This is a genomic window from Aminobacterium sp. UBA4908, from assembly GCF_002398115.1.
GTDB classification, from domain to species: domain Bacteria; phylum Synergistota; class Synergistia; order Synergistales; family Aminobacteriaceae; genus Aminobacterium; species Aminobacterium mobile.
In genome coordinates this window covers 57,672-115,342 of record NZ_DHCG01000003.1, presented here as the reverse complement: position 1 = coordinate 115,342, position 57,671 = coordinate 57,672, and the positions used below count along the sequence as shown (strand labels likewise).

Genomic DNA, 57,671 nt, shown 5'->3' with positions numbered 1-57,671 from the left:
AAATTTTATATCCGTAAAAAAATCGATGAACTTCGAGAAGAAGGGGTACGTCTTCGTTTTGCAGGAAGAATGCAAGGCGTTCCTGATGATATTCGTGAAATCATGTACCAAGCAGAAAATATTACTAAGGTTGGAGAACGCTTACAACTGATTGTCTGTTTAAATTACGGGGGCAGACAGGAAATTCTAGATGCCATCCAACATATCGTCAGAGAAAGCGATGGCACGGAAATTACAGAGGGAACTTTCAGAAAGTATCTCTATCTCCCAGATGTTCCCGACCCAGATCTTATAATACGAACCAGCGGGGAACAACGTCTTAGCAACTTTTGGCTTTGGCAGGGAGCCTACAGTGAACTATATTTCACATCAGTGTTATGGCCTGATTTTACAGAAAAAACCTTAAAAGACGCCATAGATTCATTTGAAAAGAGGGATCGACGTTATGGTGGCATTCAAAGCTAAGTCCCGAGAACTTGCTCTACGAGCTTTTAGCGGCTTTATTATAGGAGCCCTCATTTTGTCTGCTATTTATTACGGTGGACGAACATGGTTTCTTTTAGCCTCTATAATTAGCCTCATCTCTCTGTGGGAATACTATCAACTTCTTTCGAAGAAATTTAGAGTATCCAAGGGAATAGGGTTTCTCGCCGGTATTTTGGTCCTTTTGGCTTCAGCGGAATACCTTCGTCCTGCATCTATTTTAATTATTTTTACCCTTACTTCTTTTGTACTATTTATGATAGAAATATTACGTCGCCAATTTTCTCAGGTCAGTTACGCTATTTGGAACGTAGGCGGAACTTTATCTGGGCTCATTTATATTATTTTGCCGTGGAGTTATATGGTGCTTTTACGAGCTCATCCTATTGGCCGAACTCTTCTTTTCTCCCTATTCCTCTGCACATGGAGTTGCGACATAGCCGCATATCTCGTAGGGACGCGATGGGGTCGCAATAAGTTCTGCGAAGCTGTCAGCCCTAAAAAAACATGGGAAGGTTTTGCCGGTGGAGCTGGTGCCAGCATCCTCATTTCAGCGGCAGTGGCATACTATTGTTCGTTACCCCCTATCCCACTGTTAGGTATTGGCGCTATATGCGGTATTGCAGGCCAGCTTGGAGACTTGGTAGAATCCTTAATCAAGAGAGAAGCGGAGGTAAAAGACAGCGGACACCTCATTCCTGGACATGGGGGTTTTCTTGACCGTTTTGATAGCATTTTAATTAATGGGACATTGACATTTTTCTTATTTGGAGTGATCCTTTCTTGAAAAATAGACGTATAAAGCTTGCTGTCATAGGCGCTACAGGGAGCGTAGGAAGTGCTGTGTTAGATGTTTGTCGCGCATTTCCAGACTCCTTTGAGGTTGTGTTTTTAGCAGCTCATAGCGCTGTGAACAAAATGATAAATATCGCACAAGATTTCCATCCGGAAGCTGTTGTTTTAACCAATCCTCATGCAGCATCCCTGTTTAAGGGGAAGGGGTGTTCTATTCCTGTTTTTTCAGGGAATGAAGCTCTATATACCATAGCTACTCATCCCCATGTTGATCACGTAGTTTTTGCTTCTTCAGGAACAGCCGCTATTAAAGCCCTCCAGGGTGCCCTCAAACAAGGGAAAGAAGTATCTCTCGCAAATAAAGAGAGTATTGTTGTGGGAGGACCGTGGGTAATGCCTCTCGTAAAAAGAGATTCTCAACTCCGCCCTTTAGATAGCGAACATAATGCTATTTGGCAATGTTTGAGAGGGGAGATGGAACGCGAGGTCTCAAAAATTTACCTCACGGCTTCTGGGGGGCCTTTTCGAACGTTTACGCACAAAGAATTGGAATCTGTTACTCCTTCCATGGCTATAGCCCATCCTGTATGGAGTATGGGGCATAAATTGAGTATAGACAGCGCCACTCTTATGAACAAAGGGATAGAATTAATAGAAGCTATGTTTTTGTTTCGATTACAGAGCAAGCAAGTAGATGCAGTGATCTCTCCTGGTTCTGTTGTTCACGGCGTCGTCCAATTTATTGATGGATCTATGAAAATGCTTGCTTCTACACCTGACATGCGCCTATCTGCCGCTTCCGCTCTCGGCTACCCAGAGCGACTGAGAACCATGTCTTTCGTTCCAGAGCTTTCTTTAAAAGAACTCACTATCAATTTCTATCCCCCTAATGAAAAGCTCTTCCCATGTTTAGCTCTGGCCAAAGAAGCCGCTCGAAAACTTGGGCCCTACCCCGCATTGCTTATAGGCGCTGATGAAGGAGCTATAGAAGCTTTTGTAAAAAATAAAATTACTTTTACGCAAATTCCCTTAGTGATAGAGAAGGCAATGGCGCTGTATAATGGAGGAACCCCAACATCTCTAGATGAATGTATTGAGATTTCCCAATGGGCGCAACGCTCTGTTCAAGAAATAACAGGGGGGAAATAAGGAGAATAGTACATATGATCAGTATATTGTCATTTATAGTAGTCATAGGAATATGTGTTATATCTCATGAATTTGGGCACTATATTACGGCTAAAGCCTGTGGTGTTCAGGTTCATGAATTTTCTTTTGGGATGGGTCCAGTCCTCTGGAAACACAAAATAGGAAGGACACTATGGTCTGTTCGTGCTTTCCCCATCGGTGGATTTGTACGGCTAGCTGGTATGGAAGAAGAACAGCCGGGAGAAAATGTAATCCCTGGCAAGGGGTTCAATGATAAAAAAGCGTGGCAGAGGTTTCTTATCCTTTTTAACGGTCCCCTTGTTAATGTTTTTTTAGCCATAATACTCACTGCTTTCTTCCTTTCTGGACACGGCGTAGTAAATATGACTTCTACTGCTGTAGGATCAATTATGGAAAATCTTCCTGCACAGGCTGAGGGGTTACAAGCAGGAGATTTAATTTTATCTGTCAATGGGGAATCTGTTTCTAATTGGGTAGAGATGGCTCGTTCTATTCGAGAAGCAGCTTCTACAGGACCTGTTACGCTAGAGATCGAACGAGAGGGTGCTCGCTTTAAGAAAACCATTTCCATTCCGTTTAATTCCACATACGGGGCAGCTCTTCTCGGGGTACGACCTCCTTTCGTTCGATACGGAGCTTTTACTGCGTTAAAGAATGCTTTTTCTTATACTGTATCTATGAGTATCGAAATGATACAAGGGATCATTCGCTGGGCCCTTCGCGCACAAGATGTTGAAGTTACAGGCCCTATTGGCATAGCAACTATGGCTGGAGAAGCGGCAAAACAAGGGATATGGACGTTTATCTCATTCTTGGCTCTCATCAATCTGAATCTTGGGCTTATTAACCTGTTCCCTTTCCCTGCTCTTGATGGCGGACGGCTTGTATTTATATTAGGAGAAATTGCTACGCGGAAAAGATTGCCGGAACGAGTTGAAAATTATATCCATTTTGTAGGCTTCGTGCTTCTTATTTCCCTGATTCTCTTCATTACATGGAAAGACATCAGTCGCATATTTAGCCTATAAAAAGGAGAGATAGCTGGTATGACTACGAACATTGTATCTATTGGCGGTTTAACTATAGGAGGACAAGCCCCTATACGTGTCGAAAGTATGCTGAAATTTCCTTTGTCAGATTATGATATGTGCCTTCGCCAATGTAATTTATTACAGGAATCTGGTTGTGAGCTTCTTCGCGTAGCTTTTCCAGAAAGTTCTTTATATCATTCTCTATGTCGCCTAAACAAAGAAAGCAATATTCCAATTATGGCCGATATCCATTTCGACCCAGAGCTAGCTATTTTAGCTATGGAAGCTGGTTGCCCCTCCATTCGTATTAATCCCGGGAATATGCCTTCCAATAAACTGGAAGGAGTTATACGGAAAGCGCAAGAGTCTGGAACTGTCATTCGTATAGGAGCTAATAGCGGTTCCATTAATACTCGACAATTACAAAAAACCAATGGAGATCGAGGGAAAGCCCTCGCTTTCGCAGTAGAAGAACAGCTCACCATTTTACAACGTTACGGGTTTGAGCAAATTATACTTTCAGCTAAATCTACTAACATAGCTGAAACAGTGCAAGCGAACATATACCTTGGCCAGAAATATTCAACCTTCCCTATTCATATTGGCATAACTGAAGCAGGCCCTGGCGCACGAGGACTTGTTCGAAGTGCAGCTGGTCTATCCCTTTTGCTTGCCCAAGGGATAGGAAATACGTTGCGTGTCAGTCTTACAGCAGATTCTCTTTTAGAAGTAGAAGCTGGCTACGAAATTCTCCGCTCCCTTGGCTTGAGAGAAAAAGGAGTTCACCTTATTTCATGCCCTACATGCGGACGAAAACGAATTGATGTAGCTTCTATAGTTGAAAAAATTAAGCCGCTACTCACGCAGGTACCCAACGGAATCAGCGTAGCTGTTATGGGGTGCGAAGTCAATGGACCACGAGAAGCTAAATCTGCAGACATAGGAGTAGCTGGCTCTCCTCGGGGGATGATCCTTTTTACACAAGGACGAATAGTAGGGGAATGTACAATAGAGGACCTTCCTATTAAATTAGTTGCTCTTATAGAAGAAATAAAAAAAGAAAAAAAGCTTAAAGGAGAGGGGAAACACTCATGCCTATCAGTCTCAAGGGAAGACATTTTTTAACTCTGAAAGATTTTACAGAACAAGAGATCTATTATCTTCTGGACTTAGCTTCAAAATTGAAAGCTAAGAAAAGGGCAGGGATACGGGGAGATTTGCTCGCGGGAAAGAATATAGCATTACTCTTCGAGAAGGCTTCTACTCGAACTCGCTGTGCTTTTACAGTAGCCTGTATTGATGAAGGTGGACATGCTGAATATCTCGGAAAAAACGACATCCATCTTGGCGGCAAAGAAGATGTAAAAGATACAGCACGCGTTCTGGGCAGGATGTTCGACGGAATCGAATTTCGAGGGTATAAACAATCAGTGGTAGAAGAGTTAGCTCAATATGCGGGTGTTCCTGTATGGAATGGCCTTACAGATACATATCACCCTACACAAATACTGGCAGATTTCCTGACGCTTCAAGAGAATTTCGGTACAAATCTAGAGGGGATACGACTTGTCTATATAGGAGACGGTCGTAACAATATGGCAAATTCTCTCATGATCGGATCGGCTAAACTAGGTCTTCACTTCACCATTTGTGCTCCATCTTCTCTCTTCCCTGAAGAACGTCTCTATCAAGAATGTTTAGCTTTGGCAAGCAAAACTGGTGGGGCCATATCTTTAAAGCAGGATCCTAAAGAGGCTGTTAAGGGAGCTCATGCTCTTTATACAGATGTGTGGGCCTCTATGGGAGAGGAAGCCCAGCAAGAGGCAAGAGAAGCATTGCTGCGTCCTTACCAAATCAATACAGAACTTATGGAAGCGACAGGAAACCCACAAACTATCTTTCTTCATTGCCTTCCAGCTTATAAAGACAAGGAAGTGACAGAAGAAGTCTTTGAATCTAGGGCTTCTAAGGTTTTTGATGAGGCTGAAAATCGTCTTCACACTATCAAGGCTGTTATGGTAGCCACCATCGGTAATCTTTAATCTCTCTTGATTCATACACCTCGCGGGGGTATGATATTCCCGATTATGACATGGAGGGATGGATATGGCAGAGAATAAAAGAATTTTTCGATGCGCATCCTGCGGAACTATTTTTGAACAACCAGAAGGTATGTCGCCTATAAAGTGCCCGCAATGCCGGGGGAAAGTACTCATTTTGTTAGAGGGAGAATCTCTTGGGAAAAAAGGGTGCGGAGGCTCATGTACTTCTTGTTCATCAGGTTGAGGTGTTTAAAGATAAGGGCGGCAGTTGCCGCCCTTTAAACTGTTGTAGTAATAGCTGCATCAGCGCTATTAATGCCTTTGATAGAAGAAATAGCAGTTACAAAACTACGGATTTTTTTCGCGGGACCTCGTAACACTATGGCCTCTAGACAGTGAGAATGATCGAGATGTACGTGAGTAGAGCACACGATAATATCTCCAAAGTCATGTTGTAGCTGGGTCAGCTCTGCTGATGTGTCATAAGAATGGTGATCATATAAAATAGTCAGTGTTCCAGAAACTTTTCCTTCCCCTTCCTCCCATCTATTTCTTGAAATAGATTGACGAATCAGCTGACGTAAGGCATTAGAGCGGTTAGGAATTCCAGATCGCTGAATCCACTTGTCGAATTCCTCTAAAAGGGATTCTGGTACAGCCACTCCAAAGCGAACTAACTTTTCCACCTCTACACAGCCTCCTTTAGCACATATAAGTGCTATTTGCACATACCAAATTATAGATAGACTCTTATTATATTAACACTATTATATTTTATTTATCGAGAATACGAGCGAAGGGGAAACGTGTTCCATAGTATTATTTTCTTCTCTTCAAACAGTTTCTTTGATCTTCATCAGCGAAGAAAATATTACTGAAAAAATGGCCTTTCGTGTTACAATTAATAGCCGCTAGTTAGCAGGATCAGTATATAAACAACAGAGTTTATCTGATATGCTAGAATTTAAGAAAGGGAAGGAAAGGTATTTATATGGCAGAGACATATATTCGTTCTCCACAAAAAATTGTCGCTACCATTGAAAAGTGGTTGGCAGAACGAGTTCAAGAAGCTGGGGCCTACGGAGGAATCGTAGGTCTAAGTGGTGGTATTGACTCAGCCGTAGTTGCCGTTCTCTTGAAAAAAGTTTTTTATAATCAGATGCTCGCTGTTATCATGCCATGCCACAGCATTCCCAAAGATAGAGAGGATGCGGAAGAACTTATCGACATCTTTAAATTACCCTCAGCTGTCGTAGATCTAACGCCGACATATGACAGATTGGTAAGAGCATTACGTCAAGTGGAGGAGAACATAGAACCTCTAGCCTTATCTAATATAAAGCCACGGTTGCGAATGACAACTCTATACGCTCTTGCCCAATCTAAAGGCTACCTTGTCTGTGGAGCAAGCAACAAAGCCGAGTTAACTATTGGGTATTTTACTAAGCATGGTGACTCCGGCACAGACCTTCTCCCTTTAGGCGATCTGCTCAAAGAAGAAGTTCGCCATACTGCAGCGTACATTGGCATCCCTGAAAAAATCATCCAGAAACCTCCATCGGCAGGATTGTGGAAAGGGCAAACTGATGAGAAAGAAATGGGTCTCAATTACATCGATATAGATCAATATATAGCTACAGGAAAAGTGGGATCTGACATTCAACTACAGATTGAAAAGCGAATTCGCAGATCTCAACATAAGCGAAACATGCCTCCAATCTGTTTGATTTCGGAATAAAAAGACATATTTTATAATTATTAAGAGGTGATTGTTCATGTCCGGACATTCAAAGTGGGCTAATATAAAACACAGAAAAGCTGCTCAAGATGCTAAGAGAGGAAATTTGTTCCAAAAGTTAGTACGAGCCATTATCGTCGCTGCTAAAAATGGAGGGGGAGATCCCTCTATGAATATTCAGCTGAAAACGGCTATCGATAGAGCCCGTGCTGCGAGCGTTCCTAACGACAACATAGATAGAGCTATAAAACGCGGTACTGGAGAAATAGCGGGCGCTAACTATGAAGAAATTACATATGAGGGGTACGGCTCTAATGGCATAGCTCTTATGATAGAAGCTCTTACCGACAATAGAAATAGAACAGCTGCTGATATGAGAGCTATTTTATCCCGCGGCGGTGGTTCTCTTGGGGAATCAGGATGTGTAGCCTGGATGTTCGAGAGAAAAGGGGTAGTAGAGGTAAAAGGGGAAAATCTTGACGAAGAAGCTCTATTAATGGCTTGCCTGGATGCTGGCGCGGAAGATATGGAAACCCAAGAAGATGGGTATATTATTTACACTGACTCCAGCGCTGTGAACGATGTTCAGGAAGCTCTAAAAAAAGCAGGGTATGCAGTTACTCGAGCTGAAACTGATATGATTCCCAATAGTACTATAGCTATAGAAGCAAAAGAACAGGCTGTAAAAATTCTGAGACTCATGGATAATCTGGAAGAACATGATGACGTCCAGAATGTATATGCCAATTTCGACATTCCGGATGAACTTATGGCACAAATTGAAGCAGAATAAGAGTTCACCTGCCGTTTGTCTGGGGGTAGATCCAGGACTAGGGCGAGTAGGATTTGCCTTTATCCTTAAAGAAGGGCATTCCTTTACTGCTGTAGAATATGGGTGTATAGAAACTCCGCCCCGAACAGATGTTTCGCAAAGGCTCGAAATGATATATGACAAACTTGGGGAGCGGATCCGTTGTTGCTCCCCTGATTTTATGTCAGTCGAAAGCTTGTTTTTTGGGAGAAATACCACCACGGCTGGGAATGTATGGCAAGCTCGAGGCATAGTCTTGCTGTTGGCATCTCAATATCAATTACCTCTCTATGAGCCCAAACCAGCGCAGATTAAGATGGCAGTATGCGGTTCGGGATCTGCAGATAAAAAACAGGTACAAAGGATGGTTCAACGATTATTGAACCTCAAAGAAAAACCAAAACCTGACGATACAGCAGACGCATTAGCAATTGCTATTACAGGTTTTGCGCTGCATTCTTATGCCCAAAGGACTGGGGTTGGTGATCGACTGTGCTAAGAAGTATAGAAGGGAAAGTGTTGCATCTTGGAGAAGAAGGCGTCATTCTTGATGTAAATGGGTTGGGCTTCGATATTCTATGCTCTGGCAGTGCCTTACGGTTATGTGAGGAGAAAGAGGTAGTCCGTCTCACCACCTACCTGCAAATAACAGATAATGGAGCTTCTCTCTTCGGCTTTTCCTGTGAACAGGAACGAAATATATTCTTAAAGCTCATTACTGTAAAGGGGGTAGGAGGACGTGTGGGATTAGCTATCCTTCGTTCTCTAAATCCCAGCCAAGTGATAAGAGCTGTTGCGACATCAGATCTCGACACTTTTTTGCAGGTACCAGGAGTGGGAAAGAAAACAGCAGAACGCCTTTGTTTCGAACTTAAACGTCATATTACTGAAGACATGCTAGCAGATTTTGAAGATATTGATCTACCTGTCGTGGAGGTTCGGAATACAGTGGCTGCAGCCCTTCGCTCCCTTGGATTCTCACAAAACGAAGTCTATGGCGCAATGAATCGTCTAAAAAGACAAATGGGCGCAGATTTTGACGCTGCTACGGAAGAGATATTGCTTAAGGGAGCTCTTCGTGAATTAAAGCGGAACTGAGGTGAATCGCGTGCCATTTTCAGAAGAAGAAAGAACGAGTTTTTATGATCTGCAACAAGATGAAACCACAGATGAATTGACTCTTCGTCCATCTAATTTGAAAGACTTTGTAGGCCAACAAAAGCTCAAAGAAAAGTTATCCATTTACATACAAGCTGCGCTACAGCGGAAAGAAGCTCTGGACCATATCCTCTTTTACGGTCCCCCGGGGTTAGGTAAAACAACACTTGCAGGTATTATTGCTCGCGAAATGGGGGGACAACTTCGGGTTACAACCGGCCCTGCTTTGGAAAAAGCTGGGGATTTGGCTGCTATACTCTCTAATCTCGAGCCATATGACGTGCTTTTCATTGATGAAATCCATCGTCTGCCTGCAAGCGTGGAAGAGATATTATATCCAGGGATGGAGGACTATAACCTCCATATTATAGTGGGGAAAGGGCCTCTTGCTAATAATATATGCCTCTCTCTTCCTCCGTTTACTCTGGTGGGAGCTACTACTCGATTAGGACTTCTCACGTCGCCTCTTCGAGCTCGCTTTGGTATTGTCGAACAACTAACTCTTTATAACGAAAAAGAGATTGCCGATATAGTGGAGCGGGGAGCGAAGGTTTTGGGTGTCTCGATAGAGCCGGAAGCTGCTTTGGAGATCGCCCGGCGTTCCAGAGGCACACCTCGAGTTGCTATAAGGCTACTGAAGCGTGTAAGGGATGTGGCTGAAGTCCGACAATCATCTTCCATAACAAATGCGTTGGCTGCTGCCGCCTTAAATATGCTCGGCCTCGACTCCCTTGGCCTTGATGACGGAGACCGGCGGATCCTCAGAGTCATTGTGGACCTTTTTGATGGAGGCCCGGTAGGGCTCTCTACCGTGGCTGCTGCACTAAATGAGGAGAGCCAGACCATCGAAGATATTTATGAACCTTATTTGATACAAAAAGGGCTTATTGAACGAACTCCTCGAGGGAGGAAAGCCACGCGCAACGGATACCTTTATCTTGGAGAAACTCCTCCCGACGATAAAATAAATCAGTTGAAATTTTATGGCGAGGAGGAAGGGAACTAAATGCAAGACATCGGAAAAATTTTTATCTTTATCGGTATAGTTCTAGTGATAGCTGGCATTGCTTTCTTGCTCTTTAGCAAACTTAATCTTCCTCTAGGGCGTTTGCCTGGTGACATAACATATACTAAGAAAAATGTAACAATTTTTGCCCCCATAACAACAATGCTTATAATCAGCATTGTCTTGACGCTCGTGCTTAACATTATAAATCGCTGGATAAAATAATATAATATTTAGAAGAACTCAAAAAAAGAGGAGGTTCCTATCCGTAATGAAGCTTTTGACCCCGATAAAACGTATAGTATTTACTGTGCTATTCCTTTTCAACCTCATAGGATGGCCTTTAAACTGGATGGCTCCAGTGGAAGCTGCTTCACAACCTATTCGAATCGGAGTAGGGATAGGCCTCTCGCAGGCAGTTATTTCCTCAGGCTCTCCCATTATTTTGAAAGAAGCTTCCGGGAAAAAATATCGAGCTAATAAAGCAATTACTATTAGATGGGCTGGAAATAACCGCGCAGCCATAGGGAAACATTCTTTAAAACTCCCCTTAATTTTAACGAGTTCCAATCCGCTCGCTTATAATAAAGTCCGATATCGTGGATATATCAAAATAGAGGGGAATGGCAACTCTTTTAGCATAGTCAACGTGCTCGATGTGGAAGACTATGTGAGAGGAGTCCTCAAAATGGAAACAAACCCGGCTTGGCCTTTAGAATCTCTTAAAGCTCAAGCTATTATATCTAGAACATATGCTCTTAAAAATATAGGGAAATATGGAAGCAAGGGGTTTGATCTCACGGCCACCCCCGATTGTCAAGTATATCGAGGCATCAATGCCGAAACACCACAAACAGATAGAGCGGTGAAAGAGACTGTGGGAATCGTAGTAACATATGGCTCAGACTTGGCCCTGACTCCTTTTCACTCTGATAGTGGAGGAGCCACAGCTAATGTAGCAGAGGTATGGAACAGTTCTATCCCATACTTAAAAGGGGTACAGGAAGCCATTTCGTATTCATCTCCTTATTCTACGTGGGAAGTTTCTCTCTCCCCGCAACAAATTCAGTCGGCTCTTAGTAAAATCGGAGTTCAGGTAGGACAGATACAGAGCATTGAAATCGGGCAGCAAGATTCTTTTGGAAGAACAGTTTCTCTTGTGCTGAGGGGAAGCCAGGGGGCAACCCAGATAAAGTCCAACCAATTCAGAATGGCTATAGGGCCTACTGTGTTAAGGAGCACTTTCTTCTCCGCCGTTAATGGTCAACATCTTTCTTTGAAAGCCCAATCGGTGCCTAATTCACCTGTCCCTCCCTCTGCGCCCGAACAACGCAATAATGTCGGTATTACGAACAGTGATGGCCCGTTAACCTTTGAAGAAGAACAGACTATGATCGATCTCACAAAACAAGGAGCTTTTTCCAGCCACGAAATGATCGACATGCTCATGAACCCTGAAAAGAAAAAATTGTACCTTTTAAAAGCTCTTAAACAAGGGGAACCAAAAAAACAAAGTAATTCTGTCATTACAAATACAAAATCTGGGGCAGGACAGATTCGACCGTCTTCTGAGGGTTTTGTGTTCAAGGGCAGAGGGTGGGGGCATGGGGTAGGTCTCTCCCAGTGGGGGGCAAAAAGCCTAGCAGAAAACGGTTGGAAATACTCTCAAATATTGCAACACTATTACCCTGGGACAACACTTTCAAGACGATAGAAGGCGAAGACTTTTTATGGCTCAAATAGATCTTTTTGACATTGAATCATATGCATATGAACTTCCAGAGAAGTTGATTGCACAGAACCCAGTTTCACCCCGTAACCATTCGAGACTTCTTGTATTAGATCGGCATACGGGCACTATGACTCACACATATTTTTACGAACTTGAGCACTTTCTCAAAGAAGGAGATGTGCTCGTCCTTAACGATACTCGAGTTATTCCAGCCCGTCTCTATGGTGTAAAAGAAAAGGGAACAGCCCACGTAGAGATTTTGTTACTCAAACCATTAGATGCTACGTGGACATGCTGGGAAGCCTTGGTTCGGCCAGGGCGTCGCCTGAAAAAAGGTAGCGCTGTACGCCTTAAAAATGGCGTTTTAGTTAGTATAGAAAATGCTCTTTCAGAAGGAGTCCGAGTTGTGAGGTTCCCGGAAGAGAGTAATGTACTTTCTCTTCTCGAGGAAATAGGAGAAATTCCATTCCCTCCTTATATAAAACATACGTCTGCATCTTCATCTGACTACCAAACAGTTTTTGCGAAAAGGAATGGCTCTTCTGCTGCACCTACGGCTAGTTTACATTTTACCCAGGCACAGCTACAACATTTAGTAGAGGAACACGGGATTACCTTGGCGTGGGTTACTTTGCATGTAGGGCTTGGAACATTTCGACCAGTGCAGGTATCAGATATCCGGCAACACAATATACATAAAGAGTATTGTGAGGTTCCTGAATCTACGGCATCGCTCATACGCAAGGCAAAAGCAGAGAAGCGACGTGTCATTGCCTCTGGAACAACTGTGGCAAGAACGCTGGAAAGCATGTCTGTTGATAATGAAGAGGTGATACAACAAGGCTGCAAAAACACCTCTCTTTTTATTTATCCTGGCTATAATTTTAAAATAGTTGATGGACTTATAACAAACTTCCATCTGCCTCGTAGCACTCTCTTAATGCTTGTTGCAGCTTTAGCTGGATACGATAATATTATGAATGCCTATAAAACTGCAGTAGAGAAAGAGTATCGATTCTTTTCTTTTGGCGATGCCATGTTTATTTGTTGATGTAAATAAGAAAGGAGGCTTTTCATATGTGGAAATGGGCATGTCTCGTTCCTCATCCTCCTATCATCGTTCCGGAAGTAGGCCATGGAAGAGAAAAAGAGGCACATCAAACTCTTAATGGAATGAAGGAATTAACCTATCATCTAAAAAACCAGAAACCTGATATCTTATTTCTTCTTTCCCCTCATGCTCCTCAAGGCTCTGGCCTTTTTTTTCTCGAAACATCTTGTTATGCTGGAGATCTTTCAATGTTTGGAGCTCCTCAAGTGTCTGTGGAAATAAAAAGCGATGGAGAGAAATGCAAAGCGCTCTATAGCTTTTTACAAGGAGAAGTACCGATAAGTCATGTACAAAAAGAGAAAGTATTTCTCGATCATGCCTCGTTAGTGCCCCTTTATTTTTTCCATAAAGCGTGGGGCGTTTTTCCCACACTCATCGTAGCAAACCCCATGGGTCTTTCTCTGAAGGAGGCTCTTAAAACTGGAGAGATCCTACAAAAGTTTAAAAGACCTGGAGAAAGTTGGGGGCTTATAGCCAGCGGTGATTTATCGCATCGAGTCACTCGCGATGCGCCAGCTGGATATTCCCCCTTAGGCTCTTTTTTTGATGAACAAGTAGTTCATGCCATAAAGATGTCAGATCCTAAAATTCTACTTGATCTCCCTTCCCGCACTATTTATGAGGCAGGGGAATGTGGGCTCAGATCAGCGCTCGTATTTCTTGCGCTCTCAGGGGAAAAAGCTAAACCCAAATTACTTTCTTATGAAGCACCTTTTGGGGTTGGATATGCCACAGCTATAGCTGTGTTCCCTTGGAAAACATACCCCTCTTTAGCCCGACACGCTATAGAAACATACGTGAGAGAGGGGGAAAGACTTTCACCTCAGGACGTGGAAGAACTCGCGCCACAAGAAAGTCTACAAAGTAAAAAAGCTTGTTTTGTTTCTCTTAAAACATTAAAAGGGGAACTTCGGGGGTGCATTGGAACCATCACCCCGGTTCGAGCTTCCCTGGCTTGGGAAGTAGTAGAGAACGCTATAGCAGCTGCTACTGAAGATCCACGCTTTTTACCAGTCCGCCCTGAGGAATTACCTAATCTTACTGTCTCCATAGACATATTGAGTGAACCCGAAGTAATCCGCAACGTAGAAGAACTTGATCCCAAACAATATGGAGTCATTGTCTCCAAAGGAAACCGGCGAGGAGTATTGCTTCCTGATCTCGAGGGAATTACCCTAGCCAGCCAGCAAATACAGATTGCAGCTCAAAAGGCCGGCATTACTACCCTTGATGGCATCTCTATCTCCCGATTTACCGTCCATCGATATCCGGAAAGGGAAGATACTCCATGACGTATCAAGCTTTATGGTGGCACAAAGAAGGGGAGAGAATTATTTGTGATCTCTGCCCTCACAGGTGCTCTTTAAAAAAAGGACAAAAAGGATTATGCGGCGTACGCATCCATCGAGGAGAGGCTGGACTTTTTAGCTTAAATTATGGTCTTGTTTCTTCCATGGCTCTTGACCCAGTAGAAAAAAAACCTCTTTATCATTGGAATCCAGGAACCGAAATTTTTTCTATAGGGAGTATTGGTTGCAATATGCATTGCCCTTTCTGTCAAAATTGGGAGATATCTACATGTTCTTCAAAGGTCCCCTTAACCTACATTCCTTCGTCTGACCTTCTTCGTCTTGTTCGTAAAGAGCAGGTTCGTTCTGTGGCATTTACATATAATGAGCCTCTCATTTGGTATGAATATGTGATGGATACAGCCCAAATACTGAAAAAAGAAGGGATTCCTGTAGTCTTGGTCTCTAATGGTATGATAAACGAGGCGCCATTAAAAGATCTTTTGCCGTATGTAGATGCTGCCAACATTGATGTGAAGGCCTTTGACGAGGAAACATATCGATTTATGGGAGGAGATCTTAACACTGTTAAACAAACAGTAGAGACAATGATTGCAGCAGGAATACATGTAGAATTAACAAGCCTTATTGTTACGGGAATTCATAAAGATACCCTTTGGATTGAATCATTGGCGAAGTGGGCAGCGTTTCTTTCCCCTTCCATGGTTCTTCATATATCTCGATATTTTCCATGCTATAAATGGAATGAAAAGCCCACTCCCATCACTATGCTGAGAGAGGCCAAGAGTCGGGCAGAAAAGCATTTGCATTTCGTTTATTTAGGAAATGTAACAGAAACAGTTTTTACTCTCTGTCCTTCATGTAAAGCAACAATATTGGAGCGTCGAGGATACAATACATATATTCAAGCTATGGATAGAGAAGGTCGTTGTGCTAAATGCGGCTTCCCCATAGTTACTCTTACTGGAAATGAGGATTAAAAGTGAAAAAATTTATAGATATTCTTCTTCTTATCTGTTCCCTAGGTTACTTTCTTTTGCTTTGCATGATCCCCACGTCATGGTGGAATTCTCAATTTCCTTTTGGAGTAGGAGAGCCTCTACCAGCCCTTGTTTTGCCTGGACAAAATGCAAAAGAGATTGCTGATGCCTTTTATAAGGCAGGCATTGTTACAAACCCCTTAGAGTTACGTGGATGGATGGCACGTCTAGGTATTGACAGAACCCTTAAGACTGGCATGTACATGATTAAAAAGGGGACTTCTTGGGAGGTAGCGCAACAACTGAAAGAAGCCGTTCCTTCTCAAGAAAAAGTGACAATAGTTCCAGGTTCTGATCTTTTCTCTATAAAAAATGCTTTTCCCGACATGACTGAAGACGAGGTATCTACTCTCCTTCAGAATACGGCTATATTTCCTCTCGATCTTCAGCCTCTCTTGCCTCTTGCTCCAGAAACACGCGTAGCATTTTTGCTTCCAGATACATATTACGTACCTGAAAAGAAACTGGAATATGTTTTAAAAGCAGGATTCACGCTCTGGTGGAAACACTTTGATACAAAAATACAAAACCTTTCGCCTCATGAATTATTGGAGACAGCTATTCTAGCCTCTCTCGTAGAAAGAGAGGCTAAAATAGACGAGGAACGTCCCCTTATCGCAGGAATTATAAAGAATAGAGTAGCCAAAAATATGCCTCTCCAAGTAGATGCAACAATAGTTTACGCATGGAAAAGGGAGGGAGAAAACCTTTCGAGGGTTCTTTTCAAACATCTAGAAGTAGATTCTCCCTACAATACATACAAAAAGCTGGGGCTACCGCCTACAGCTATCTGCATCCCCTCCATTGCATCATGGGAGGCCGCCTTAAAACCAGCTCAAACAGAGTATCTGTATTATGTAGCAGGGAAAGATGGTCAACATTTTTTTGCCACTACGTATCAAGGACATTTGCTGAACATTCGAAAAATTAGAGGTGCCCAACATTGAATAATATAGAAGAACCACTTTCTGTTCATGATATGGACAGATTAGTACTTTCGGTCTGTCCTTCTTATATTGTGCTTATTAGTTGGATTGTCTCCGAATATAATGGATTAGGATATATTCGAACAGATGATCCTCGCAAAGGAGAACTTTCTTTTTTCTGTCCTCCTAGTCAATCAGAAGAGGGGGAACTTCTCATAGAAAAACTGAGAGAGGAAGGATTTCCTGTTAAGATAGAGCGTGTAGAAAGACATCAAAAGCAAGAAGGGACAGAGGAATATGGATTTAGCCATTTTTAAGCGAGCGTTCGATTCGCTTCGTCGTTACAAAATAGATTTTGCGGACCTTTACTTTGAATCATCTGCTGCTCACAGCATTTCTTTTGAAGATGGGGCTTTAGAAGAAATAAGTTCTTCCCTTCGAGAAGGAGTAGGCGCTCGGGTGGTAAGGGAGGACGTCACGTCTTATTCACACACTCCAGGTGTTGCTGTAACAAACGGCCTCTCTGCTCTTCGAGAAAGCACCCGTAATATAGGAATCCCCTTATCTTGGGAAAATGAAGGCGACTTTCAGCGCCGAATTATAAAGCAAACAGCCTTCGTGGCTCCTCCAGAGACACAATTTCTTCGAGATATAGATAGAAAAATACGAGAGGCTAGCCCCTATGTATCGCAAGTTTCTATTAATTACTCTCTTTCCTTAAAAAACATCATCATTATCAATCAAGAGGAAGACTTATTTCGAGAAAATCGTCCGTACACAAGCTTCAGCGTAGAGGTTACCGTGGAAAAAAATGGACAAATTCAAACGGGGTATGAAAATGCAGCCCGACTAGAGGTACCCAATATTTTCTGGGGAAAATATACTCCGTGGATCCTGGCCAATCAGGCTCTAAAACAAGCTCTTCTCATGCTTGAAGCGCCAGATTGTCCAGCCGGAACTATGCCAGTTATACTTTCTGGAGAAGCAGGAGGAACTCTCGTACATGAAGCATGTGGACATGGACTTGAAGCAGATATTATACAGAAAGACTTTTCTGTTTACCGTAATAAAATAGGACATAAAGTCGCAAGTCCTTTGGTAACTATGATAGATGATGGGACCCTCCCAGGTCTTTTCGGCAGCTATACAATAGATGATGAAGGGGTTCCAGCACAGAGAACTGTCCTCATTGAAGAGGGGGTTCTAAAAGGCTTTTTAACTGATAAAATTTCAGCTGCAAAGGAAGGATTGCCCCTCTCTGGCAACGGAAGGAGGGACTCGTATAGGAATCCTCCTATTCCGCGGATGAGCAATACCTTTATATTGCCAGGAGATAGCAATGAAGAGGCGATGATACAAAGTGTTGATTACGGCCTTTATGTAAAAAAAATGGGTGGTGGAGAAGTAAACCCAACTTCCGGGGATTTTGTCTTCTATGTTACCGAGGGATATTTCATCCGAAACGGCTCTATCGCTCACCCAGTAAAGGGTGCTTTGCTCACAGGAAACGGGCCTCAAGCACTAATGGATATTAGAGCTGTTGGGGATAATCTCCTCTATTTACCTGGAATGTGCGGAAAAGCAGGTCAATCAGTTCCCGTCACTGATGGACAACCAGCTTTGCTTATAAAAAAACTCATAGTTGGAGGCAACGTGACAGACCATGAGTCTCTTTAAACGTAAAAAGAAACGTGGACGCCCTAAACAGAATAAAGGTATTCTTTTTTCCAAACCACGACGCACGGAAGAAGAACTCAAAGAAATCAGAGAAGGAAGAATCCGTCGCCTTTTTACGTGGGTTCGTTTGTTTTTCTTCTTCTTGTTTTTAGCTATTGTTTATGCCATTGCATCCCTTTTCTCTTTTTGGACAGGTCGAGTAGGGGTGGAAATTCAAACATCTTTAACAACTAGAGCAGGGGGAGCAGTGCTTATTGTACTTCTCTTCATGGGATATATATGTTTTTCGATTCTTCTCCGACGGAAAATATATCGAATTCTAGCACAAACGCTAGCTACCTTGTTTCTATTTACGAGCGCAGCTCTCGTTCTGGGCCTTTTTTCCCGATTTGTACTCCAGCCCCATTGGACACTACTCAAGCCAGGGTTCTTTGGACAAAATCTAGCTCAGTTTTTTATGGTAAATGTGGGATTCTTTGGCACGATGCTGTTTTGTATAGCGAGCATCTTAACGTCCCTGGTTTTGTATGGCATTATCAGTACTCAAAATATTTTAACCGCTTGGGAGGCTATGTCTTTAAAAATCAAGGGATTTGAACTTCATCGTAAGAAACTATTGGAATCTAAAGAAGACACTCCCATTTCAAGAGCGACATTAGCAGCAGAAAAAACTGAAAACATGTGTGACCAACAAACAAATCCTAAAACAATATCCACGGATGAAATATTAGAAACATCTAAAGAAAATTCCAAGTCAGAGGTGAAGCACCAAATAATACAAGAAAGGGAAATCGTGAAAAAACAGGAAGGTGAAGAAGAGGGAGAAGAACCTTCTCTTAAATCTGTTTTTCAAGAAAGTCAGGCCGAAGAAGCGCCAGCTCGTATTGTTATGGACGAAACAGATTCCACAGGTGCTGAAGGAGAAACTATGCCAGAAATAAATCTCCCTACACCAGAAAAAGGAGAGGAAGAAAGTATCGTCGAGGGAGTTTTCCCCCCACCACTTGATCTTTTTGGAACCCCTGAACCGGCATTTCAAGACAGGGGAGAAGAAAAAGCAAAAGAGCAAAGTGAAGCGATTATCTCCACCCTAGCCGATTTTGACGTACAAGCTGAATTAGCAGAAATAGTCATAGGCCCTACTGTTATACAATTCCAAATACAGCTTGCACCTGGTATAAAAGTAAGCAAAATAGCAGGTTTGGCCAATGATTTGGCTGTAGCTTTAGCTGTTCCTGCTCTACGTGTAGAAGCGCCAATTCCAGGGAAACCTTATGTTGGGATAGAGATACCCAACCCTAAAAGGCGGGGAGTTTCTCTTCGGAAGGTACTTGATTCTCAGGCCTTTGAGCAAGCCGATTATGCCCTTCCTCTCCCCATGGGAGTTCGAGTAGACTCCCGCCCCCTTATTATAGGGTTAGAAGATTTGCCTCATCTTCTAGTGGCTGGAACTACTGGATCAGGGAAGAGTGTTTTCGTCAATAGTTGCATAGCTGGACTTTGTTACTGTCGACGTCCCGAAGAGCTTCGCTTTCTCATGATAGACCCTAAGCGAGTAGAGCTTAGTATATATGAGCACTTGCCTCATATATTAGCCAAGCCAGTAGTCTCTCCTAAAAAAGCAATTCAGGCTTTGGCGTGGGCTGTTCGGGAAATGGAACATCGTTACGATATTTTTGCTCGCGCGAGAGTTCGTAATTTGGCTGGCTACAACGAGAAGGTGCTGCCCAAAGATAAATTACCTCACATCGTCATAGTAGTTGATGAGTTGGCAGATCTTATGTTTACGGCTCAAAAAGAAGTGGAAGACTACATTTGTCGTTTGGCACAAATGGCGCGAGCGACGGGAATACACTTAATGTTGGCTACGCAGCGCCCGTCAGTCAATGTAGTAACAGGTCTGATTAAAGCTAATATACCGGCTCGCGTAGCCTTCACACTTCCTTCTCAAGCAGACTCTAGAACTATCATCGATGTGTCAGGAGCAGAAAAACTGCTTGGGAAGGGAGACATGCTTTTTGTAAGTCCTCGATATCCCAGGCCTGTGCGACTTCAGTCTCCATTTATAGAGGACGGTAAGTCCATGGAAGTTGTAACCTACATGAAGAATCTTTTTGGTGAACCTGAATATATTGATATAGAGGAACAGGGAGAGAGTGGCGGAAATGGAGTAGATGCTGCTTTCACAGATGATCCCCTCTTAGAAGAAGCCATGCAGATTGTCCTTGATACAGGTATAGCATCTGCAAGTCGTTTGCAACGTCAGCTACGCATCGGTTTTACTCGTGCTGCTCGTCTTATAGATACAATGGAGCAACTTGGCATTGTAGGTCCTCCTGACGGATCAAAACCGCGAGAAATACTTGTCGATGAAACTCGAGCGCAGGAGATTATGGATGAACACGTGGAATAAAACTCTCTCCATTGGATCATGGGAGTTTATATCGAGTAGATCAATACGAGATACGTCAGTTTTACTTGTAGCAGGTGGAAGAGCTCCCGCCTCATCTTGGTTTTCTGCTATAGCTCGATCTTTTCGGCACATATGGTGTGCTGATTCTGGTTTAGAAGTGTGCAGGCAATCAGATATCGTACCAGAATACATTGTCGGAGATGAAGACAGTAGTTCCTCAGAGAGCTTAAAATGGGCTTTACAGAAAAAAGTGCAGATAAAAAAATACCCAGTAGATAAGGATTATACTGACCTCCAACTAGCGTTAAAACACATTGGAGAGGCTTTTCCTCACGCTGAAGTTCTGCTTACGGGATGTTGGGGGGGGCGGGTAGATCATACATGGAGCAATATTTTTTCAGCTATTTGGGCAGAAAGGGAATGGGGGCTTCGAGTTGTATGTCTCTGCGATGATAAAGAGGCCCTTTTTATTCTAGACGGGCCAGAACAGATACAAATTAATTTTCATACACCATTACCTCGAACAGTGTCTCTTTTGGCCCTCGAAGAAACGTGCGAAAATGTGAGTATTCATGGGACACGCTGGGAACTTGAAAAAACGACTCTTCACTTATTCCGACCATACTCTATAAGCAACCGCCTTGCAAACGATGGGGGTAAAAGTATTGAAGTCGAAGTAGACAATGGAAGACTTGCAGTGTATCTTTACTGGGCAGAATAAAAAAAGCGGGCTGAATTATACAGCCCGCTTGACTTTGCCGGATTTTAGACATCTAGTGCAAATCTTCATGCGTCGAGTCTCACCAGCACCTAGATCTACCTTGACATTTTGTAAATTAATGAGCCAACGTCTCCGTGTATGACGATTCGAGTGGCTGACAGCATTCCCGGTAACAGGGCCACGGCCGCAACAATCACAAACTCTAGCCATAGTTCTACGCCTCCTCCGAAGGAAATAATGATCGAACAGGTGGATTTTATCACAGGTTAGGTGTTCTGGGCAATTCTTTCTCATAAAACTCGTCCCATAAGGAGGGATTATTTTGAACTTTAGCGAAAAACTTGAAGCACTGCAGGATATTATTCATAAACTAGAAAAAGAGGAACTCCCTTTAGAGGAAGCTTTGGAGCTTTTCGAGCGAGGCGTGTCCCTCGTAAAAGAGTGTCAAGCTTATTTGACCCAGGCAGAACAGAAAATAACCCTTCTGACAAATTCTGGAGAAGAAATTCCAACTGGGGAGATATCATCGGGGGAAAATAACCATGTCTAATTTCATCAGAGAAGAACTTGAGAAGGAAAGGGAATGGGTCGATACGCAACTTTCCCTCGTGTGCTCTCAAAAGCCAAAAAATATCCCATCGCGTCTTTGGGAATCCATGGTATATTCTCTCATGGCTGGAGGGAAACGACTTCGTCCAATTCTTTGCATTAAAGCCGCAGAAACCATGGGAGCAGATCGGAAGGAAATACTCCCCATGGCGTTGGCTTTCGAGATGATTCACACGGCTTCCCTTATCCATGATGACTTACCAGCTATGGATAATGATTCTTTGCGCCGTGGTAAACCTACAAACCACATTATCTTTGGAGAAACTCTGGCCATATTGGCAGGTGATGCATTGCTTGCCTGGGGATTTGAATATCCACTTTTCCACCTTAACAGAGGGAACATCCCTGCAGAGCGAATTATAAAGGCTTTCTCCATATTCTCCCAAGCTATAGGGCCTTCTGGTATCTGTGGAGGACAAGTCCTGGACACCGATCCCCAGAGCTATCAAGATAATGCCGATTTCGTTCTCCGTATAGCGCGACAAAAAACAGCCGTATTGATACAATCTTCTGTTACTGTAGGAGTTATCCTTGCCGGCGCTCCTGCTTTAGCTGTAGATGCTTTTGAAAAGTATGGAGAGCACTTAGGACTGGCCTTTCAGATTGTTGACGATATACTTGACGTTACCGCTACTGCAAAAGTTTTAGGCAAAACACCCGGAAAAGATGCCCAACAAGAAAAGAACACGTTCGTAACTGTTTGGGGCATAGCAGAAGCGCGTAGAAGGGCATTGGAAGAGAGTGAAAGGGCGAGAGATGCTCTTAACCTTATAGATATGCCTACCTCTTTTTTCCAAGACCTCGCCATCTTCCTTTCTGAAAGAAGTTGTTAAAAGGAAGCTACAAGAAAGAAGGAGGAACCACTTAAGAAATTATGCAAATTCTCAATCGCGTTAACGACTATCGAGATCTTAAAGACATGTCTATAGGCGCTCTTTCTTTGCTCTGTGAAGACTTGAGAAAAGAAATTATAGATGTAGTAATGCAAAATGGAGGACATCTTGCTTCTTCTTTAGGAGCTGTAGAGCTGATTGTTGCATTGCTACGACAATTTGATCCGCTTCAAGACAAAATTATATTTGACGTGGGACATCAAGCTTATGCCTATAAAATACTGACAGGGAGGAAAGAACAGTTTTCAACACTCCGTCAATGGGGAGGCGTGAGCGGATTCCCTAAAAGAGACGAGAGTCCCTGCGATCATTTCGATGTAGGGCATAGTAGCACTTCTTTATCGGCGGCTCTCGGGTATGCCAAGGCTAGAGATCTTTTAAAAGAAGATCATCATGTGGTGGCAGTTATTGGAGATGGCGCTCTTCTTAACGGGCTCTCTTTTGAAGCTCTTAATTACACGAAGGATGCAAAAACAAAGGTTATTTTTATTCTCAACGATAATAAGATGTCTATCAGTCACCGTGTAGGAGGGTTCGCATCATATCTGGCCAAATTAAGTTCAAGCTCTGCCTACAATGCTTTAAAAACATATATAAAAGAATCGTGTGCGTCTCTTCCCCAGGGACAATCCATCGAAAATGTTTTATCTAAATTCAGAGATCAGATAAAATTCTTGGTTAAGCCTGGCAACATCTTCGATGAGCTCGATATTAATTATTGGGGCCCTTTTGACGGACATAATATTTCGGAAATGGAAACTGTCTTCCAAATGGCAAAAAAGTATTATAAACCTGTTTTGCTTCATATAGTGACCACAAAGGGGAAAGGACTGGAATGCGCTGAAAAGCACCCGAGTATCTATCATGGCATTTCTGCCAAGAGACCCTCAAAATCCACATCAAGTGGGATAAGTTGGGGTGCAGCAGCAACAGAAGAGCTATGTCGATTGGCAAGGAAGAACCCCAAAATTGTATGCCTTACAGCTGCGATGAAAGATGGAACTCGCCTTGACCTCTTTGCGCAACATTTCCCAGACCGTTTTTACGATGTAGGAATAGCCGAGGAACATATGCTCACAATGTCTGCGGGGATGGCTGCTGGCGGGCTTCGTCCTGTAGTTTTCATCTATTCGACTTTTTTGCAAAGAGCCATGGATCAGCTTGTCCACGATATTGCACTCCAGAACCTTCCTGTTGTTTTAGCCATAGATCGAGGGGGGCTCGTTGGAGAGGATGGAGAGACTCACCATGGGCTTTTAGATATGGCATGGGGAAAATCTATCCCTCATTTAGAGATACTGGCACCTCGCGACATCGTTGATCTTAGAGCGATGCTCGACCATTGTCTGAGCCGTTCAACCCCTGTACTCATTCGATACCCTCGGGGAATAGCTCCCGAAGAAATTTCTAGGAACAACCCCAACCCACCGCCGCCTTATCGAGCAGAGATTATTCAGCAAGGGGAACGAAATGAATGGAGTATTATGGGAATAGGAGCTACTCTTCAGCTCGCTTTCGAGAGTTCTCATTTAGCCGTTGCCCAAGGAGAGCCAGCCCCTACAATTCTTGATCTTCGATGGATCAAGCCTCTAGATTGGGAAACCATCGATCAAAGGCTTCAATCTGATCGGATAGTAATTGTTCTGGAAGAAGGATATAGCAACGGTGGCATAGGGGAGACCATAGCAGCCCGAGCATCAGAAAAAGCATGGCCAGCACAGGTTATTCCTATAGGAATTCCTGACCTCTTTGTCCCTCACGGAACTCCTGAAAAACAAAGAGAATTTTGTGGATTAACGCCTCAAAGAGTGGTGAATAGCTATAGGGAAAATACAAAAGGAACGAATCGATAAGCTCCTCGTGGCAAGAAATCTAGCCCCATCACGAGCGAAGGCATGTGCTCTCATTCTGGAAGGGCGCGTTTTTTCCAACCATAAACAGATTGTTAAAGTGGGAACCATGCTTCCTAAAGATGCTTCTCTAGAAGTTAAAGAAAGTAGCGATGCACCTCGCGAAGAATGGGTTAGCCGGGGAGCTCATAAACTTTTAAAAGCTCTTGATATCTTTCATACCAACCCTACAGGAAAAATTTGTATGGACATAGGAGCCTCAACTGGCGGTTTTACACACGTGATGCTTTCAAGAGGTGCTTTAAAAGTCTACTCTGTAGATGTGGGTTACGGTCAATTCGCATGGAAATTACGCACAGATTCTCGCGTAGTGGTCATGGAACGTACGAACGCCAGATATTTAGAGCCAGGTCAGTTTGAAGAAGGGATGGATCTTATTACTATTGATGCTTCTTTTATTTCTTTAACTCTTCTTCTGCCTGTTATGGAGAAACTCCTAAAAGAAGATGGCTGTATAATATGTTTAGTAAAACCTCAATTTGAGGCTGGAAAAGAACGTCTGGGCAAAAATGGCGTTGTGAAAGACCCCCTTTTGCACCAAACTATATTGCAGGAATTATCCTCTTTTATAGAAAAGCAAACGCTCCTTTCGCTACGAGGGGCTACGTGGTCTCCTCTGAAAGGACCCAAGGGGAATATAGAATTTCTTTTCTTCCTCCAAAAAGGAAAAAAAGACGAGTCATTACATACAGATTTCACTCAAATTGTAGCGGAAAGTCACAAAACATTAGATGAGAAATAAACCATTGTCATAAGAGAGATGCGGAGGGAAGCTGGATGGATAGACATATCGGCATGCTTGTCAACACACAGAAAAAAGGAGCTCTCGACATGGCCTGTCGACTTATACAGTGGGGCAAAAAGAAGGAGATACCTATCCTATTGCCACCTCATGAAGCGTCTATTCTTGGGGTTCCAGCAACAACCGATGATATATGGAAAACGACGGTGAATTTCGCAGTTGTTATAGGTGGAGATGGGACTTTTTTAAGAGCAAGCCGATATGTTTTGAATCATTCTATTCCGCTTTACGGCATTAATCTGGGCCACTTGGGTTTTCTTGCTTCAGGGAAGCCAGAAGAGGCTGAATCCGATCTAGAACAGATATTACGAGGTGACTACGCTCTTCAGGAACATAGAATTCTTGAAGGAGTTATATGGCGAGAGGAACGGCGCAAGCACACTCTTTATGCTCTTAATGATCTTGTGCTTACGAAGGGAGCCTTTGCTCGCGTTATTACCATAGAAATCAGGATTGGCAATCGTTACTTTAATACTCTTCCAGCAGATGGAGTTATAGTATCGACACCTACTGGTTCAACAGCTTACGCTCTCTCTGCTGGCGGTCCCATCGTACCTCCACATGTACCATGTATGGTTCTAGCTCCCATATGTGCTCATACTCTTTACGCAAGGCCTGTGATAGTAGGGGAGCGCGACATTATCAATCTCATTCCGCGAGGGAGTCATCGCGATCTCATGCTGACACAAGATGGTCAGCTAGGCTATGAAATTCTACCAGGAGATCGTATAGAGCTCTCCCTCTCCCATACCAAAGTAGTGAAAGTTATCGTTCTTCCACAACGAACATACTTCGATCTCCTCCATGAAAAACTCAAATGGGGACAAGGTATTGTTCGCTACGAAGATAAGGAGTGAGACCTGTGCTCGAAGAGCTCTCGTTAAAAAACATCGGTGGGCTAAATTCAGCCTCTATACAGCTCTCAGGACGTTTCATCGCTATTACAGGAGAAAGTGGCGCTGGTAAAAGCAGTATTGTGCGAGGGTTAGAGTTTATAGGAGGGAAACGAGCTCAATCGGAACTTATTAAAGTTGGGGAAAACGAGGCCGAAGTACAAGCTCTTTTCTATTGCCCTGCTTCTTTAAAACTTCCTGAAGATATCTGTCCAGAGGAAGGGAACCTTTTTGTAAAAAGGATATTTTCTCGTAACGGGAGAGGAAAAACCTTTCTCCAAGGTAAACTTGTCCCTCTTTCAACATTTTCAGAAAGCGTGGGGGCTTTACTTCGAATCCAGAGTCAGTTTGCTCAACTCGAACTTCTAGACTCAGACCGACAACGGCATATTCTTGATAGCTATGGAGGAAAAGATATAGCTCAGATACAAAATAATCTCAGAGTAATATTTACCGAAGCTCTTTCTAAAGAGCGAGAACTTCGGGATATGGAAAGTCGACAAAAAGAGATTATCGCTCGTTATCAACACGCAGAAAAAATATTACAAAGTTTTCGAACGCTCTCTCCAGACGCTGATAGTGAACAAATATGGGAAAAGGGGATAGAAAACCTGACATTTCTCATTAACTCTCATGGCCGTTTAGAACAAATATTAGCCCAGATAACTGGTGGAAAGACGGGAGAAGGAATCGCAGATACTCTTGAGAATATATGTCTAGACATAGGTCAACTTCCAGCGAGTTATAAAGAAGCTGGACAAGAGTGGCAATCTGAGGGGAACGAAGCCCTTGTCCATCTGCAAAAAATGGCGCAAAAAATACAGGGCTTTCTTGACAGCCAGCCTCTTCCCGATCTTATAGAGGATCGAGAAAAAACAGAAAATAAATTAGGGTTGTTGCGAAAGCTGAAACGTCTCGCACAGGTTGATTCTATAGAGAATCTGATCGCCTATTGCCAAGAGGCAGATGACAACTTGTCCTGGTTAGCTCAAAGCTACGAAAGGGTAGAAAAGGTATCAAACCGCGCTCGAGAATTACGCAAAGAAGCAAGCCGACTGGCGGCGGAACTTCGAAAAGCCAGGGAAGAAGCTGCTCTTTCCCTGGGAAAAGCTATGAACACATCTCTAGCTTCTATGGCTATGGAGGGTATTACGTTTTCCATAGAAATTTCCGACCTAGGGAAAATACGAAGTACAGGTGCTGATGAGGTTTCTTTCCTCTTGGCAAGTGGAGACATGCCGCCAGGTCCTGTAATGAAAATCGCATCCGGAGGAGAGTTAAGCAGGCTTCTCTTGGCGTTGCAACTCTCCCTCCCTCAAGAACAAATTCCTGAGACTCTCATTTTTGATGAAGTTGAAGCAGGGCTTGGGGGAAAAGCTGCAGTGCTTGCCGGATATAAATTACGGGAACTATCAGAGAAATGTAGGGTCATTCTTATTACTCACGAAGCGACTATAGCCGCACTGGCAGATCAACATTTCGTCGTAATGCGGAACGGAAATGAAAGCTCTATCAAGGAAATAGATGGAGAAGAAAGGGTTGCAGAAATAGCTCGAATGCTCTCTGGGAACGCAACTCTTCCTGAAGCACAAGAGCATGCTCGCAAACTCCTTTCCGAAGAGTTGACTTCTAGCTCGAAGAACCGTAAAATGCATAAGCTTATGTATAAATAACGCTTGGGCAGGGTTTATAAAGCGAAAGCTACCCTATTATTAAAGCCTAGCGGGAGGAGGATGTTTTATATTATGTACGCCATTGTAGAAACAGGTGGAAAACAGTACAGAGTAGCAGCAGGAGACACTCTTAAAGTAGAAAGTATCCACGCAGAAGTCGGAACCTCTCTCGTTTTAGATAAGGTTCTTATGGTTTCTGATGATCAGGACGTCCGCGTAGGAACCCCGTATCTTGAAGGTGCCAGTGTCAACGCTACGGTTGTAGATCATGGCCGAGCACCCAAGATTCTTGTTTATAAGTTCAAGAGCAAGAAAAACTACAGACGTATGCGCGGCCATCGTCAGAATTTTACCGAGATTAAAATAGATTCCATCAACGCCTAGGGCAAAGAGCGTTGGTAAGCGATCATCCCAAGGGATATGATTATTGTAACCATAGAGAAAGATAATGGGGTGATCACCTCGGTAGAAGGAGTGGGGCACTCTGGATATGCTCCTGCGGGAGAAGATGTTGTTTGTGCTGGAGTTTCGGCTCTGATTCAAGCTTTAGCTCTAGGGATGAGCGATATAGCGAAAGTGGAATCAACCAAGATAGAAATAGATACACAACGAACTCGAATAAAAGTATCTTGGCCACGTTCAGATAAGAGAGAAATTCTTCTTCTAGCAGAGACAGTAGTCAGGTCCCTTGAAAATATATCAAAAAGCTACAAAGGTTATGTAAAAATTGTGGAGGTGCGAAAATAATGCGTATCAATTTTTTTGATCTGCAATTCTTTGCTCATAAAAAAGGACAGGGTAGTTCAACAAACGGACGAGATAGCGAAAGCAAACGACTGGGCATTAAAAAATATGCAGGTGAGGTCGTCAAGGGAGGAAATATCCTTGTTCGCCAGCGAGGGACAAAAGTACACCCTGGACTTAACGTAGGGAAAGGGAAAGATGATACCCTTTTCGCGTTGGCAGCTGGTGTTGTAAAGTATCAGACGAAAGGTGACAGGAAATACGTATCTATAGAAACACTATAGATTTTTACAACGTTTACGGCGTTGTATAGTGGTGATTTTTATACCGTCTCAAAACAAGGGCCCGGTTATAGTAAGGCCCTTGTTTTTTCATTCACATGACGGATGGTGATGTATTATGAAATTTGTAGATTTAGTTCGTATAAAAGTAAAAGCCGGACGAGGCGGAAACGGATGTCTGAGCTTCCGAAGAGAAAAATTTATTCCCAAAGGTGGACCTGACGGAGCCAATGGAGGGAATGGGGGAAGCATTATTTTAAAAGCCGTAGATGGAATTCACACCCTTGCTGATTTTGAGTTTGAAAAAAAGTTTACAGCAGAGCATGGACAGCCTGGGCAGGGTCAAAAAAAAGTTGGGGCATCTGGGAAAGACCTTATTATTCCTGTGCCCTGTGGTACTATAATATACGATGATGATACTATGGAACCTCTTGCTGATCTTGTAGAGGCCGGAAACGAGGTTGTCGTTGCTCGAGGAGGAAGAGGAGGAAGAGGAAACATACATTTCACCACTTCTGTGCGAAAGGCTCCTCGATTCGCAGAAAAAGGGGAACTAGGAGAAGAAAGGAACCTCCGACTAGAGCTAAAACTTATTGCAGATGTAGGGCTGGTAGGCTTTCCCAATGCAGGGAAATCAAGTTTGCTTGCGGCTATTTCAAATGCTCGTCCTAAAATAGCCGATTATCCCTTTACCACGCTTTCTCCTAATTTAGGCGTTTTAGCCGTAGACGACGAGAGAATAGTGGTAGCTGATGTTCCAGGATTGATTGAAGGAGCTCATGAAAATAAGGGGTTAGGCATTTATTTTTTACGCCATGTTGAACGCACTCGTGTTCTAGTCCATGTTCTTGATTTAAGTACAGGAACATCAGAAGAGGTCATTTCTCAATGGGAAACTATTTGTAATGAGTTCGAAGCCTACAATTCAAGTCTTCTGGAAAGGCCTTATGTTGTTGTGGGAAATAAAATAGATTTGGAACAGGCGCAAAAAAACTCTCATGACGTAGAGGCCTTTATGACAAAGCAAGGGGTCCTTTACTTTGTCACAAGTGCCTTGTCAGGAGAAGGGATTCCAGCGTTTATTGATGCTATTGCTACGCTTTGCCGTAAACATGCAAGACCTCATAGTGAAACTCGACTTTTCGAAACAATAACTCCTCGAGAAGAAAAGCCTCTTCAGAGGGGTAGAAAAGGAGCGGAGGAGCGAGTTACGATAATTAGATTGCCGGATGATTCCGGTTTCCGTGTTGTTCATGTTGGTCTTGAAAGAGCTCTTAAAAAATATGATTTTGAGCAAGAAGATGCCCTTTATCGTTTTGCGCGCCTCCTGAAAAAATACCACGTGGAAGAACTTCTAGCACAAGAAGGGGCACAAGAAGGGGATACTGTTTTCATCGGAGACGTAGAGTTTGAATATCAGCCTGATAAAGTTATGGAGTAAAAGTAAAAACGGAGGACTGTGGGAGTGAGCTTTGGTGGCCACGTCATTCGAACGCGAAAAATAGGCATAATGGGTGGGACCTTCGATCCCATCCATTATGGGCATTTGTTAGCAGCTGAGGAGTCTTTTTTTGCTTTAGATCTCGATGAGGTCATTTTTGTCCCAACAGGCAAACCTCCTCATAAAAAGATGAGACGTGTTTCTTCAACGGAAGACCGGTATACGATGACTCTTCTTGCCACCCTTGATAATCCACACTTCAAAGTTTCTCGAATTGAAATAGATAGAAACGAGTCAAGTCATACAGTAGACACTTTGAGAGAAATGAGGCATTGGTATGCTCCAGACAGTATTCAGTTTTTCTTCATTACAGGATTAGATGCCGTTTTGGACATAACCACATGGAAGGAATATACTGCGCTGCCTAGCCTCTGCAACATAGTGGCAGTGAACAGACCTGGCTATCAGGTAGGGAAGTTAGAACAATTACCTGAGATTTTTAAAGGAAATATTGTGCCTCTCGAGATTCCCCTGCTTTCTATTTCCAGTACTGAAATACGAAGACGAATAGAAAGTGGTAAAAATGTTCGTTATTTAATGCCTGAGCTAGTAGAACGATATATTTACAAAAAAGGGCTATATAAAAGGATTGGGCGGTGAGGTATATGAAAATCACCAAAATTATACTTATTTCTACTTTAGCTGTTCTCTCTGCTGCTGCGGGGGTTTTCTTCCGCCTTCATGACATAGTAGCCCCTCAGCCAGAGAATATAAAAGAAAGCATCTCTTATGATCAGGAAACAGGCAATATTAATATTCTTGTGATAGGAGTGGACGACGTAGAAGGCAGCCAACGTTCCGATACTGTCGGATTGGCTGTTATAGATATTGATGATAAAACGGTTCGTTACATGTCTCTTCCCCGAGATACTCGAGTACAGATTCCTGGCCATGGTTGGCAGAAACTTAATCATGCCTACGCCTATGGAGGGGTAGAGCTCCTACAACAAACTGTCGTTAATTATTTGGGAATGCCTGTTAACTACTACGTTCTTGTCAATTATGAAAGTTTTCCTCAAATTGTTAATATGATTGGCGGAGTGGAAATAAACGTGGAAAAAAAGCTTTACTACAATGACAGAGCTGGCAATCTTCACATCAATATACCTAAAGGCCTTCAGAATATGAATGGGAAAACAGCACTTGAATATGTGCGATTTAGACATGATGCTCTCGGTGATATAGGACGAGTGCAACGCCAGCAGCAATTTATCAAAGCAATAATGAAAAAGGTACAGACACCAGAAATGCTGCCTCGATTGCCTGATTTTGCCAAACAAATCTTAGATCTTGTAAATACAAACTTAACAATGACACAGGCAGTACAGTTAACGTCGTACTTGCGAGACCTAAGGTCTGAAAATATGGCGTTCTTTACTCTCCCAGGAAGAGCCGCCTATATTTCTAATGTAAGCTACTGGCTAGGAGATCTAAGTGTAGCATCTACGCTTCTTAGCGGCCCTATAGTTCAAGAAGGAGATATTCCTGGTCAACCGTCACTAGACGGAGATACCGTTGCGCCATCTCTAGAAACAGCTTCGGAACAAAATCTTATGGACCAAGTCAAAAAAATGACCCTTCCAATAGCTATATTAAATGGAGATGGAGAAGCCGGACTCAGCAAAAAAGCAGCTTCGTTACTTCAAAAAATCGGAATAGACGTAGCTTATACTGGTAATGCAAAACATTACGATTATCATTACTCTAGTATTGTATATCCAATGAACAAAAATTCGGCGGAAATGAAACAAAATGCCCTTGCTCTGCAAGAAATGTGTGGTATTAGCAATAATCTTCTAAAGCTAGATGACTCAGCTGTTTATGTAACTCTCGTTTTAGGACATGATAAAAATACAATATTAAATAAGCTAGGGGCATTACCCCATAAATAGTGACAACTTCTTATAATGAGATTACAATGAAAAAACAATATAAACAGCACAAAAAGGAGGGATTTAAACTCGTATGATAGAAACTACCGAATTGACTCAAAAATATCGATTTGTACTGGATGCGCTGGCTGATAAAAGGGGATTAGACATTGTCCTCTTAGATGTTGCTGGGAAATCTTCTATTGCTGATACTTTTATTCTCGTTACAGCTAATTCGGATATACATATGGGGACCTTGAGAGATGTGACGGAAGAAGCCCTTAATAGGAAGGGACTCCCAACAGCAGTAGAAGGTCGAAGCAGCACCCAGTGGTGCCTTATAGATGCAGGGAACCTTATAGTTCATGTCTTTAGCCGTAAAGGAAGAGATTTTTATAATCTTGAGAAAGTTTGGGGAGATTGTCCTTCATATTCCTACGAATATCTCGACTAAATATACCTCAAAAATATTAGATACTTTATTAGATACTTTATTAGATACTTTATAAGATACATACGTAGAATAAATAAAAGGCTTATCGTTATATAGTGATAGGCCTTTTATTTATTGGTTGCAAAACATAATTTTAGCCTAAATATACGGGGGTCTTTTGAAAGGGGAGCCGTTTTCCAATGTGTCCTATAATGTATCTTATGTTACATTCAAGAGGAGAAAAACTCCTTTAAATTGCTATTTTATGCTTTTTATATTATCTCCTAATTTCTCTGATTTACGTCGTTATTTCATTGGATTTCGGCGATTTATTTTATTAGTACTCAAGGCGGAGAACACATGTTCCTCGCCTTGAGTACTTTGCAAGAGGAGATATTCTTTAAAGAAATCCCGTGGAATATAGAATGGAGTTAAAATATAAAAGAATGGCTTTGTCTTATTATATTGTAGGTCAATAATTTATTTCATATCCCTGGCTTGAATCCAAATTACAGCATCTTGGCTCAATTCTTTGCCATCATGTGTATTTTCCGGACCTGCCCCAAGAGCAGCGAATCCCCACCAACCAGCTTTTGGGATACCAAAGGTAAAACAACCATTCATGTCTGCCTTTACAGCCATTGTGACAAAAGCGTCCTGCGGTGCTTCTACATGAGCTTCTTTAGCAAAACTGTTCTTATCCGTAATAGGATCATGGTTTAGATATTCCACTTCTATTTCAGCAAAAGGAACTGGTTTCCCATCCCGCTTCACAATTCCTCTGAATACATTTCCTGTCCAAAGAGCGTAAGGTTTATCAAGAGGGACTATTTCAGCAGGAAGCCCCATATCTTCATCCCAATCTGTAGGAATACCCGCTACATTAACAAGAACTTTCGTCATTTGCTGGATGTAAAGTTCCTCCTGGGCTTCATAGTAAGGAGCAGGAATAAGGCAAAAAGCATAATCCCCCATCCCCTTAAGCTTGTATTGAAGCTCGTAGGCTTTTCCACTATTAGTAAGACTCGTCCACACGATTGGTTTAATATTCTTTAAAAGATCTGTCTTTTGGCCTTTATGGACTACATATAGCACCTCTGGCTGACCCATATCCATAGTATGTCCAGCTTCAAAAGGGTGGGTAAAAACAAGTTTCATATCTATGGTTTCCCCTTTTTCAAGGGCACTTTCTGGCGTATAGAACATTTGGAAATGGGCCGAAGCGGGGAAGGCAAAAAGACAAACCATGAGCCCCGTTAAAATAGCTTCCGTTGTTTTTTTTATCATAATTCCTATTCTCTCCTTAATAATATTAATAATCTTTATTATCATCTATGGTCGATTATGACCGACATTTTTAAATTATTTACGTTAAAATGTTACTTATGACATCTTGAAGGCTTCTTCGCTTTCTATGAGGAAAGGGGCCCTTCCCCTTTCCTCGAAATTGTCATTAATCTTTTATATCTTCGCCTTTTATTTGAACTACATGTCCTGGACCTGCATCGAATACCACTATAAAAGGAACGCCAGGTTTTTCGAAATTAAACTCGCTTAGTTCGTCCATTTTCCCTTCCACAAGTATGTTGCCACCTTCATCTTTTACTGTCATAGACACACCCGAAGCAGAGGATCCGTCAGAAAAGCCTCCTTCGCAGGTAACAGTTCCATCGTCGTTCAGGTAGCAATAACACATAGGAGTATGAGCAAAAGCTACGCTGACAACTACACAAGAGAACAAAACCGCAAACAAACCAGCAAATATATTCCGCCTCATATGTGATTCACCTCCTTCCCATTCAAAGAGTCTCCTTCAAAAAAATCTTCCTCTTCATGAAAAAACGGCCCTTTTACTTTTCCCAAGAGAAAAGCTACTAGTAAAGCGATCCCATAAAAAGCACCCATGGCCTGTTTCCCCGACATCCCTAACAAAGAGCCGCCAGTATAGATAATAGTTGCCAAAACAATACCCAGAGCTATGGGATATCCCAAAGCTATAAAAGCCCAACGCCAACCACCAGCTTCCATTTTGACCATAAGAAGGGCTGCAATACATGGAGGATACATTGCCATAAAAACCATCAATGCCAAGGCGTGAAGAGGGGAAAAACCCTGCTCCTGTTCTTTCATTCTTTGCTCTAAGGTCTGCCCCTCTTCTCGAGGTTGATACAACACTCCGAGGGTCGCCACACTACTCTCTTTGGCAGCTAGGGAGCTCAAAAGAGCCACGTTAACCTTCCAATTAAAACCTGCAAAATGGGTTACAGGCTCTAAAGCTTTCCCTGCCATTCCCAAAAAGCTCCCATGAAGTCGTTCGTCTCTCATTTCCATAAAAAGCATGGCCCTATCTCTCTTCATCTGTTTAAAAGCCTTACTTAACGTTCGCCCATCCTTGCCCTTGGCATTTAACAAGGGATAAATAGTGGGATACCGCTCCGAAAAACGCTTCTCAAACCTGTCTCTTCTCTCATCAGAGGCACTAACTAACGCTCTTTTTTCATTCTTATAGCGCTCTTCTATAGAGAGATAATGCGCTAAAGCTGCGTCAGAGCTAAGTTGCTCATAGAAAGACGTCCTCTGGATTTCATTTAAAAAAGTGTTCTTTATATCTTCTGATCTCTTCGTATAGTCATCCATCCTCGTTTCGCTAATAGAGGGATAATTCGTAAGAAAATAGACTGCAATAGCAACAAACATAATAATAGTGAGAACTTTCTTTACAAAGAGCCATGTCCTTTCTACAGATCTCACCACAACTCCCCGAATAGTGGGAATATGGTATGGTGGCATCTCCAAAACAAATGGAGAACTTGGCCTATTTTTAAGTAACGTTAGAGTTAAAATTTTTGCCACGGAAAGAGCTATGATAATCGTAATGGTCGAGATAAAGAACATGGCCGTAGCTTTTTCTTTTGCAAAATAAATACTTATGAGTAACGTATAAAGAGGAACTTTTGCCAAACAGTTCATAAGGGGCACTATAAGGATTGTGGCTAATCTCGCTTTCTCATCTGCGATAACACGAGTTGCCATTACACCTGGGACAGCACATCCACCAACAAAAACTCCACCCAGAATAAGAGGTAACGTAGATTGGCCATGAAGCCCAAAACGCCTGAAAAGCTTGTCTAAAATAAAAGCCATTCTTGGCATATACCCTACGTCTTCAAGAACTGCGATTAAAGCAAAAAGAATTAAAAATATAGGAATATAAATAAGAACTGAATTAATGCTTGTAACAACACTCAAAACAAGAGAACGCAACAATGGTTCATGAAGGAAGCTCCCTATAGGTAAATATGATTCCACCGTATTTCTGAATTTTTCCAGAAGAGGGATCATGTAGTTAGTAAGTTCGTACCCTCTTACTATAGATAGCTCGTATAAGAAATAAATAACACCCGCAAGAATAAGAGGCCCCCAGATTCTATGGCAAACAAGGGCATCGATTTTATCTGTTAAAGTTATAGAGATCTCTTTTACCTTTACAATGCAGCTTTTCTCTATTTTCTCCGCTTCTACGTGACGCCTAAAGGCAATAAAGCCGCGAGGCGAATCATCGTGGGCTTTTTCAAATTCAATAGCAGCATTTTTAACAAAAGAAAGTATCTCTTTTGCACCAGAACATTCTTTTGTTACGATATGATTAGCTATTTCATCTTCTTCAAAAAGCTTGATCGCTACCCAACGGGAAGGAAGTTTCTTTCCTCCCATAGACTTCTCTATCATTAAGGAAACATTAGAAATATATGGTTCAAGAACCCCATAATCCACCTTAAAGAGCTCTTTCTTCCCATTGCTGTTATGTAAGCTCTCGAAAAGTCCATTCTTTAAATCGTTCTTTCCCTTCCCTTTATTACCTACTGTAGAAACGACTGGAAGCCCAAGAGCATGAGACAGAGCCTTAGCATCTATGCGTAGGCCTCTCTTTTCTGCTACATCTAGCATATTGAGGACTATAAAAAGAGGAGCCCCTATTTCCAATAACTGGAACGTCAAATAAAGATGACGTTTCAAGTTTGATGCATCCACCACATCTACCACAAGAGACGGCTTTTGTTCTAAAATAAAGTCTCTTGCGATCCTTTCTTCCTCTGAATATGATGAAAGGCTGTACGTTCCAGGCAAGTCTGTAAGATTTATTTTTTCATCTTTCCACATAAAGGTACTTGTTTTAATTGAAACTGTTGCTCCGGGATAATTAGCCACAAACTGGCGGCCACCCGTAAGCATATTAAAAATAGTTGACTTTCCACAATTAGGCTGGCCTGTTAAAGCTATACGATGGATTCCAGATCTCATAGCTTCTCGACCTCTACAAAACTAGCTTCTTCATGGCGGATGCTCACATGGTGTCCCTCTAACTGAACATCCACTGGGTCCACAAAGGGAGCATTTCGAATCACATGAACTTCAACTCCAGGGAAAAATCCTAGATCCATGAGCCGCTGCCCTACAACACCTCGAGCCCTGTTCTTTTTAATGACACACTTCTCTCCCGGCTTCATTGCATCAAGCGTAATCATGACACCAGTCCTTCTTAAAAGTTTTATTTATCAAACAAAGAAAATTATACGACTGGATGTTTGATGTGTCAAACTAAAGGAGGGGCATAAAAAAAGCCGCGGCAATAATTCGCCATGGCTTTTAATTGCATCAACATTTGCAAAATATAAGGTTACTTGGTTCTAACCTCTATGTAAAGCTGCATGAACTATTTCAAGCATAGATTCTACAGAAAGGGAGGCCCCGCCAATAAGGGCTCCATCTATATCTGGCTGCTCAAGTAGACCCGCGACATTCGAAGCCTTTACGCTTCCCCCATAAAGAATCGGTATAGAATTCCACGTTTTATCTTTACCCTCGTCTCGAATCACTTTAGAGATAACACTCCGGGCAAAACAACATGCTTCTTGAGCATTTTCGGGACTTGCTGTACGGCCTGTCCCTATAGCCCATACTGGCTCATAAGCCCATATGATATTTCGTATATTCTCCTTATCCAATCCTTTTATTGCCGCATTAATCTGATTTTCAAGGACCTGAAAAGTTAAGTCTGACTCTCGCTCTGAAAGAGTCTCTCCGATACAAAGGACTGGCCGAAGTCTCCTCTGTAAAGAGGCTTTGAGTTTTTTATTAATTAATTCGTTGGATTCATTAAAAATATGACGACGTTCACTATGCCCTAAAAGAACCCGCGTACAGCCAAGTTCTTGAACCATAGGGAAAGAAATCTCTCCTGTAAAGGCTCCTTTTTCCTCATAATGCCCATTCTGAGCTCCGATAAACAATCCTGTTTTTCCCATGTACCCTAAAATACGGGCACCCATAAAAAGAGATGTAAAGGGTGGAAAGATACAAATTTCCAAGAAATTACGACTTAAAAAGTCGCAAATTACTACATCTTCACAAACATGTTCACACAGGTCTTTAAAGAAGGTCTCGGTTTCTTTAATGCCATTATGCATCTTCCAGTTTCCATAAAGAAATATTTTTTTCACAGAAGGCCCCTCCTCTCAAAAAGAGACGGGGAGCAGTCGCTTCCCGTCTCCTGTGTTTCTATAGCAATAAAAAATTTTCCTAATCTATTTTTTAAGTAAGGGTTCAATACCAGGAAGAATTTTCCCTTCACAAAATTCTAGGCTTGCTCCTCCTCCAGTAGAAACATGAGAAACTTTATCACCAAAACCAAGTTTCTTTACTGCAGAAGCCGTATCTCCTCCTCCTACGACCGTAAGACCTCCTTTTTTGGTGCACTCCTCCACTGCCTGAGCTACTTTACGGGTTCCTTCTGCAAAAATAGGATTTTCAAAGACACCCATAGGGCCATTCCAAAGTATCGTTTTGGCCCCTCTAATAACGTCTGCAAAAATATCTGCTGTCTTAGCCCCAATATCCAAGCCCATCGTACCATTAGGAATAGCATCAGCAGAAACTTCACGTCTAGGTTCGGAACTTTCTAGAGAAGTTGCCACAGCTACGTCAATAGGCAAAAGGATTTCTACCCCAAGCTTTTGAGCCTTATCAAGCATCTGGCAAGCAAAATCTGCTTTTTCTTCTTCGTAAAGAGAGTTGCCTATAGCATTCCCCTTCACTCTTAAAAATGTAAAAGCCATGCCGCCGCCAATAAGAATAGTTGACGTCTTCTCAAGAAGATGATCGATAACTCCTATTTTGTCTGAAACTTTAGCTCCTCCAAGAACCAAGACAAAAGGAGATTCTGGACTCTCATTGACGGCACTTAACATCTCTATTTCCTTCGTCAATAACTTTCCGGAAAAAGAAGGCAGGAACTCCATGACTCCCCGTGTAGAGCTATGAGCTCTGTGAGCTGCACTGAAAGCATCCATCACAAAGACCTGAAAAGGCTTTGCCATTCTTTCAGAAAACTCCTGTTCGTTTTCTTCCTCTTGAGGATAAAAACGAACATTTTCGAGCAACAATACTGCTTCTTTTGGGGCTTTTTGCAAAGCTTCCTCTACTTTCGGTCCTACCGAGTCTTCTACAAAGAGCACTGGGCACCCTAATGCTTTTTCCACTTCTGGGACTATATGCCGCAAAGAAAGAGAATCGACTATTTTCCCTTTCGGACGCCCTAAATGGGAGATAAGAGAGACCTGCGCTCCCCACTTTCGTAACAAATTGATAGTCTCTACATGAGCTTGAATACGCGTCTGATCTGTAATGACTCCATCCTTTAAAGGAACATTGAAGTCTACGCGAACCAATACTCGGCGATTTTCCACCGCCTTTCTGGAGAATTCTCGTAACTTCATTTTTATAGACCTTTCTTAATAATATAGTTCACTAGATCTATGCAACGGCAGGTATAACCCCACTCGTTATCGTACCATGCCAAAATCTTTACCATGTTCCCTATGGCCATCGTGTGAAGAGCAGCAAAGATAGAAGAATGCTCGTCACCTATAAAATCTGAGGAGACAAGATCTTCCTCTTCATATACGACGTAATGTTTCATGTCGCTTTGTGCTCGTTTTCTCACTGCCTCGTTAAGTTCCTCTGCTGTAACTTCTTTTCTTAGCTCTGCCACTAAATCCACCACTGAAACATCTGGCGTTGGAACACGTAAAGCAATACCATTCATTTTCCCTTTCAGTTCTGGGATAACAAGGCCAATAGCTTTAGCAGCTCCTGTGGATGTGGGAACCATAGAAAGAGCTGCGGCACGCCCTCGATGAAGTTTTTTATGAGAAGAATCCATGAGTTTCTGGTCGTTTGTGTAGGAATGGGTTGTCGTCATTAGTCCACGTTCAATGCCAAAGGCTTCGTTGATAATTCTCACTATTGGAGCCAAACAGTTCGTAGTGCAAGATGCGTTGGAAATAACATGGTCAGCAGATGGATTATAGAGATCTTCATTTACACCCATAACAAAAGTAGGGATTCCGCCGCCGCTTCCTGGAGCTGTAATAACCACTTTCTTAGCTCCAGCCTTCAAATGGCTCTGTGCGTCTTCCAGTGTTTTGTACACGCCAGAAGATTCTATAACGATATCAACTCCCAGATCTTTCCAGTTAAAATCCTCAGGGTTTTTAATGGCAAGAACTTTTATTTTTTGACCGTTGACTACAAGATTGTCGCCATCCACAGATACATCCCCAGGAAATCTTCTATGAATGGAATCATATTTAAACATATATGCGCGCTGCTCAGGAGTTGTACGACTGTTAGTAGCTACTATTTCAAAAAGCCCTTCTTTGTCATATTGATACATAGCTCGGAGAGCAAGTCGCCCAATTCGTCCAAATCCGTTAATTGCAACTCTAATTTTCCCCATAATCCTGCACCCTTTCTATGTCATACTTTGTTTGGAACTCTAATCTCTACAACTATTATATACCGTTAACTTTCAAAGATTCACTGAAGCTGTTCAGCCATTTCTCGTAACTTTTGCCATCGATATTTTACAGTACTTTTGCTCACTGGTTTCGATAGCATCTGCCCCAGCTCCGTTAATGTGGCACTCGGATACCTCATGCGAACCTCTATGAGTTCCTGCAAAGATTCCGGAAGAGCATGTAATCCTTTTTCGTTCTGAAAAACCTTAGCAATTTCCAGTTGCCATTCTGCAGCTTCCAAAGTCTTGCGAATATTAGACGCGTCACAGTTGACTAGGCGATTAGCTCGATCTCGCATAGAACGAACAATAGCCTTCTCTTCAAGTTTCAACGCTGTATCAAAAAGCTTAAAATACGTTAACAAAGTTACAATCTTTTGCTGATCACGAAGGAGTATTTCATATCGACCATCTACAATACGTTTACCTACTTGAAAGTGGCCGCTTCGAAACATCGTCAAAACCATTTCTGTTAATTTATAAAATTTGAAACGAAAAGCGAGATAATACCCGCTTTTAGGTAGATATAAAGAACCGCAGTTCCCCCATACGCCTCTTAGCCAAGCCCAGTCTCCTTTTTTTTTCGATTCTTCCCCCCAAACTAACACTTCTCGAAGAATGTTTCCTGGCATTTGCAATGTCACATTTCCTCTAAAATTCGCAGGGACATTGAGCATAATAGGAAGCTCTAACGTCTCTCCCCAACGAGAATCCTTCCAAAGACGATGCAAACGTCGGAAAACCCAGAGCCGTCTTCCTGATAATTTGCCATATTTATGTGAAGGTAACTCAGGAAACGAGGACATAAGCCCCCACAGAATCCCAGCAATCTCAGAATCCGCATCGCTGCGAGTTGATAATGGAGAAAAAACCCATTCATCCCACATAAGCTCGCTTACAGTCTTCATCGTCATTTACACTTCTTTCAAATCCCTGCATATTCTCATTAAGGTTTCAGAAAGAGCCTGTCCATTATGGCGAATCACAGACTTCTCATAAACTTTCACATAATTACCTCGTATAATTTGACATCCCTTTGTTAAAAGCTTTCTCTCTTGCTCCGTATCTAAATATAAAGGCAAAGCCCCTTGATTTCTGTAAGCTTCCAGGCACGCTAGTGGTATATCCTCCTCATTGACAATAACAAAATCAGGGGCAACACCTGCCACTCGCTCTATCCACTCCACATGCTGAAGAATGTCCATTCCATCAGTTTCACCAGGTTGAGTCATAAGATTAGCTACGTATACGCGAGGCCCTTGAGAATATCTTATTTTTTCAGCAACTTTGGGAAGAAGTAAGTTGGGCAATACGCTGGTAAAAAGGCTCCCCGGACCAAGCACAATAAGGTCTCCTTCCTCTATAGCACAAATAACCTCAGGTAAGGGTTTTGCATCGGATGGCTCTAACCAAATACGACTCATCTGCTGGGCAGCAGTCGTGATTTCAAGTTCTCCTTTAAGAACTTCGCCAGAATCTGTCTCTGCCATAAGGGCCACTGCTTCTGTAGTAACAGGCAAGACTTTTCCCCGAATAGCAAGGAGATGATTGATCTCCTCCACTGCCAAACGGAAATCACCGCTTAATTCTGTAACCGCAAGCAATATAAGATTGCCCAAACTATGCCCTGATAAATCTCCACGATCGAATCGGAAGTCTAGAATATTTCGGAGAGCGTTATCGTTCTCTGCAAGAGCAACGATACAATTTCGAACATCACCAGGAGGGAGCACTCCCCATTCTTGGCGCAAACGGCCAGAGCTTCCTCCTTCGTCTGTTACAGTTACGACGGCTGTAATGTTTCTAGTAAAGGACTTCAATCCCTTTAGAAGAGTAGAAAGTCCTGTTCCTCCGCCAACAGCTACTATATGAGGTCCCATAGAGAGACGATATTCAACAGCCTTAGCCATAACATCGCGATCTTCCTTGAAAAGAAAGCGCAGAAAAGGCCAACGTCGACTTTTAAAGGAAATAACCATTATCGTCAAAAAGGCTGTCGCCAATCCTAGTACGTACGCTACACGCCAATCCATTACAGTAACACCTGATCTCGTTCAATATCTCTGTGCCTAATAGTACAAGACACGTTTCTCTCCTTAAAGTGAGCAGAAAGCCACTCTACGACAGCGACAGAACGATGTTGTCCTCCCGTACAACCAACAGCTATGTGGAATGGTGATTTCCCTGAAGTTAAATAAACCGGTATAAGGAAATCAAAGAAAGAATAACAATGTTCGAGAAACTTTTTCGTATCATCAAAAGACGCGATATACTGTTGAACTTCCTCATTTCGTCCAGTAAGTTGGCGAAGATGTGGAACATAATGCGGGTTAGGAAGGAACCGAACATCTAACAAAAAGTCGCTATCCTGAGGAATTCCATACTTAAAACCAAAAGATGACAGCACTACGGAAAAAGCGGCTATTGTACGAATAAATTCTGTTGTAAGTCGCTCTTTTAACTCTTTAAGAGTCATGTTAGATGTGTCAATTACTACATCAGCGTAAGCTCGTACAGGGGAAAGGAGCTCTCTTTCGCGCTGTATACCTTCCAATACTGGGATATGATCCCCTAAGGGATGTCTCCGTCTCGTTGTCTCAAAACGTCGGATAAGGCTTTCATCTGACGCATCAAGAAAGAGAACTTGCACCTGGTAATGAGACTCTTTTAACATATCCACTACGGAGAAAAGATCATTCAAAAGCCGTTCCCCTCGAATATCCACTACTGTAGCAAGTCCTTCCTGTACAGCTGCTCTATGATTTACGAGAAGCCCCAGCAGTTGAGGCAAAAGAGCTGGAGGAATATTGTCTACAGCAAATAGCCCCTGATCTTCCAAAATATTTAAGGCTGTAGATTTACCCGCCCCCGACATTCCAGTAATAATAAGACATCTATGAACACCGGTAACATTAGCAGCGATCGTCATCCCCTCCTAGTTAGAATGTCCACATTCCTTTTCCCAACCGCGAAGGATCTCGACACCATGTCGGAGAACAGCTGCAACAGCTTCGAGACATTGCTCTGCCCCTCTTGGGCTTCCAGGTACAGCAATAATAAGACTGCGATTTCGTGTTACAGCCAAGCCTCGGGATAGAATGGAGCGTTGGGTGTAATAAACAGTCCTACTTCGCATAAATTCCCCTATTCCAGGCACCATTTTATGAGCTATCCCCATCAAGGCCTCAGGAGTCACATCCCTTTCAGAGATACCTGTACCTCCCGTAACCAAAATAAGATGGATGTCTTTTATATCTACCCAATCAAGGAGTTGTTGCTCTATCTTTTCCCTGTCATCTGGCAAAATCACCTTTTCTTCCACTATAGCTCCTATAGATTTTACCGATTCGGCTAAAGTTGGGCCTGTCATATCTTCTCTAAGTCCTGAACTAGCTTTATCACTTACGGTTAACACGCCAACGCGGATGGGATTCCATGTCTCCATAGATTGAGATACGGATACGAATCCTCCTCGTTGCACCGATAATTGCCATATTCCCTCAGAATACATATCCTCTACTCTCAATAAGATTTCGCTTTCCGAAAAGGCTAGAAAAACTCCTGGAGAAAGTTCCTGAAATCCTGTCGTTCGCAGTACAAAAGCCCGTTCTGTTACCCCTTGTACAGCTACTCCTGGTTCTGCAAGAAAAAGGTCTGATTCACTTCCATTCACTGAAGAAGCACCATCAGCTCGAATACTTATATAGCAAATTGCATATTCTCGACTATCTTCTGTATTGTAAATTCCAATGAGTCTCATAAAATTTCCCCCTCTGAAACTCGATACTCCCCACTTTTTCCACCAACTTTGTGAAGAAGCCTAACATTTTGAATAACCATCCCTTTGTCAATACCTTTACACATATCATAAACAGTTAAGGCCGCTATCATTACTCCTGTCAAGGCTTCCATTTCTACGCCTGTAACTTCTCGTGTTGAGACTTTGCAGTTTATCGCGACTGCACTTTCTTTATATAATAATTCGCAAGAAACGTTAACACTTTCAATACGAATATTATGACATAGAGGAACGAGTTCAGACGTTTTTTTTACTGCCATAATTCCAGCTACTTCCGCAACTTTAAATACATCCCCCTTGCCCGTCCCTCCTCCTGCCAAAACATCTCTGATTGTATCAGGCAACAGAACACGGCCTTCAGCAATTGCCTCGCGAGAAGTAGCTTCTTTATGGCTTACGTCTACCATTCGTGGCCGGCCCTTTTTATCAAGGTGAGAAAAGTAATCCATTAGCGCCCTTACCCCCCTATTTGTGACATGTGTTCATGCCCTGATTGCACATCTAACCATTGTTTGGGCTTTTTTGACACTGCCAGCATAAAGCTTTCTACCACCATCTTTTCATCTCTCAAACGCAAAGCTTGACGTATATCTATGCCATCTTGACAGAAAAGGCACGAAAGGATTTTCCCCACAGCTGTAACACGCAGTCTGTTACACGTAGCACAAAAATGATGAGAAACAGCGGCGATAATGCCAAGTCGTTGGCCTGTCCCTTTGTGGGTAAAATATACGGCTGGCCCTGAGCAAGGCGAAACGACACCTTTTTCTTTTTCCCAAAACGCTGCATCTGGCAAAGATGCCATAATATGGTCAGCCGATATAAAACAATCTTTACTCCACACCCCACTATCCAGAGGCATAAATTCAATAAGACGTAATAATACTCCTTCGTTCCGCGCAAAAGTTAACAACGAAGGTATTTCTTCATCATTAAACCCTTTTATAAGAACCGTATTAATCTTTATCTCTGTCTCTGTTTGTCCCTTTACAGAATGTATCCCCGCTAAAACATCTTCAAGATTACCCGTACTTGTTATATATCGGAACTTCTCAGGGCTCAGAGTATCAAGGCTTACATTAATACTTTTTAGCTTTAATGGCAAAATTTGAGGGGCGGCGGAGGTAAGCAGTGATCCATTTGTTGTTAGAGAAAGTTCCATAGACGAGAATTGATGCCTCACTTGAGCAAGGAAAGGCAGAAACCCCCTCCGTACTAAAGGTTCGCCCCCTGTAAAGCGTAGTTTTTTTGCTCCCATTTTTTCTAGCACATAACATAAAAAGAGAATATCTTCGTAGCTAAGAATAAGATCATGTTCAATCCAGGGAACCCCTTTTTCAGGCATACAGTAACGACACCGGAAATTACACCTGTCTGTTATAGATATGCGAATATAGTTTAATATCCGCCCCATAGGGTCCCTCAGAATTCTTTCCATCTATATCCTCCCAGCTGACCCACTTGAGATCTCCAGTCTGGAGTATGTATCGCTTCTTGAAGGGCTTTGAAGCATGGATGAGCCTCATATTCTTCAGGGTAAACAAGCTCATACGGCTCTTCTGCCAGTGGAATGAAGTCCAAATCCAACGCATCTGCAGCAGCCTTTATGCCAAGAGCAGCATCTGCAACTCCGGCAGCTATACGATTTGCCGCATCAAAGTGAGTAATAGACTGTATAGAGTAGCCATTAATGTCTTGAGGAAAAATTTTTTTCTGTTTCAACAGAACATCTAGAAGGACTCTCGTGCCCGCCCCTGGCTGGCGATTTACAAAACGAACTTTCTTTATCGCTAAATCCTCTATAGAGTAAATATCAAGCGGATTGCCTTTAGCTATAAGAATCCCTTGCTCTCGATAAAAAAGAAGTTGTCGCACCCACTTTTTCCCTTGAGAAAGACGTTCAATATAGCTATCGTTATACTGCCCTGTTTCGGGATCGAGAAGATGGCAGGCTGCTAAATGACATTCTTCTCTTGCAAGAGCTGCTAGCCCCCCAAGGCTTCCTACAAAACGAAAAACAAGTTCTCCTCCTCTTTGCCGTACATAAGATCCTATCCGTTCAAAAGCAGGGTCGTTAGATCCCTGAAACAAAAGACGCTTTCCCCATTTCACTTCTCGAGTAAGCCAAACTGTTATTTCACTGCCTACGGGACATTCGGCAGCAGAACGAGATAATAAAGCAAAACCATCCGCTTCAGACATGGCCCACATCGTACTGGATCCAGAAGAAAGAGGGAAAACTTTTTTCTTCCCTTTAAGCTCTATAGCTTTCAATCGAAGCCACTCATTTCGCCCCGGAGTGGACGAAACTGGGAGAAGAAGCTCCATACGTTCCTCTTTCAATGCACATAGAGCTTTTTTTAATACCTGAGACTCATCAAAATCTCCTGTTTCAAGAAGGGAAAGGAGCGGATAAACCAAGGACCACAAAGTCACAGCTGCAGACATGGGGAACCCAGGTAGATTAACAACAGGAATATCATGAACTAAAGCTGCTGAAGCAGGACGTCCCGGTTTCATGAGAAGCCAATGGAAAAGGATTTTCCCCTCTTCAGACAAAATATGGACTGTATGATCTTTTTCTCCCTTTGCTGATCCAGCGCCAATAAGTACAAGATCATACTCTTTCACTCCTCGAAGGAGACTGTCGCGTATCACTTTTTCGTCATCGGGAAGTGGAGGCAACACGTCTAATGGGAATCCCCATTGCGAAAAATACCCTCGAAGCAACGTGGAATTACTTTCCACTACACGGCCAGGGGAAGGACCTTCATTAAACCAAGTCTTAGCACTTATAATTTCATCTCCAGTAGGTATAAATAGCGTTTTAGGGCGTCTTTTCACGCAAACTTTCGCATGCCCTGCAGCCAGAAAAAGAGCTGTCCCAGCTGGCGATATGACATCTCCATCCCTAGCCACTATTTGCCCCTTTGTTACATCCTCTCCTACAGGGCGAATGTTATCTCCGGCAGATAACACTCGATAAACAGCAAGCTTCCCGTTTTCAAGTTTAGAGGAGTCCTCTACCATAAGGACAGCGTCGTATAGAAACGAAACAGGCATGCCTGTATTTACCCATTGATACTCTTTTACATCAAGATAAACAGGCGTGGCTAAAGAAGCTCCTGAAGTTCTTTGAGAGGAGAGCGCAAATCCGTCGACTGCAGAAGCACTAAAGTGAGGAACATTACGATTGGAATAGACATCTTGTGCCAAAAGATAACCAACAGCCTCTTCTATCGGCAACAAAGACGTTTCTTTTAGAGAACCACACGTAGCTCTTAATACGTGCCACGCCTCTTCTAAAGAAACATGTTCTTTCCAGTTCTTCACCATGGCATGAAATCCACCCTTTCGCCTTGTCGAACTGTTTCGGTATTTTCGTCAAGTCTTATGAGGCCGTCAGCCTCTTTGAGAATTCCTATATAACCTGACTTTGCAGGCAAAGGAAGTACTCCCCCTTTATAGATTTTTGCCGGGTAAAATTCCTCTATCCCTGTTCTACCTACTAGATCCGTGTGTACTGCTACGGGGAAGAAACTCTGAGAGTTTGTTGATGTATACCCTAAAAGTCTTCCCAACAAAGGCAAAAGTACCATTCTAGCTGCGACCATACAAGCTAACGGATGTCCCGGGAGGCCTAAAACGAGTTTTTTACGATCTGATATTCCCGCGATAAGAACAGGTTTCCCGGGTGACATTCTCAATCCTCGGACAATAAGTCCTGGTTGAGGGAGTGTTTGAAAAAGCTCTGAGCAGTAATCTCGCACACTTACTGATGAGCCGCCACTAACAAGAACCACATCAAAGTCCTCAAAGGCTTCGTAAAGGGCTGAGCGCAGTGAATCTTTTTGATCCGAAACTATCCCTAGCCGTTGCGCCATATATCCCTTTGATAAAAGGAGCGTCTCTAAAGCCCAGCTATTAACATCACGTATACAACCAAGAGGCAATGGATCAATAGCGCTATCTACAATTTCGTCGCCTGTGCTAATAATGCCTATTTTCAGTACGGCGCAAGGAACAGTTGTAATTCCCATAGTAGCCAAAATACCGATAGTTCTACAAGAGATCTGGCTACCAAGAGGGAGTATCTTTTCCTTTTCCTTTACTTCCTCTCCTTGAAAGATAACATTCTCTCCCTTTTGAACAGCTTTTCGAACTTCTATCCAGGGGCCACTCTCCATGGTATCTTCAAGCATTATCACTCCATCGGAACCGCGGGGTAAAATCCCCCCTGTATGAATTGCTATTGCCTCTCCATCAAGGAGGGGCTTTTCTGGGAAAGTCCCCATAGGGATCTCCCCTCTAAAGCTTAAATATACAGGAGACGTAGGAGAAGCTCCTGTTACATCGGCACTTCGGAGAGCATAGCCGTCTCTTAAGCTTCTCGTATAAGGGGGATAGGGCATAGGTGCCTCTATCCCCTCTCCTAAAATACAAAGGCGCGCCTGCTCCAAAGGGCGCATTTCAGAAGGAACTTCCCAGGGGAAATGCAGCGCTTCTGAAGCTATAGATATTCCGCTATGACGATCTGTAAGATCCGTTACAAATCCCGACATAGCGTTGCCAACTAACGAAGACGAACGATGAGAACCGGATAGCCCGCTTGTTTTAGACGAGAAGCCTGGGTTTCCGCTTCATCTCTATTATTATTACCAGTAACCGTCACACGATAATATGTAGCATTTTTTACCACAGCTTTCGATACAAAAGCCGTATACCCCTGCTTCGTAACTTTTTGTTTTACCCCTTCCGCTGCCTCAGCATTTTTAAAAGAACCAATCTGGACACCCCATTGGCCTTCTTGAGCTAAAACTGGCTTAATATCTTTTGTCCTGGGAACAGCGACAGACTGAGAAAACCCAGAAACAGGAGCTGCTACCCCTGTAGAAGGAGCTGTTTGAGTTGGGGCCTCCTGCGAAACGACGGGACCCGCCGTAGTTATTTTACCGCTGCTCCCTTGCTGAGAAGGTTCTGGTAATGGCTGAGCGGAAATAGCTGTGTTTGAAGATTCAGCCACTGGAGAAGGAGTAGAAGACGTAGGCGTAGTGTTCGTGGTCTCCTGAGCTATTACCGGTTTATGTGCCTCTCTGACAGGGCCAGAGAGAAAAAAGAACTTAATTCCCACAATTAAAAGACCTACAGCTATGAGACCGATAATAGGTAGCATCAAATCGCCAAAAGGTAACATCGGTTTCTTATCTCTTTGTCTTCGATTCTCACGAGCTGACATAGAAAGACCTCCTATCCTAGCTTTTTCATGAAGTTAAAAAGGGCAGGAATCAATCATAAGGGATCCCCGCCCGTTACGTTTCAACTCAAAACATGTTCTCTAGACATTCGAGCATCTTTTATAATTATTTTGATGAACGTTGGGACCTCCGAACAATCGACGGAATATCGTAAGGAGTTTTAGGGACACCACTCATGGTAAAAAGATCTTCTTCTGGTGCAGAAACCACCTCAGCTTCTTCCAAAACAACATTGGCTGAACGGCTGCTCGTTCTCACACTTTTAGAAGGTGCTCCTTTTCTCTCTTTTTCCTCAGAGAAACCAGTAGCTATAACGGTGATTCTCATCTTGTCTTCCATAGAATCATCGATAGTATGTCCCCAAATTACTGTGGCATCCTCATCAGCTTTGCCTTTAATAACCTCCGCTGCCTGTTGAATTTCGTGAATACCAATATCACTGCCGCCAGTAATGTTGAAAAGAATACCTTTAGCTCCATCCATAGGAGTTGCCATTAGAGGGCTATTAATAGCAGCTTTTGCTGCCATCTCCGCCCGACTATCCCCATGTCCTTCTCCTATACCCATAATCGCTGAACCTGCATTTTTCATAACAGTTCTCACATCAGCGAAATCAACGTTAATAAGACTCGGGCGAAGGATAAGATCTGTAACCCCCTGTACCGCTTGACGCAAAACTTCATCTGCAAGCTGAAAAGCCTCTGTTAAACCTGTTTTTTTATCGGCAATTTCCAACAAACGGTCATTTTCCACCACAAGAAGCGCATCGACCTTTTCTTTCAAGGTTACAATCCCTTGAGCCGCCTGATTTTTCCTTCGTTTCCCTTCAAAGGAAAAGGGATTTGTAACCACAGCAACTACGAGAGCGCCGGACTCCTTCGCAACCTCTGCTATAACAGGAGTTGCTCCTGTCCCTGTCCCCCCGCCCATTCCGGCAGTGAGAAAAACCATATCGGCTCCAGTAACGAGCTGCCGAATCTCCTCGATAGACTCCTTTGCAGAGTTCGCCCCTACTTCGGGATCTGCCCCCGCGCCTAAGCCGCGAGTCAGCTCTTTTCCTAAAATAATCCGTGCTTTTGTTTCAGAAAGCCCTAAAGAAGCCATATCAGTATTAGCAGCAATAAATTCCACTCCATTTATGCCACTTCGTATGATATGGTTTAAAGCATTCCCGCCACCACCGCCAACACCTATGACTTTAATGTTTTCCCGATGAGGCCTCGTCGCATCGTCTATCTGAAAAACATGCTCCATACCTCTTCCACCCCACAATACATCAGAAAAGTTCTTTCATCGATTTCTTCACCATCTCGAGGAAATGGCGAAAGCCTTCTCCGTTCACGCTTTTCGGATTCTTATGATGTCCTCCTCTTTTTGCCGCTATAAAAGCGGGTACGCCTCCTGATCGAAGAACCTCGATTGGTGCTTCGATATACCGATAGGGGTTACGTTCTTTATTCATAATATATCTAATAATTCCAGAAGCCGTGGTATACTCACAATCATTACGCCCAGGAGGCATTTGAAAACTATCAAGAGGTTTCCCAACACGCACTGGTAAATTTAAAGTTTCTGAAATAAAAGGTTCAACACCTTCTGATCTCGCTACCCCGCCAGAAAGGACTATACCCGCTGGGAACATATGAATATTCATGTCAGCAATGCTTTTGCCCACATAATCGACAAGTAACTCTTCTAGGCGGCAGGAAATCACATCCACCACATCTTCTGCATTTAAAGTTTTCGTTCGGCCTCGCGCTTCAACTTCCAAAGCCTCTTTATTTTCCTCTGGGAAAAGAGAAACTTGTTGTTTAATCTCTTCTGCTTTGCTAATAGGAATCTTCAGCACATAAGCAAGATCATTGGTAATATGGTCTCCACCAATAGGAATTACAGATAAACGAACAGGACGACCATCAGCAAACATCGCAACTCCCGTTGTTCCTCCACCTATACATATGGAAACCGCTCCTGTCCTCATCTCTTCGTCAGTTAAAGATCCAAGAGCACTGGCAAGAGATTTAATGACAAGGCCATTGACAGTAATACCGGCGCTTTCTACACAGTTAATAATGTTTTGTATAACTGATGTAGGAGCGATCACAGACTGTAATTCAATCTCAAGACGTATGCCCGTCATGCCTAAAGGATCATCGATACCACTGTTGCCGTCAAGAGAGTACTTTACAGGAATTGTATGGAGAGTAACTCGATTCGAAGGGACAGCCAGCTCACTTTGAGCGGCTTCTATAACCCGTTCTATATCCTGGATGCCTACTTGTCGAGGGACGCGCCCAAGGGAAACCATACCCCGAGATGTTACGCTAGCTGCATCAATACCGCTGAAAGCAACTGTCGCTTCTCCTATTTCAAATCCTACCATTTTCTCGGCGTCTTGAACTGCCATTCGTACAGATTGAATAGCCTGCTCCAGATTGACAATCAGTCCTTTGCGAATTCCCTGAGAGGGTGCTAGTCCTATGCCGATAATTTGGGCATCCTGGAAACGGGAATCCCTTTCCGCTACGACAACTGCTATTTTACTCGTACCTAGATCCAGCCCCACTATTATTTCTGGCTCTCTGTACACTTCATTCCCGCTCCCTTCGTACTATCTACTTCATATTGCTGCTTTTACAACGATTTTCTCTTCATAGGTCGCATCTATTTCTATGTGATTATATTCTGCTGGAGAATCCTTCAATATTTGAGGCAACGCTTGAGCTATGCTAAACCAACGTTCAACTCTCTCGTCTAAGAGTACGGTAAAATATTTCTCTTTCCATTTTACTTGAATTATAAAACTATAACTACCTGCCCTTCTTCCTAGAACAACCTTAGAAACGGTACCTCCCCAATTAATTTTTTCGATTTCTTGAACCCATTTTCTCAAAGACTCTAGAGGGAGGACACTTCGATAGACAACTTTATTGGTTTCTCCAAATCCCTCTGCTGGAGTAGGGAACGTTTCTTTCAAATACCAAACAGGAACGTCTGGTTTCTGCTCTCCGCATACAAACTTACTGACAGGGCTTTGCCCATCCCAAATTCTACCATCTGGAGCTACATACCACGTAATGTTCCCCCACACCAGAACCAGCCAAACATGGAGTGGTTCTGCCTGCACTTTAATACTTTGAAAGGGATAAACTGCCATAGAAAAAGTTACTGGTATTTCAGATTCTATTTCTTCCGTTAATGTATCTTTCTGCTTCAATGCTACTGGCCAATATCTCAGGCTAGAAGAGTTCAGGTGAGACCAAAATATTTTTTCAGAATATAGATCAGGCATATGGACCTCTATGCTTTGAGGCGAGAGGAGAAAGAAGATAGATTCTATGCTATACAGTATCCCGCATATACATGAAAAGAACAGCAGCCATCGTTTCAATCTCAACTACCTCTATGCGTTACCCCAACTCAAATATCCTCACTTCGAGTTCCAACATATATCCCGTCCGCTCCATCACTATTTTACGGCACTTTTCTATTAGGGCCAATATATCTGCTGCCGTGGCCTGCCCCGCATTTAGTATGAAGTTGGCATGGGCCTCTGAGACTATAGCATCCCCTACTCTAAGCCCTTTGCACCCTGAAATATCGAGTAATCGGCCTGCACTCTCGCCTTCCGGGTTCTTGAAAATGCACCCGGCACTTTTATAATGGTACGGTTGCGAAGAGCGTTTTATCCAATGTTCATTCATTTTAGCTTCCACTAACTCAATACTCTCCGCACGTAGTTCTATTCCACAAGATGAAACGAACACGTCTTTATCTCTAAGCTCTGAAGTTCGGTATCCCCATTCCAAATCCTCTTTCTTCCATCGACAAACGTGCCCTTCCCCGTCAACAGTCTCAACCCATAAAATAGCCTGAGAAACAGTCTCTCCCTTTACTCCTGCATTTCCTACTACAGCGCCTCCTACTGTCCCAGGAATACCTATGGCAAATTCCAACCCACTAAAACCGTAACGATGACTCCAAGCTACGAGATGTGAAAGAGGAAGACCTGCCCCTACTTCTATGTAAGCCTTATCACTTTGACGTTCTACTGAAAAAGAAGACATATATCGAGTGCAAAGCACTACTCCATGCAACGTTTTATCGGAAATAATAACATTGCTTCCTCCTCCTAATATATAAAGAGGGAAAGCCTCTTGGGCCTTTATATGGTACAGATAAGCTAAATCCTCAGCCGTAGCCGGCCACAAACAAATATCCGCCTTTCCACCAACTCCCAAAGTTGTCAAAGGACCAAGAGAAATATCTAATTTAATAGGACCAATAAAATGTTTTTCCAAAATGGCACTGAGATAACTACTTCCCATCCATTACACCACTTGCTTCTTCTCAATTTCTTCCAGAAGCATCTCCCCTACAGCGGGAACATCTCCCGCACCAACAGTCACAATCACATCTCCTGGCAAAGACGTGTCCTTAAGGAGAGACACCGCATCGAACATATCGGAACAAAGTCGGTAATTTTTGAACCCTCGACGATCAAGCTCTGTACAAATCAAAGCAGAATTAACTCCCTCTATGGGTTCCTCATCGGCTGGATATACTGGCAAAAGAAATAAGCGCCCGGCTGAAGAAAGCACTTCAGCAAAATCTCGATACATAGCCGCAGTACGAGTGTAACGATGGGGTTGAAAAATAATGTTCAACCTTCTGCCAGGGAACATTTGCCCTAACGTATTCAGAGTAGCAGCGACCTCTCGAGGATGATGTCCATAATCGTCATATATATCCACGCCATTAATAGCTCCTATATATTGCATACGGCGTTTAGCTCCGCGGAAAGATCTTAAGGTTTTTTTAATAATAGTGAATGGCACTTCAAGATGATCTGCTACAACACAAGCAGCGAGAGCATTCATAACATTATGATCTCCTGAAACAGAAAGCTCTATCTGATCCACATATTCCCCTTTTTTAGAGACAGAGAAAGACACCCCTCCCCCAGGCACATGCTCCACATCATAGGCCCCCCAGTCCCATGCATTGCCCCAACCGTAGGTTATAATGTCTTTCCTGTCGTTTTTCCCCTGATTTCGTTCCATAACTTTCATTAAACCCACATCTTCAGCACAGAGAACTATAACTCCGTCTTCTTTGGGATTAACAAGAAAACGATTAAAAGCATCTATAACACTATCGAACGTCGGGTAATGATTAACATGATCCCAGTCCGCATTGGTAAGCACAGCTATATTAGGATGGAAGCCTTCAAAAGAACCGTCGCTCTCATCAAGCTCGGCCACCATATACGGCCCTTTTCCCAACTTTGCATTGACACCTATATCACAAAGTTCTCCCCCAATAGCCAAGGTAGGACTCAATCCAGATTGCTCCAGAATTAAAGCTATCATAGACGAAGTAGTGGTTTTACCATGAGTTCCAGCTATGCCAATACCAAACCGCGCATCAAATATCCAGCTCAGCACTTCTCCCCTTTTCGCTATTCGAATCCCCCGACGCCAAGCCTCACAAAGCTCTTCATTGTCATCAGGGATGGCACTACTATAGATCAACAAATCCGGTTTCAGCTCATCAAGATGCTCTTTCCCATGTTGGAGCATGAAACTGATATCATCTCGTACTACTTTATCCACATAGGAGGTCCAGTTAACATCGCATCCACTCACATCATAACCAAGGTCTTTCAGCAAGAGAGCGAGTCCACTCATACCAGCTCCGCCTATCCCCATTAAATGTATTCTCTCAACACCGTCAAGATTTCTTATTTTCAAGTCCAATTACAGACTCTCCCTTCGCACCAACGAGATCAAGGTTTTCCAGATCAATTCGCAACTCTGGTTCTGCCATGGAACCAGGGCCCCCCCTTTTGCGCTCTCGTCTCTTTCTTGTGATAAACATTGGACAAGATTCTGTTTCAAGACCTGCGCAGGAGAAGACTCATCCCATACATAGTTTCCTGTTAGCTTCTTGAAGAGCCGTGCGTTAGATAACTGATGCCCATCAGCAGCTCCTCCCCAAGGAACAATAAGAGAAGGGATTGCACAAGCTAATAATTCCGCTAGGGTAGATGCCCCTGCTCTCGCAATAACTATATCAACAACCGAATAGATTATAGACATATCCCACTGTCTTTCAACGGCTATCATGGTATTTGAATTGGGACAAATCCCTTTGCCTCCAACAACAAGAAAAGATACGTGACGAAACTCTGGTTCTGCGCTCAATTCACATATAACTTTAAAAAGAGGCGAACTCGTGAGCGAACCGCTAAGAACCCCAATGATAGGGCCCTCGGGGATATCAATCCCCACATCTAGTTTACTCCAAGCTTCTCTACGGTCAACCTTCTGAAAGTTTCTAATTGGAATACCTGCATAATAAAAACTATCCGCTTGAAAAGGTTCGCATTCCTGCCAGCCAGAAAAAATAGGAAGATGAAGTTTATGGGCAATTCGAGTAACCTTTCCAGCAATAGTATTTTGTTCATGAACCGCCACTGGAACTCGGCAAAGAAGAGCTGCTATCAATGGTGCAAAGGAAACATATCCCCCGAAAAGGAGGCAAAAATCTGGTCGCATTTTTTTCATTAAAGCCATAGACTTCCCTATCGCCTTACATATCCCCAAGGAGCGACGGGATATCGTTTTTATTTTCTTTATACCAAAAGGAGATCCTTCTATCGGAAGAACTATTGGCTCTACCCCAGATTGTCTATACATCTCTAATTCAAGAGGTCTTGAACCACATGCATACATAACGTGTATATCTTCCGCTTTTTCCCTTTGAAGCCATTGCCCTAATGCTAACGCAGGAAAAATATGTCCACCAGTTCCTCCTGCCACTAAAAGTACTTTTTTCATGATGGCGTACCCACAATTTCTTTAGTAATTCTTACAATAAGACCAACGCGTATCCACATCATAAGGAGTGAACTTCCCCCATAACTCATAAAAGGCAAAGGCATTCCTGTTAGAGGAAGCAATTTAGTAACTCCTCCTACATTGATAAAAAAAGGCAATAGAACAGAAATAACAAGTCCCCACAGCAGAGTCCTTAGAAAAGGAGAGGGAGCTTGCTTGTATACTTTAAAACAGCGCCATGCCCACATAGTAAAAAGAATAACGACAAGACCGGTGCCAATAAAGCCAAATTCTTCCCCTATAGCCGCAAAAATATAATCTGTGTGGGCTGCTGGAAGATAGTTCATTTTCTGGAGCCCCTTCCCTATTCCTACCCCTAAAAGGCCCCCATTAGCAAAAGCTACAAGCCCCTGTATAACCTGGAAACCGCTATCCAATGGCTCTTTCCAAGGATCTAAAAAAGCAACATATCTCCTTAAACGGTAACTTTCTCTGATAATAAATGGGAATAACAAGGCTAGTCCTGCAGAACCTATTACAAGAGGATAGCCCCATCCGCGGTTTTCTACATGAATCCCCATACAGATAATCGAAAGCAGAAGCATTCCGCCTATGTCCGGTTGAAGCAAAAGAGGAGTGATGGAAATAAATATTACCGCTAAAGTGATGCCCAAAAACATCTTCAAGGGTGCCTCTTCCGATCTCGACAGACATTTAGAAAGATGAATTACAACTGCAAAAATAAGAAGTTCTATAGGTTGAAATTGAAGAGTGCCAATGTCTATCCACCGCCGAGCTCCACCAGCTTCAATGCCTATGCCAGGGATTAGCGTACAGAAAGAAAGCAAAAAAGCGGCCATCCACAGGTAGGCACTTAAACGCTCCCAAAAGGCAATAGGGAATAAATATATCAGAAACATAGCGGTAAGTCCCAAAAAGCTCCACTGCACCTGGCGAAAACCCACTACAAAAGGAGAACCCCATACCTCCATGGAGTGGGGCGAAGTTAAAGAAACAATCATAACAAGACCAAAGCAATTAAGGACTAGCGGGATAATCCAGAGAAAGGGATCTACCCGTTGAATTTTTTCATAAGTGCCATTCAGGCCTCTAGTCTGATCCATTAAGACTTCGCTCACCGCT

General features: G+C 42.9%; 61 protein-coding genes (2 of these 61 cut by a window edge). 35 read left to right on the top strand and 26 right to left on the bottom strand.

Features of this window, described 5'->3' with window-relative positions; all coding sequences use genetic code 11:
- From uppS to B4J50_RS04575, 7 genes are all read left to right on the top strand, one after another.
- Positions 1 to 465: the 3' portion of a polyprenyl diphosphate synthase gene (uppS, locus tag B4J50_RS04605; RefSeq protein WP_286846485.1), read on the top strand. The gene continues 252 nt to the left of window position 1, outside the view; the window shows 465 of its 717 coding nt (coding positions 253-717); its start codon lies beyond the left edge, outside the window; the stop codon is at positions 463 to 465.
- Positions 446 to 1,270 (top strand): phosphatidate cytidylyltransferase, encoded by an 825-nt coding sequence (locus B4J50_RS04600; RefSeq protein ID WP_286846487.1) that lies wholly within the window; start codon positions 446 to 448, stop codon positions 1,268 to 1,270. Before uppS ends, B4J50_RS04600 begins: the two co-directional genes overlap by 20 nt.
- Complete coding sequence (gene dxr / locus B4J50_RS04595; RefSeq protein WP_286846488.1) at positions 1,267 to 2,427, top strand: 1-deoxy-D-xylulose-5-phosphate reductoisomerase; 1,161 nt, start codon at positions 1,267 to 1,269, stop codon at positions 2,425 to 2,427. The genes B4J50_RS04600 and dxr overlap by 4 nt, the downstream gene beginning before the upstream one ends.
- Positions 2,428 to 2,441: 14 nt before the next feature.
- On the top strand, positions 2,442 to 3,476 hold the full coding sequence (rseP, locus tag B4J50_RS04590) for an RIP metalloprotease RseP (protein WP_286953955.1): 1,035 nt from the start codon (positions 2,442 to 2,444) through the stop codon (positions 3,474 to 3,476).
- A gap of 18 nt (positions 3,477 to 3,494) precedes the next feature.
- The gene (gene ispG / locus B4J50_RS04585; RefSeq protein ID WP_286846492.1) at positions 3,495 to 4,604 is read left to right on the top strand and encodes a (E)-4-hydroxy-3-methylbut-2-enyl-diphosphate synthase; all 1,110 of its coding nucleotides are present in this window, start codon (positions 3,495 to 3,497) and stop codon (positions 4,602 to 4,604) included.
- The gene (gene argF, locus B4J50_RS04580) at positions 4,571 to 5,521 is read left to right on the top strand and encodes an ornithine carbamoyltransferase (RefSeq protein WP_286846494.1); all 951 of its coding nucleotides are present in this window, start codon (positions 4,571 to 4,573) and stop codon (positions 5,519 to 5,521) included. The genes ispG and argF overlap by 34 nt, the downstream gene beginning before the upstream one ends.
- Before the next feature lie 64 nt (positions 5,522 to 5,585).
- Positions 5,586 to 5,765: a hypothetical protein gene (locus B4J50_RS04575; RefSeq protein ID WP_286846497.1), complete on the top strand. Its 180-nt coding sequence runs from the start codon at positions 5,586 to 5,588 to the stop codon at positions 5,763 to 5,765.
- Positions 5,766 to 5,799: 34 nt separating this feature from the next.
- Here the strand turns inward: B4J50_RS04575 and nikR are convergent, their stop codons facing one another.
- Positions 5,800 to 6,207 carry a nickel-responsive transcriptional regulator NikR gene (gene nikR / locus B4J50_RS04570; RefSeq protein WP_024822306.1) on the bottom strand — a complete coding sequence of 136 codons (408 nt, stop codon included), beginning with the start codon at positions 6,205 to 6,207 and terminating at the stop codon, positions 5,800 to 5,802.
- A 305-nt stretch (positions 6,208 to 6,512) separates the two neighbouring features.
- Here nikR and nadE point away from each other — a divergent pair, with 305 nt between their 5' ends.
- From nadE to B4J50_RS04495, 15 genes are read left to right on the top strand one after another with little or no spacing between them, the layout of a single operon-like run.
- On the top strand, positions 6,513 to 7,259 hold the full coding sequence (gene nadE, locus B4J50_RS04565; RefSeq protein ID WP_286846500.1) for an NAD(+) synthase: 747 nt from the start codon (positions 6,513 to 6,515) through the stop codon (positions 7,257 to 7,259).
- A 37-nt stretch (positions 7,260 to 7,296) separates the two neighbouring features.
- Positions 7,297 to 8,052 (top strand): YebC/PmpR family DNA-binding transcriptional regulator, encoded by a 756-nt coding sequence (locus B4J50_RS04560; RefSeq protein WP_286846503.1) that lies wholly within the window; start codon positions 7,297 to 7,299, stop codon positions 8,050 to 8,052.
- Complete coding sequence (ruvC, locus tag B4J50_RS04555) at positions 8,039 to 8,569, top strand: crossover junction endodeoxyribonuclease RuvC (protein WP_024822309.1); 531 nt, start codon at positions 8,039 to 8,041, stop codon at positions 8,567 to 8,569. Before B4J50_RS04560 ends, ruvC begins: the two co-directional genes overlap by 14 nt.
- Positions 8,563 to 9,168 (top strand): Holliday junction branch migration protein RuvA, encoded by a 606-nt coding sequence (ruvA, locus tag B4J50_RS04550; RefSeq protein ID WP_034326307.1) that lies wholly within the window; start codon positions 8,563 to 8,565, stop codon positions 9,166 to 9,168. The genes ruvC and ruvA overlap by 7 nt, the downstream gene beginning before the upstream one ends.
- Positions 9,169 to 9,178: 10 nt before the next feature.
- Positions 9,179 to 10,234, top strand: a complete 1,056-nt coding sequence (gene ruvB / locus B4J50_RS04545) for a Holliday junction branch migration DNA helicase RuvB (RefSeq protein WP_286846734.1) — start codon at positions 9,179 to 9,181, stop codon at positions 10,232 to 10,234.
- Positions 10,235 to 10,459 carry a DUF2905 domain-containing protein gene (locus B4J50_RS04540; protein WP_024822312.1) on the top strand — a complete coding sequence of 75 codons (225 nt, stop codon included), beginning with the start codon at positions 10,235 to 10,237 and terminating at the stop codon, positions 10,457 to 10,459.
- A 46-nt stretch (positions 10,460 to 10,505) separates the two neighbouring features.
- Complete coding sequence (locus B4J50_RS04535) at positions 10,506 to 11,948, top strand: SpoIID/LytB domain-containing protein (protein ID WP_286846507.1); 1,443 nt, start codon at positions 10,506 to 10,508, stop codon at positions 11,946 to 11,948.
- A 16-nt stretch (positions 11,949 to 11,964) separates the two neighbouring features.
- Complete coding sequence (gene queA / locus B4J50_RS04530; protein WP_024822314.1) at positions 11,965 to 13,017, top strand: tRNA preQ1(34) S-adenosylmethionine ribosyltransferase-isomerase QueA; 1,053 nt, start codon at positions 11,965 to 11,967, stop codon at positions 13,015 to 13,017.
- A gap of 26 nt (positions 13,018 to 13,043) precedes the next feature.
- Positions 13,044 to 14,369 (top strand): AmmeMemoRadiSam system protein A, encoded by a 1,326-nt coding sequence (gene amrA, locus B4J50_RS04525; RefSeq protein WP_286846509.1) that lies wholly within the window; start codon positions 13,044 to 13,046, stop codon positions 14,367 to 14,369.
- Positions 14,366 to 15,367 (top strand): AmmeMemoRadiSam system radical SAM enzyme, encoded by a 1,002-nt coding sequence (gene amrS / locus B4J50_RS04520; protein ID WP_286846511.1) that lies wholly within the window; start codon positions 14,366 to 14,368, stop codon positions 15,365 to 15,367. The genes amrA and amrS overlap by 4 nt, the downstream gene beginning before the upstream one ends.
- Positions 15,368 to 15,369: 2 nt before the next feature.
- Positions 15,370 to 16,374, top strand: coding sequence for an endolytic transglycosylase MltG (mltG, locus tag B4J50_RS04515; RefSeq protein WP_286846513.1), 1,005 nt, complete (start codon positions 15,370 to 15,372; stop codon positions 16,372 to 16,374).
- Positions 16,371 to 16,670 (top strand): hypothetical protein, encoded by a 300-nt coding sequence (locus B4J50_RS04510; protein WP_286935000.1) that lies wholly within the window; start codon positions 16,371 to 16,373, stop codon positions 16,668 to 16,670. The genes mltG and B4J50_RS04510 overlap by 4 nt, the downstream gene beginning before the upstream one ends.
- Positions 16,651 to 18,030 carry a TldD/PmbA family protein gene (locus B4J50_RS04505; protein ID WP_286846517.1) on the top strand — a complete coding sequence of 460 codons (1,380 nt, stop codon included), beginning with the start codon at positions 16,651 to 16,653 and terminating at the stop codon, positions 18,028 to 18,030. The genes B4J50_RS04510 and B4J50_RS04505 overlap by 20 nt, the downstream gene beginning before the upstream one ends.
- Positions 18,017 to 20,443 (top strand): FtsK/SpoIIIE family DNA translocase, encoded by a 2,427-nt coding sequence (locus B4J50_RS04500; protein WP_286846519.1) that lies wholly within the window; start codon positions 18,017 to 18,019, stop codon positions 20,441 to 20,443. The genes B4J50_RS04505 and B4J50_RS04500 overlap by 14 nt, the downstream gene beginning before the upstream one ends.
- Positions 20,427 to 21,164: a thiamine diphosphokinase gene (locus B4J50_RS04495; protein ID WP_286846521.1), complete on the top strand. Its 738-nt coding sequence runs from the start codon at positions 20,427 to 20,429 to the stop codon at positions 21,162 to 21,164. Before B4J50_RS04500 ends, B4J50_RS04495 begins: the two co-directional genes overlap by 17 nt.
- 15 nt (positions 21,165 to 21,179) lie before the next feature.
- On the opposite strand, the gene rpmB is transcribed toward B4J50_RS04495, so the two are convergent.
- On the bottom strand, positions 21,180 to 21,374 hold the full coding sequence (gene rpmB / locus B4J50_RS04490) for a 50S ribosomal protein L28 (RefSeq protein WP_084043892.1): 195 nt from the start codon (positions 21,372 to 21,374) through the stop codon (positions 21,180 to 21,182).
- A gap of 112 nt (positions 21,375 to 21,486) precedes the next feature.
- Between rpmB and B4J50_RS04485 the strand changes: the two genes are divergently transcribed.
- From B4J50_RS04485 to rsfS, 13 genes are all read left to right on the top strand, one after another.
- Complete coding sequence (locus B4J50_RS04485) at positions 21,487 to 21,714, top strand: exodeoxyribonuclease VII small subunit (RefSeq protein ID WP_024822322.1); 228 nt, start codon at positions 21,487 to 21,489, stop codon at positions 21,712 to 21,714.
- Positions 21,707 to 22,606: a polyprenyl synthetase family protein gene (locus tag B4J50_RS04480; RefSeq protein WP_286846525.1), complete on the top strand. Its 900-nt coding sequence runs from the start codon at positions 21,707 to 21,709 to the stop codon at positions 22,604 to 22,606. Before B4J50_RS04485 ends, B4J50_RS04480 begins: the two co-directional genes overlap by 8 nt.
- 41 nt (positions 22,607 to 22,647) lie before the next feature.
- Positions 22,648 to 24,519, top strand: coding sequence for a 1-deoxy-D-xylulose-5-phosphate synthase (gene dxs, locus B4J50_RS04475; RefSeq protein ID WP_286846527.1), 1,872 nt, complete (start codon positions 22,648 to 22,650; stop codon positions 24,517 to 24,519).
- 7 nt (positions 24,520 to 24,526) lie between these two features.
- Positions 24,527 to 25,318 (top strand): TlyA family RNA methyltransferase, encoded by a 792-nt coding sequence (locus B4J50_RS04470; RefSeq protein WP_286846529.1) that lies wholly within the window; start codon positions 24,527 to 24,529, stop codon positions 25,316 to 25,318.
- A 35-nt stretch (positions 25,319 to 25,353) separates the two neighbouring features.
- Positions 25,354 to 26,235, top strand: a complete 882-nt coding sequence (locus tag B4J50_RS04465) for an NAD(+)/NADH kinase (RefSeq protein ID WP_286846531.1) — start codon at positions 25,354 to 25,356, stop codon at positions 26,233 to 26,235.
- Positions 26,236 to 26,240: 5 nt separating this feature from the next.
- Positions 26,241 to 27,944, top strand: a complete 1,704-nt coding sequence (locus B4J50_RS04460; RefSeq protein ID WP_286846533.1) for an AAA family ATPase — start codon at positions 26,241 to 26,243, stop codon at positions 27,942 to 27,944.
- A 72-nt stretch (positions 27,945 to 28,016) separates the two neighbouring features.
- Positions 28,017 to 28,328, top strand: coding sequence for a 50S ribosomal protein L21 (rplU, locus tag B4J50_RS04455; RefSeq protein WP_024822328.1), 312 nt, complete (start codon positions 28,017 to 28,019; stop codon positions 28,326 to 28,328).
- A 36-nt stretch (positions 28,329 to 28,364) separates the two neighbouring features.
- Positions 28,365 to 28,691, top strand: a complete 327-nt coding sequence (locus B4J50_RS04450) for a ribosomal-processing cysteine protease Prp (RefSeq protein WP_024822329.1) — start codon at positions 28,365 to 28,367, stop codon at positions 28,689 to 28,691.
- The gene (gene rpmA / locus B4J50_RS04445; protein WP_286846536.1) at positions 28,691 to 28,972 is read left to right on the top strand and encodes a 50S ribosomal protein L27; all 282 of its coding nucleotides are present in this window, start codon (positions 28,691 to 28,693) and stop codon (positions 28,970 to 28,972) included. The genes B4J50_RS04450 and rpmA overlap by 1 nt, the downstream gene beginning before the upstream one ends.
- A 115-nt stretch (positions 28,973 to 29,087) precedes the next feature.
- Positions 29,088 to 30,410, top strand: coding sequence for a GTPase ObgE (gene obgE / locus B4J50_RS04440; RefSeq protein WP_286846538.1), 1,323 nt, complete (start codon positions 29,088 to 29,090; stop codon positions 30,408 to 30,410).
- Between the two features lie 24 nt (positions 30,411 to 30,434).
- Positions 30,435 to 31,070, top strand: a complete 636-nt coding sequence (gene nadD, locus B4J50_RS04435; protein WP_286846540.1) for a nicotinate-nucleotide adenylyltransferase — start codon at positions 30,435 to 30,437, stop codon at positions 31,068 to 31,070.
- A 5-nt stretch (positions 31,071 to 31,075) separates the two neighbouring features.
- On the top strand, positions 31,076 to 32,362 hold the full coding sequence (locus B4J50_RS04430) for an LCP family protein (protein WP_286846541.1): 1,287 nt from the start codon (positions 31,076 to 31,078) through the stop codon (positions 32,360 to 32,362).
- Positions 32,363 to 32,435: 73 nt separating this feature from the next.
- The gene (rsfS, locus tag B4J50_RS04425) at positions 32,436 to 32,795 is read left to right on the top strand and encodes a ribosome silencing factor (protein WP_286846543.1); all 360 of its coding nucleotides are present in this window, start codon (positions 32,436 to 32,438) and stop codon (positions 32,793 to 32,795) included.
- Between the two features lie 459 nt (positions 32,796 to 33,254).
- Here rsfS and B4J50_RS04420 read toward each other — a convergent pair whose 3' ends face one another.
- The 24 genes from B4J50_RS04420 to murD form a co-directional block, all read right to left on the bottom strand.
- A complete protein-coding gene (locus B4J50_RS04420) occupies positions 33,255 to 34,061 on the bottom strand; it encodes a DUF4198 domain-containing protein (protein ID WP_286846545.1) in 807 nt (268 codons plus the stop codon).
- 166 nt (positions 34,062 to 34,227) lie between these two features.
- Positions 34,228 to 34,551 carry a hypothetical protein gene (locus tag B4J50_RS04415; RefSeq protein ID WP_286846547.1) on the bottom strand — a complete coding sequence of 108 codons (324 nt, stop codon included), beginning with the start codon at positions 34,549 to 34,551 and terminating at the stop codon, positions 34,228 to 34,230.
- Positions 34,548 to 37,076, bottom strand: coding sequence for a ferrous iron transport protein B (gene feoB, locus B4J50_RS04410; RefSeq protein ID WP_286846549.1), 2,529 nt, complete (start codon positions 37,074 to 37,076; stop codon positions 34,548 to 34,550). Before feoB ends, B4J50_RS04415 begins: the two co-directional genes overlap by 4 nt.
- Positions 37,073 to 37,300, bottom strand: coding sequence for a FeoA family protein (locus tag B4J50_RS04405; RefSeq protein WP_286846551.1), 228 nt, complete (start codon positions 37,298 to 37,300; stop codon positions 37,073 to 37,075). Before B4J50_RS04405 ends, feoB begins: the two co-directional genes overlap by 4 nt.
- A 162-nt stretch (positions 37,301 to 37,462) precedes the next feature.
- Positions 37,463 to 38,275, bottom strand: a complete 813-nt coding sequence (gene tpiA / locus B4J50_RS04400) for a triose-phosphate isomerase (RefSeq protein ID WP_286846553.1) — start codon at positions 38,273 to 38,275, stop codon at positions 37,463 to 37,465.
- A gap of 84 nt (positions 38,276 to 38,359) precedes the next feature.
- Positions 38,360 to 39,550: a phosphoglycerate kinase gene (locus B4J50_RS04395; protein ID WP_286846555.1), complete on the bottom strand. Its 1,191-nt coding sequence runs from the start codon at positions 39,548 to 39,550 to the stop codon at positions 38,360 to 38,362.
- A gap of 2 nt (positions 39,551 to 39,552) precedes the next feature.
- Positions 39,553 to 40,572, bottom strand: a complete 1,020-nt coding sequence (gene gap, locus B4J50_RS04390) for a type I glyceraldehyde-3-phosphate dehydrogenase (RefSeq protein WP_024822341.1) — start codon at positions 40,570 to 40,572, stop codon at positions 39,553 to 39,555.
- Positions 40,573 to 40,652: 80 nt separating this feature from the next.
- Positions 40,653 to 41,546, bottom strand: a complete 894-nt coding sequence (whiA, locus tag B4J50_RS04385; protein WP_084043894.1) for a DNA-binding protein WhiA — start codon at positions 41,544 to 41,546, stop codon at positions 40,653 to 40,655.
- Complete coding sequence (locus B4J50_RS04380) at positions 41,547 to 42,665, bottom strand: gluconeogenesis factor YvcK family protein (protein WP_286846559.1); 1,119 nt, start codon at positions 42,663 to 42,665, stop codon at positions 41,547 to 41,549.
- Positions 42,665 to 43,561 (bottom strand): RNase adapter RapZ, encoded by an 897-nt coding sequence (gene rapZ, locus B4J50_RS04375; RefSeq protein WP_024822344.1) that lies wholly within the window; start codon positions 43,559 to 43,561, stop codon positions 42,665 to 42,667. Before rapZ ends, B4J50_RS04380 begins: the two co-directional genes overlap by 1 nt.
- A 6-nt stretch (positions 43,562 to 43,567) precedes the next feature.
- Positions 43,568 to 44,392 (bottom strand): MogA/MoaB family molybdenum cofactor biosynthesis protein, encoded by an 825-nt coding sequence (locus B4J50_RS04370; protein ID WP_286846562.1) that lies wholly within the window; start codon positions 44,390 to 44,392, stop codon positions 43,568 to 43,570.
- Positions 44,389 to 44,880, bottom strand: a complete 492-nt coding sequence (moaC, locus tag B4J50_RS04365; RefSeq protein WP_286846565.1) for a cyclic pyranopterin monophosphate synthase MoaC — start codon at positions 44,878 to 44,880, stop codon at positions 44,389 to 44,391. The genes B4J50_RS04370 and moaC overlap by 4 nt, the downstream gene beginning before the upstream one ends.
- An 8-nt stretch (positions 44,881 to 44,888) precedes the next feature.
- On the bottom strand, positions 44,889 to 45,869 hold the full coding sequence (moaA, locus tag B4J50_RS04360; protein WP_024822347.1) for a GTP 3',8-cyclase MoaA: 981 nt from the start codon (positions 45,867 to 45,869) through the stop codon (positions 44,889 to 44,891).
- Positions 45,854 to 47,767: a substrate-binding domain-containing protein gene (locus tag B4J50_RS04355; RefSeq protein ID WP_024822348.1), complete on the bottom strand. Its 1,914-nt coding sequence runs from the start codon at positions 47,765 to 47,767 to the stop codon at positions 45,854 to 45,856. The genes moaA and B4J50_RS04355 overlap by 16 nt, the downstream gene beginning before the upstream one ends.
- Positions 47,761 to 48,993, bottom strand: a complete 1,233-nt coding sequence (locus tag B4J50_RS04350; protein WP_286846569.1) for a molybdopterin molybdotransferase MoeA — start codon at positions 48,991 to 48,993, stop codon at positions 47,761 to 47,763. Before B4J50_RS04350 ends, B4J50_RS04355 begins: the two co-directional genes overlap by 7 nt.
- A gap of 11 nt (positions 48,994 to 49,004) precedes the next feature.
- Complete coding sequence (locus B4J50_RS04345) at positions 49,005 to 49,667, bottom strand: SPOR domain-containing protein (RefSeq protein ID WP_286846571.1); 663 nt, start codon at positions 49,665 to 49,667, stop codon at positions 49,005 to 49,007.
- A 124-nt stretch (positions 49,668 to 49,791) separates the two neighbouring features.
- On the bottom strand, positions 49,792 to 50,940 hold the full coding sequence (gene ftsZ / locus B4J50_RS04340) for a cell division protein FtsZ (RefSeq protein WP_286846573.1): 1,149 nt from the start codon (positions 50,938 to 50,940) through the stop codon (positions 49,792 to 49,794).
- A gap of 22 nt (positions 50,941 to 50,962) precedes the next feature.
- Entirely contained in the window at positions 50,963 to 52,276 is a 1,314-nt protein-coding gene (gene ftsA, locus B4J50_RS04335) for a cell division protein FtsA (protein ID WP_024822352.1), read from the bottom strand.
- Between the two features lie 30 nt (positions 52,277 to 52,306).
- Positions 52,307 to 52,978 carry a hypothetical protein gene (locus B4J50_RS04330; RefSeq protein WP_286846575.1) on the bottom strand — a complete coding sequence of 224 codons (672 nt, stop codon included), beginning with the start codon at positions 52,976 to 52,978 and terminating at the stop codon, positions 52,307 to 52,309.
- Positions 52,979 to 53,096: 118 nt separating this feature from the next.
- Positions 53,097 to 54,014, bottom strand: coding sequence for a UDP-N-acetylmuramate dehydrogenase (gene murB, locus B4J50_RS04325; RefSeq protein WP_286846577.1), 918 nt, complete (start codon positions 54,012 to 54,014; stop codon positions 53,097 to 53,099).
- Positions 54,015 to 54,017: 3 nt separating this feature from the next.
- Positions 54,018 to 55,445, bottom strand: coding sequence for a UDP-N-acetylmuramate--L-alanine ligase (gene murC / locus B4J50_RS04320; protein ID WP_286846579.1), 1,428 nt, complete (start codon positions 55,443 to 55,445; stop codon positions 54,018 to 54,020).
- Positions 55,446 to 56,528 (bottom strand): UDP-N-acetylglucosamine--N-acetylmuramyl-(pentapeptide) pyrophosphoryl-undecaprenol N-acetylglucosamine transferase, encoded by a 1,083-nt coding sequence (locus B4J50_RS04315; protein ID WP_286846582.1) that lies wholly within the window; start codon positions 56,526 to 56,528, stop codon positions 55,446 to 55,448. It abuts the gene before it with no gap.
- Positions 56,525 to 57,667: an FtsW/RodA/SpoVE family cell cycle protein gene (locus tag B4J50_RS04310; protein ID WP_286846584.1), complete on the bottom strand. Its 1,143-nt coding sequence runs from the start codon at positions 57,665 to 57,667 to the stop codon at positions 56,525 to 56,527. Before B4J50_RS04310 ends, B4J50_RS04315 begins: the two co-directional genes overlap by 4 nt.
- Positions 57,664 to 57,671 carry the final stretch of a UDP-N-acetylmuramoyl-L-alanine--D-glutamate ligase gene (gene murD / locus B4J50_RS04305; protein WP_286846586.1) on the bottom strand. 1,369 nt of this gene lie beyond the right edge of the window, so only the last 8 of its 1,377 coding nucleotides appear in the window; its start codon lies beyond the right edge, outside the window — the gene reads right to left on this strand; its stop codon occupies positions 57,664 to 57,666. Before murD ends, B4J50_RS04310 begins: the two co-directional genes overlap by 4 nt.

What these genes read in the sequence shown, in the direction of transcription:
- B4J50_RS04600 (WP_286846487.1), top strand. Translation starts at nt 446, where the DNA reads ATGGTGGCATTCAAAGCTAAGTCCCGAGAACTTGCTCTACGAGCTTTT.
- rseP (WP_286953955.1), top strand. Translation starts at nt 2,442, where the DNA reads ATGATCAGTATATTGTCATTTATAGTAGTCATAGGAATATGTGTTATA.
- ispG (WP_286846492.1), top strand. Translation starts at nt 3,495, where the DNA reads ATGACTACGAACATTGTATCTATTGGCGGTTTAACTATAGGAGGACAA.
- argF (WP_286846494.1), top strand. Translation starts at nt 4,571, where the DNA reads ATGCCTATCAGTCTCAAGGGAAGACATTTTTTAACTCTGAAAGATTTT.
- B4J50_RS04575 (WP_286846497.1), top strand. Translation starts at nt 5,586, where the DNA reads ATGGCAGAGAATAAAAGAATTTTTCGATGCGCATCCTGCGGAACTATT.
- nadE (WP_286846500.1), top strand. Translation starts at nt 6,513, where the DNA reads ATGGCAGAGACATATATTCGTTCTCCACAAAAAATTGTCGCTACCATT.
- B4J50_RS04560 (WP_286846503.1), top strand. Translation starts at nt 7,297, where the DNA reads ATGTCCGGACATTCAAAGTGGGCTAATATAAAACACAGAAAAGCTGCT.
- B4J50_RS04540 (WP_024822312.1), top strand. Translation starts at nt 10,235, where the DNA reads ATGCAAGACATCGGAAAAATTTTTATCTTTATCGGTATAGTTCTAGTG.
- B4J50_RS04535 (WP_286846507.1), top strand. Translation starts at nt 10,506, where the DNA reads ATGAAGCTTTTGACCCCGATAAAACGTATAGTATTTACTGTGCTATTC.
- queA (WP_024822314.1), top strand. Translation starts at nt 11,965, where the DNA reads ATGGCTCAAATAGATCTTTTTGACATTGAATCATATGCATATGAACTT.
- amrA (WP_286846509.1), top strand. Translation starts at nt 13,044, where the DNA reads ATGTGGAAATGGGCATGTCTCGTTCCTCATCCTCCTATCATCGTTCCG.
- amrS (WP_286846511.1), top strand. Translation starts at nt 14,366, where the DNA reads ATGACGTATCAAGCTTTATGGTGGCACAAAGAAGGGGAGAGAATTATT.
- B4J50_RS04505 (WP_286846517.1), top strand. Translation starts at nt 16,651, where the DNA reads ATGGATTTAGCCATTTTTAAGCGAGCGTTCGATTCGCTTCGTCGTTAC.
- B4J50_RS04500 (WP_286846519.1), top strand. Translation starts at nt 18,017, where the DNA reads ATGAGTCTCTTTAAACGTAAAAAGAAACGTGGACGCCCTAAACAGAAT.
- B4J50_RS04495 (WP_286846521.1), top strand. Translation starts at nt 20,427, where the DNA reads ATGAACACGTGGAATAAAACTCTCTCCATTGGATCATGGGAGTTTATA.
- rpmB (WP_084043892.1), bottom strand. Translation starts at nt 21,374, where the DNA reads ATGGCTAGAGTTTGTGATTGTTGCGGCCGTGGCCCTGTTACCGGGAAT.
- B4J50_RS04480 (WP_286846525.1), top strand. Translation starts at nt 21,707, where the DNA reads ATGTCTAATTTCATCAGAGAAGAACTTGAGAAGGAAAGGGAATGGGTC.
- dxs (WP_286846527.1), top strand. Translation starts at nt 22,648, where the DNA reads ATGCAAATTCTCAATCGCGTTAACGACTATCGAGATCTTAAAGACATG.
- B4J50_RS04465 (WP_286846531.1), top strand. Translation starts at nt 25,354, where the DNA reads ATGGATAGACATATCGGCATGCTTGTCAACACACAGAAAAAAGGAGCT.
- rplU (WP_024822328.1), top strand. Translation starts at nt 28,017, where the DNA reads ATGTACGCCATTGTAGAAACAGGTGGAAAACAGTACAGAGTAGCAGCA.
- B4J50_RS04450 (WP_024822329.1), top strand. Translation starts at nt 28,365, where the DNA reads ATGATTATTGTAACCATAGAGAAAGATAATGGGGTGATCACCTCGGTA.
- rpmA (WP_286846536.1), top strand. Translation starts at nt 28,691, where the DNA reads ATGCGTATCAATTTTTTTGATCTGCAATTCTTTGCTCATAAAAAAGGA.
- obgE (WP_286846538.1), top strand. Translation starts at nt 29,088, where the DNA reads ATGAAATTTGTAGATTTAGTTCGTATAAAAGTAAAAGCCGGACGAGGC.
- B4J50_RS04430 (WP_286846541.1), top strand. Translation starts at nt 31,076, where the DNA reads ATGAAAATCACCAAAATTATACTTATTTCTACTTTAGCTGTTCTCTCT.
- rsfS (WP_286846543.1), top strand. Translation starts at nt 32,436, where the DNA reads ATGATAGAAACTACCGAATTGACTCAAAAATATCGATTTGTACTGGAT.
- B4J50_RS04420 (WP_286846545.1), bottom strand. Translation starts at nt 34,061, where the DNA reads ATGATAAAAAAAACAACGGAAGCTATTTTAACGGGGCTCATGGTTTGT.
- B4J50_RS04415 (WP_286846547.1), bottom strand. Translation starts at nt 34,551, where the DNA reads ATGAGGCGGAATATATTTGCTGGTTTGTTTGCGGTTTTGTTCTCTTGT.
- feoB (WP_286846549.1), bottom strand. Translation starts at nt 37,076, where the DNA reads ATGAGATCTGGAATCCATCGTATAGCTTTAACAGGCCAGCCTAATTGT.
- B4J50_RS04405 (WP_286846551.1), bottom strand. Translation starts at nt 37,300, where the DNA reads ATGATTACGCTTGATGCAATGAAGCCGGGAGAGAAGTGTGTCATTAAA.
- B4J50_RS04395 (WP_286846555.1), bottom strand. Translation starts at nt 39,550, where the DNA reads ATGAAGTTACGAGAATTCTCCAGAAAGGCGGTGGAAAATCGCCGAGTA.
- gap (WP_024822341.1), bottom strand. Translation starts at nt 40,572, where the DNA reads ATGGGGAAAATTAGAGTTGCAATTAACGGATTTGGACGAATTGGGCGA.
- whiA (WP_084043894.1), bottom strand. Translation starts at nt 41,546, where the DNA reads ATGACGATGAAGACTGTAAGCGAGCTTATGTGGGATGAATGGGTTTTT.
- B4J50_RS04380 (WP_286846559.1), bottom strand. Translation starts at nt 42,665, where the DNA reads ATGGATTGGCGTGTAGCGTACGTACTAGGATTGGCGACAGCCTTTTTG.
- rapZ (WP_024822344.1), bottom strand. Translation starts at nt 43,561, where the DNA reads ATGACGATCGCTGCTAATGTTACCGGTGTTCATAGATGTCTTATTATT.
- B4J50_RS04370 (WP_286846562.1), bottom strand. Translation starts at nt 44,392, where the DNA reads ATGAGACTCATTGGAATTTACAATACAGAAGATAGTCGAGAATATGCA.
- moaC (WP_286846565.1), bottom strand. Translation starts at nt 44,880, where the DNA reads ATGGATTACTTTTCTCACCTTGATAAAAAGGGCCGGCCACGAATGGTA.
- moaA (WP_024822347.1), bottom strand. Translation starts at nt 45,869, where the DNA reads ATGGAAAGAATTCTGAGGGACCCTATGGGGCGGATATTAAACTATATT.
- B4J50_RS04355 (WP_024822348.1), bottom strand. Translation starts at nt 47,767, where the DNA reads ATGGTGAAGAACTGGAAAGAACATGTTTCTTTAGAAGAGGCGTGGCAC.
- B4J50_RS04350 (WP_286846569.1), bottom strand. Translation starts at nt 48,993, where the DNA reads ATGTCGGGATTTGTAACGGATCTTACAGATCGTCATAGCGGAATATCT.
- B4J50_RS04345 (WP_286846571.1), bottom strand. Translation starts at nt 49,667, where the DNA reads ATGTCAGCTCGTGAGAATCGAAGACAAAGAGATAAGAAACCGATGTTA.
- ftsZ (WP_286846573.1), bottom strand. Translation starts at nt 50,940, where the DNA reads ATGGAGCATGTTTTTCAGATAGACGATGCGACGAGGCCTCATCGGGAA.
- B4J50_RS04330 (WP_286846575.1), bottom strand. Translation starts at nt 52,978, where the DNA reads ATGCCTGATCTATATTCTGAAAAAATATTTTGGTCTCACCTGAACTCT.
- murB (WP_286846577.1), bottom strand. Translation starts at nt 54,014, where the DNA reads ATGGGAAGTAGTTATCTCAGTGCCATTTTGGAAAAACATTTTATTGGT.
- B4J50_RS04315 (WP_286846582.1), bottom strand. Translation starts at nt 56,528, where the DNA reads ATGAAAAAAGTACTTTTAGTGGCAGGAGGAACTGGTGGACATATTTTT.